The organism is Amycolatopsis benzoatilytica AK 16/65, from assembly GCF_000383915.1.
Classification (GTDB): Bacteria; Actinomycetota; Actinomycetes; order Mycobacteriales; family Pseudonocardiaceae; genus Amycolatopsis; species Amycolatopsis benzoatilytica.
Genome location: NZ_KB912942.1, coordinates 2,713,268 through 2,767,891 on the forward strand (window position 1 = coordinate 2,713,268; position 54,624 = coordinate 2,767,891).

Consider the following 54,624-nt stretch of genomic DNA (forward strand, 5'->3'; position numbering starts at 1 on the left):
CGAAGCGCTGCGAAGCCGGGATGGCGCAGTAGGGGTGCGTCATGATGTTGCCGAGCGACGGGATCGGGCCGAGGCGCTGCTCGAACCAGATGAACCCGAAGATCGCGCCGATCACGACGAACACGACCGCCCAGCCGAGCCGGCGGCGGAACTCGTAGATGTGCTCGATGAGCGTCATCGTGCCGTCGGGGTTCGTCCGACGGCTGCGCCGGCGCCGCTTGCTGGTCCGGCTGCCGTTGCCGTTGGCGGCTTCCGCCACTCGTCGTTCCGTTCTCGTTCAGAGCCCAGCGGGGCGCGCCGCACCGGCGCGCCTCCTGCCTGGACCGGGGACCGGGTGGTGCGCGCGGAGGGTCAGCTCGCGTTCTTCTGCGCCTGCTGCTTCTTCAGCTCGTCGAGCTGGCGCTGCAGGTCGGCGACCTGCTTGTCCTGCTCGGTCTGCGCGGAGGCGGGCGCGGGCGTGGCGATCTGCCGCGTGTCGGCGGCTTCCGCTTCGTCCTTGTGGTCGCCGTTCAGGTCCCTGGTCTCGGCCTTGAAGATCTTCATGGACTTGCCGATGGACCGGGCGGCGTCGGGCAGCCGCTTCGCTCCGAACAGCAGAACCACCAAGAGCACCAGAACGATGATGTGCCATGGCTGCAGCGCGTTCATGGTCGTCTGCCCTCCTTGTCTCGGGTCTGAGCTGATGTTACTGGTTGCTGCGGGCCGGGCGCCGTTCGGCTACGGCGACGCGCAATGCCGCCGACCGGGCCCGGATGAGCCCGGCCCGGTCCTGGGTCCGGGTACTGACCATGCTCACCGTGCGGCGGAAGCGGCGCAAGACTCCGAAGATCCGCACCAGCAGCAGGACCAGGAGAAGCACCCCGGCGGCGAGCAGGATCCAGACGGGCAGGTACGGCACAAAATCACCTTAACGGTCGGAGATGGACGTGAGATGACGTGCGCGCGCCACCGCGTCGGCGGCTCGGCGGCGAACTGCCTCGGCGAGGGCGGCGGGGCTCTCCACCTGTGCTTCCCCGCCGAGGCTGAGCACCAGCCGGACCATCCACGGTTCGTCGCTGTAGCGCATCGCGATGCGCAGCCGTCCGCCGTCGAGCTCGGCCAGTTCCTCGCACGGGTAGTACTCGGCGACCCACCGGGCGTCCGGATCGAGCACCAGATGCGCGATCCGCTGATCGGGACGGGCGGAGAAGACGCCGTCGGACAGGTCGGTGGGGCGGGCGTGCGCGGGCGGCGCGGCGGGTTCGTCGAGGACGGTGAGCGCGTCGATCCGGTCGAGACGGAACAGCCGGACGTCTTCGACGCGGCGGCACCACGCTTCGAGGTAGCCGACTCCCTGGACGATCACCAGCCGCATCGGGTCGACGGTGCGCTCGGTGATCTGGTCGCGGGAGGCGGTGTAGTAGCGCATCCGCAGCGCGCGGCCCTCCTGGAGCGCGCCGGACACGGTTTCGCGGGTGCGGGCGGCGCGCGCGCCTTCGCGCACTCCTCCCCCGACGACGACCCCGGCCGGGCGGGCCTGCCCCGCCGCGTCCTCGATTTTCGCGATGGCCCGGCGGACCGCGTCGCCGTCGGCCACGCCGGGCGTTTCCGCGAGCGCGCGCAGAGCGACCAGCATCGCGGTGGCTTCGCCGCCGGTGAGGCGCAGCGGACGGCTCATGCCGGCGTCGTGGGTGACGACGATGGTGTCGCCTTCGAAGGACAGGTCGATCAGGTCGCCGGGGCCGTAGCCGGGCAGGCCGCACATCCACAGCAGCTCGAGGTCTTTGCGCAGCTGGCGCGGGGTGACGTCGAAGTCGTGCGCCGCCTCGTCGATCCGGATGCCGGGGCGGGCCAGCAGGTACGGCACGAGCGCGAGCAGCCGGGGCATCCGTTCGCTGGAGCCGCTCACCGGACGCTCCCCTCTTCGGCGCGGTGCAGGACTGCTTCGAGCCGGTGCTGCACGGACTTGGCGAGCACGTCCGGTTCGAGCACGAGCACGTCCGGTCCCTGCGCGGCGATCCAGTCGGCCGCCGATTCCGGGAAGTACAGGCCGATCTCGATCACGTCGCCCTCTTCGCCGGCGACGGTTTCGCGGCCGACGACCTCGCCGCGCCGGCGGACCCCGGCGGCGCGGCCGTCGGCGATCCACAGCCGGGCGGTGGTGACCGGGGCCGGGTCTTCGCTGCCGCCGGTGACCGAGATGAGCTGCATCAGGTTGACGCCCTCGGGCCGCACGACGGTGCCGGGCTTGCCGACGGTCACGACCTTCCCGGTGACCCGGGAAAGCCGGAAACAGCGGGACGCGCCGCGGTCCCGGTCGTGCCCGACGACGTACCAGCGGGCGCGCCAGGACACCACGCCCCAGGGTTCCAGGGTGCGGATGCGGCGTTCCGGAGAGCCGCTGCGCCGGTATTCGAACCGGACCGCCTGCCCGGCCTGGACCGCTGCGAGCATCGGCGCGAACGCCGGTTCGGCGCGCACCCGCGGTTCGATGACGGTGGGCGCCTGGTCGTCGACCTCGACCCCGGCCGCGCGGAGCTTCACCAGCGCGCCTTGGGCCTGCCCGGTCAGCTCGGGCGAATCCCAGAGCCGGACCGCGAGCCCGACCGCCGCGGCCTCGTCCGGGGCGAGGTCGATCTCGCCGAGCTCGTAGTCGCGGCGGGCGATGCGGTATCCCTCGACGGGGTCGAAGGCGGAGTTGCGGCCGGTCTCCAGCGGGATGCCGAGTTCGCGCAGCTCGGTCTTGTCGCGCTCGAAGGTACGGAAGAAGGCGTCGTCGCTGGCCGCGTCGGCGTACCCGGGCACGATGCCGCGGATCCGCTCCGCGGTCAGGTACTGCCGGGTGGAGAGCAGGGCCAGCACAAGGTTGACCAGCCGTTCGGCGCGTGCGGTGGACACCCTATTGACTCTAGCCCGCTGCCTCCGGCGCGCTCGCAAGGTCCGGGCTGCGCGCGCCGTAGTCGGCGCGGGCGGCGCTGACCGCCTCGAAGTCGGCTTCGGCCCAGTCCTTGAACCCGGCCACCAGCGCGCGGAGGTTTCCCCAGCGGCGTAATGGAATGTCGTCGGACGCAGCCATTGCGGATCATCCGTAGCCTGGGCACATGCATGATCGTGTCCTGCTCGTCACCGGCGCGTCCCGGGGCCTCGGTGCCGCGACCGCGCGGCTGGCCGCCGCCTCCGGGTTCAAACTCGCCCTGGTCGCTCGAAAGGCTGAATCCGTCCGTTCCCTGGCCGCCGAACTCGGCGCGGACCGGGCCGTCGCGCTCGGTGCCGATGTCGGCGACTGGCCCGCCGTCTCCGCCGCCGTGGCGCACACTGTCGAGCGGTTCGGCCGACTCGACGCCGCCTTCGCCAACGCAGGGATCGGCGTCGGCACTTCGTTCTTCGGCACCGACGACCCCGATCCGCAGCGATGGGAGGCCATGGTCCGCACCAACGTCCTGGGCACGGCCTACACCGCCCGCGCCGCCCTGCCCGCACTGAAGGAGTCGTCCGGGCACCTGCTGATCACCGGTTCGGTCGCCGGCCGCTACGTGCGCAACGCGAGCCTGTACTCGGCGACGAAGTGGGCAGTGACCGGAATGGCCGGCGCGATCCGCGAAGAGGCCGTCGGCACCGGCGTGCGGGTCACTCTCATCAACCCAGGCGTCACCGACACCGACATTCTCACTGACAGCCAGCGAGCAAAGCCGAAACTGGCCCCAGACGACGTCGCCCGCGCCGTGCTCTACGCCCTGTCGCAGCCGCCCTCCGTGGACGTCAACGAAATCCTGGTCCGCCCCACCGGCCAACAGCTCTAGCCCCCACGCCCCCGCCCGACCCGCACGCGGGATCGCGTCGGCGTTTGAGGGAGCGGCGTGCACGGCCCCCCCGGGCCGGGTACGCCGCTCCCTCAAACGCCGACTTGAAGGCGATCCCGCACGCGCCGACGGAGTCGGCGCCATCCAACACAGATCCCGCACGCGCCGACGGAGTCGGCGCAGAAATTACAGCGAGCTGATCAGCCTCTCCACTCGCTCGTCGACTGCTCGGAACGGGTCTTTGCAGAGGACGGTGCGCTGGGCTTGGTCGTTCAGCTTCAGGTGCACCCAGTCGACCGTGAAGTCCCGTCCGGCGGCCTGGGCGGCGGCGATGAAGTCGCCGCGGAGCTTCGCACGGGTGGTCTGCGGCGGGGTGTCCTTGGCCGCTTCGATCTCGCCGTCGTCGGTGACCCGGTGCACCAGTCCCTTGCGCTGCAGCAGGTCGAAGATGCCCCGGCCGCGGCGGATGTCGTGGTAGGCCAGGTCCAGCTGGGCGATCCGGGGGCTGGACAGGTCCAGGTCGTGCTTGGCCCGGTACCGCTCGACCAGCCGGTGCTTGATCGCCCAGTCGATCTCGGTGTCGATCTTGCTGAAGTCCTGCTGCTCGACCGCTTCCAGCGCGCGGCCCCACAGTTCCACGACCTTCTCGTTGCCCGGGGTGGAGCCGTTTTCCTTGAGGTGCTGCACGGCCCGGGCGTGGTATTCGCGCTGGATGTCCAGCGCGGACGCCTCGCGTCCGCCGGCGAGGCGGACCTGGCGCCGGCCGGTGAGGTCGTGGCTGATCTCGCGGATCGCCCGGATCGGGTTGTCCAGGGTGAAGTCGCGGAACTGGACGCCCGCCTCGATCATCTCGAGCACCAGGTGCGCGGAGCCGACCTTGAGCATCGTGGTCGGCTCGGCCATGTTCGAGTCGCCCACGATGACGTGCAGCCGCCGGTACCGTTCGGCGTCGGCGTGCGGTTCGTCGCGGGTGTTGATGATCGGCCGGGACCGGGTGGTGGCGCTGGAGACGCCCTCCCAGATGTGCTCGGCTCGCTGGGACAGGCAGTACACCGCACCGCGCGGGGTCTGCAGCACCTTGCCCGCGCCGCAGATGAGCTGGCGGGTGACCAGGAACGGCAGCAGCACGTCGGCGATCCGGGAGAACTCGCCTGCCCGGGTGACCAGGTAGTTCTCGTGGCAGCCGTAGGAGTTGCCTGCCGAGTCGGTGTTGTTCTTGAACAGGAAGATGTCGCCGCCGATGCCCTCGTCCGCGAGCCGGCGCTCGGCGTCGACGAGCAGGTCTTCGAGGATCCGCTCGCCGGCTTTGTCGTGAGTGACGAGCTGGGTCAGGTCGTCGCACTCGGCTGTCGCGTACTCCGGGTGCGAGCCCACGTCGAGGTAGAGCCTCGATCCGTTGGACAGGAACACGTTCGACGAGCGGCCCCACGAGACCACCCGACGAAACAGATAGCGCGCGACCTCGTCGGGCGAGAGCCTGCGCTGGCCGTGGAAGGTGCACGTGACCCCGAACTCGGTCTCGATGCCAAAGATCCGCCGCTGCATCTCTCCAGAGTAGGCGCTGCACCCCCTGCCGAGGTGCGCCGTTCGGGCGGCGACACGCGGTCGGTACGTTGCAAGAGGTGACATCGCGCCGGAAACCGGGCGCCGGATCAGGTTCCGGCGCGGGCGCGGCGGGCGGAGGTGGGCAAGGTGTTCCAGCAGCTCGGCCGTGCATTTCGGCAGGTGGGCAGGCGGGACCGGGCACTGGTGGCGCGCAGCGCGGCGCTGCGCCCGACCCGGGCGGACGATTTTCTCGCCGTGTTGTCCCGGAGTGCGGACAAATCGCGGCTCTGGTGGGGCGTGGCGGCCGTGCTGGCGGTCCGGAAGGGGCCGACGCGCCGGGGCGCGCTGCGCGGGCTCGTCGCGGTCGCCGGGGCGAGCGCGGTGGCGAACCTGGTCGCGAAGCCGCTGCTCCCGCGTCGCCGCCCGGCCGAGGAAGAGGTTCCCGAACATCGCCGGCTGCGGAAACGACCGGTGTCGTCGTCGTTCCCGTCCGGGCATTCGGCTTCGGCGGCGGCGTTCGCGACCGCGGTGGCGATGGAATCGCCCCGCGCCGGGTTCGCGCTCGTCCCGATCGCCGGTGCGGTCGCGTATTCCCGGGTCCATACCGGAGTGCACTGGCCCAGCGACGTCGCCGCGGGCATGGCGATCGGGGTCGGAGTCGCGGCGCTGACCCGGCATTGGTGGCCGCTGCGCCCGGATGAGCGGGCCCGCACCGCGCACCCCGCCGAAGCGCCCGAGATGCGCGACGGCGAGGACATGCTGGCGCTGGTCAACCCGCATTCCGGCGTCAACGCCACGGACCCGACCGAGGACGTCCGCTACGCCTGGCCGAAGGCCACCCTGATCTACCCCGACGCGCGACAGGACCTGCGCGACCAGCTCGCCGAGGAAATCGACGCCCGCGGCACGATCCGGGCGCTCGGCGTGGCGGGCGGGGACGGCACGGTCGCCGCGGTCGCGTCGGTCGCCGCCGAGCGCGGGCTGCCGCTCGCGCTGATCCCGGCCGGGACGCTCAACCACTTCGCCCGCGACATCGGCGTCCGGTCGATGCCGGACGCCGACGAGGCGACCGAGCGGGGCCACGCGGTCGGCGTCGACCTCGGCGAGGTCGAGGTCTCCGGGGCGGGCGAGGCGGGCCACCGCTGGTTCGTGAACACCGCCAGCCTCGGCGGCTATCCGGAGATGGTCCGGCTGCGGGAGAAGCTGCAGCAGCGGCACCCGAAGTGGCCGGCCGCGGCGATCGCGCTGGTCCGGGTGCTGCGGCGGGCGAAGCCGCTGGACGTGCGGCTCAACGGCGAACCGGCCCGGGTGTGGCTGGTGTTCGTCGGCAATGGCACCTACGCGCCGAAGGGGTTCGCCCCGTCGCGCCGTCCGGCGCTCGACACCGGCCTGCTCGACGTCCGTTACGTCCGGGCCGACCTGCGGTGGTCGCGGACCCGGTTCGTGCTCGCCGCGGTCACGAAGAGCCTGAACGCGAGTCACGTGTACCGGGAGGCTGACCTGCCGGAGCTGCACGTCGAACTGCTGGACGGCAACCGGCGGGTGGCCACCGACGGCGAGGTCGGGCCGCTCGGCCGGGACTTCCGGTTCCGGTCGCGGCCGAGCGCGCTGACCGTGTACCGCAACCCCGACCACCTACCTTGATCAACTCTTTACCTGTTCTCAACAAATCCACAGCGCGTCGTCCCTAGCTTGGATCTTCGAGGTGCGGGCTGTCGCGCCCAATTCACGGCAGGGGTTCTAGTGCGTTCTCTTTCCCGCGGCGCTGCACACTGCCCGCGTCCGGCAGGCCGCGGATGATCCAGCTCCTGCCGCAGGCAGTCGATCCGGTGCTGCCGCCGTCGGTCACCTCGCAGGCGCGCGACCTCGGCCCGCTCGAATCGCCGCTGGTGTGGCTGACCGCGGCGGGCGCCGCGGCGACCATCCTCGCCGTCACCATCGCGCTCTCGCACAACCGGCGCGCCCGCCGGTGGGGCATCAGCAGTTCGATCGCCCTGTTCCTCGTCGCCGCGGTGACCGCGGTGAACAGCTATGTCGGCTACGTCCGCACGCCCAGCGACTTCGGCCGGTTGCTGCAGCGCGGTTCCGGCGCGATGAACGTCGCCGGCACGCTGCTGCGCAGGACTTCCGACGACCCCGCCGAAGCAGGCGGCGACTCCACCGCGTCCGGCGCGTCCTCGGACAGCGGCGACGACAGCGCCGCTCCCCCGTCCGGCGGCAAGCCCGCCGCGCCGGCGCCCAGCAACGGCGCGAGCACCGAGGTGCTCAACGTGCCCGACCCGGCACACGGCGTCGCGAACGGCGAGAACTACGTCATCCTGCCGGGCGGCTACCACGACCCGGCGAACGCGAACCGCCGCTACCCGGTCGTGTACCTGATCCACGGCTACCCTTACGGCGGCCCGCGCGACTGGCTGACCTCCGGCTCCGCGCCGCAGACGCTCCAGAGCCTCGAAGACGCGCACGTCATCCAGCCGATGATCATCGTGAGCGTGGACATGACCGCGAACCAGCCGAGCGTCGACTGGGAATGCCTCAACGTCCCGGGCGGCCCGCAGCTGGAGACCTATCTCGCGGGCAGCATCGTCCCCTCGGTCGACAAGCACTACCGCACCGTCGCCGACCGCGGCCACCGCGCGCTCGGCGGCATGTCCGGCGGCGGGTTCGGCGCGCTGAACATCGGACTGCACCACCTCGACGAGTTCGGCTCACTGCTGATCTCCCTGCCGTACGACGACCTGAACGACTCGGTCGGCATCCTCAAGGGCAACCAGGCGGTCATCGCGCAGAACACCCCGCGCCGCTACATCCCGACCATGCCGTTCCCGCAGAAGGTCTCGGTGATGCTCACCGTCGGCACCGGCGCTCCGACCGACGTCGCGACCGCACACCGGATCGCCGTGTCGCTCCAGCGCCGCGGCCAGGAAGTCGTGGTGCACGCCGAACGCGGGTTCAACCACACCTGGCACACCGCCCGCGCGACACTGCCCTACCTGCTCGCCTTCGCCGACCAGAACTTCCGGGGCGCTCCGGCGGCATCCTGAAGATTCCGGAAGAATCTTTTCCGGGCCCCTGTCCATCCGGGCGGGCGCCGTTCGTGGTGTGTTCGTGCGGCAACCGGGCCGCACGACCCGACGAAGGAGCCCGACCGTGAAGTACCTGCTGCTGATCCACGCTTCCGCCGCCACCGAGCAGAGCGGCGCCGTCGGCTGCGAGCCCGCCGACTGGATGGCCTACGACAAGGAAGTCCGCGACGCGGGCGTCTTCGTCAGCGGCGAATCGCTCGCCGACCTGGTCACCGCGACCAAGGTTCAGGTCGGCGCGGACGGCGAGCGCCGGGTCACCACCGACGGCCCGTTCGCCGAGACCCGCGAACTGCTCGGCGGTTTCTACGTGCTGGACGTTCCGGACCTCGACTCCGCGCTGGACTGGGCGGCCCGCTGCCCGGGCTCTCGCGACGGGTCGGTCGTCGTCCGCCCGATCGCCGACTTCGGTGCCTGACGCGCGAGCGTCGGTGGCGGCCGTGTTCCGAGAGGAGCACGGCCGCCTGCTCGGCGCGCTCGTGCGCCGGTTCGGCGACCTGGACCTGGCCGAAGAGGTCGCCGCGCAAGCGGTGGAGGCCGCGCTGGTGCGCTGGCCGGTGGACGGCGTCCCGCCGAACCCAGGCGCGTGGCTGATGACCACCGCGCGGCGCAAAGCCGTCGACCGGCTTCGCCGAGACCAGGCGTACGCGGCAAAACTCGCGGTCCTGCAGGCGGAAACCGATCGGCTCGACCGACCTGGAAGCACTGCCGGGCTGCCGGACGAACGGCTGGAACTGTTCTTCACCTGCGCACACCCGGCACTGGCCGCCGAAGACCGGCTCGCGCTCACCCTGCGCTGTCTGGCCGGTCTGACCACTCCCGAGGTCGCCCGGGCATTCCTGGTCCCGACCGCGACGATGGCGAAGCGGATCGTGCGCGCCAAGAACCGGATCCGAGACCACCGCATCCCGTTCCGCGTCCCGGCCGGCGACGAACTGCGCGACCGGCTGCCCGGCGTACTGCAAGTGCTGTACTCGCTGTTCACCGAGGGCTACGCGGCCAGCTCCGGCCCGGACATCCAGCGCCCGGACCTCGCCGAGGAAGCGATCCGGCTCGCCCGGATCCTCTGCCGGCTGCTGCCCGCCGAACGCGAAACCACCGGCCTGCTGGCGCTGCTGTTGCTCGTCCACGCCCGCCAGGCGGCCCGCTCCGGCCCGGACGGCGAGTTCGTCCTGCTCGCCGATCAGGACCGCGGACGGTGGGACGCAGAGCTGATCGCCGAAGGCCGCGACCTGGTGCCCGCCGCGCTCACCGGCGGTCCGCCCGGCCCCTACGGCGTGCAGGCGGCGATCGCCGCGCTCCATGCCGAAGCGACCGCCGTCGAGAGCACCGATTGGCCGCAGATCGTTGCGCTGTACGACATCCTGCTCACCCTCACGCCCACCCCGGTGGTGGCGCTCAACCGCGCGGCAGCCATCGCGATGCGCGACGGCCCCGCCGCAGGCCTGGAACTGCTGGACTCGCTCGCCGACGAACCCCGCCTCAGCGGCTACCACCCGTACGCGGCGGCGCGCGCCGACCTGCTGCACCGGCTCGGCCGCGACGAAGAAGCAGCAGCGGCGTACCGGGAAGCGCTGGCCAGCGCGGGCACCGAGCCGGAACGCGCGCACCTGCGACGGCGGATCGACGCACTGGGAACCGACTGACCCGCTCTGCTCGCCCAGTGCAGGGTCTCAAGGCTGGCTCCATTTTCTCGGCAGCGCTTTCAGGTCGGCTTCATTGGTGCAGCGTCGTCGAGATGAAATCGTCTGGGCGGTGCAGACGACACGCGCCGTTGAGGACCGATTGTCTGGTCACGGGCGTTCGCGGCCGAGCACCTGGGTCGCGAGTTCTTCCAGCAGCGCGATAGTTCGCCGCAGCCGGTCGGGGTCGTCATCGCCCAGCGTGCGTGCCAGCGCGGGATCGATCGACCGGGCGCCCCGGGCACGGAACACGTCCTGCCGCATGTCCGGGGCGATCCGGATGAGCACGCGCCGCCGGTCGGCGGGATCCTCGGCGGTGGTGAGTGCACCGGCCGCGCGCAGTTTGGCCACCGTCTTGGATACGTAGCTTTGCGCAAGCCCGGTTCGGGAGGCAACCTCCGAGACGGGAGTCCCGTCTCGGGCGGAGACGTCTTCGATGATCGCCAGTTCGCTGACACCCATGCGGGGTTCGCCCGGGTCCGCCGTGGCGGCCCGGGAGACCTCGGTCAGCTTGCGCACCAGCCGGTGCAGCCTCGCGGCATCCACATCACCTATGATACATCACTAGTGATGGAATCTGCGGCACATCGGAGGCGTCATGTCCCAGCGTGACATCGACCGGTTCAACCGGCTCGCTGGTTCCTACGAGACCCGTGGCACCGGGTGGGGCAACGCCCAGTTCTTCACCGCCCTGCACCAAGCCGTCGCCGCGGAGGCGATCCGCCGGGTGCCCGCGCCGCTGCGCGTCCTCGACGTGGGTTGCGGTACCGGCTCGCTCCTGCGCCGGCTCGCCGAGCACTACGACAAGGCCGAACTGATCGGGGTGGACCCCGCCGCGAACACGGTCGAGACCGCCACGTCGCTGGCGGCCGACCAGCCCCGGCTGCGCCTCCTGGTCGCCCCGGCCGAGGACCTCCCCCTGCCCGACGCGCACGTCGACCTCGCCGTCAGCACCGCCTCCCTGCACAACTGGGCCGACAAGGCCCGCGGGATCGCCGAACTGGCCCGGGTGCTGCGGCCCGGCGGCACACTCATCCTCACCGACCTGGTCGCCACCGGCACCCTGCGCTGGCTGCGACACACCTCCAAACGACACCTCGGCCCCACCCTCATCGACCGCCTGCTCGCTGACGTCGGCCTCACCACCCCACGCTGGTCCACTGCCGTGCGCATCGGCCCCCTGCCCATCATGAGCACCGTTACTGCGACACGCCGCCCCCACGCCCGATCGACGGCCGACTGAGCTCGCCACCCGTAGCAGGACCCCGACCTCCACTTCCCATTGAACGCGGTTGACCCCTGACGCGAAGCGAGCGGAACGAATCGTGCGGGGTCAATCCGACAGCGTCGGACCAGAACCCGGCAACCCGTTCGCGTGATGGCGTCGGCTCGCCGCCTGGAAACGACGACGGGCCGCCAGCACTCGCTGGCGGCCCGTCGCACGCACGTCACTTCTTCTCGGCGTCACCCTTGCCGGCATCGCCGTCGCCCTCGGACTTGCCGTCGTCGGCCGGCTTCTCCGCGGGTGGCTCCTTCACCGGCAGCAACGCCTCCAGCGCCGCCCCGGACAACCGCCGGAACGCCCGCCGCGGCTTCGCCCGGTCCAGCACCGCGACCTCGAGCTTGATCTGGTCCGCCTCCGCCGCCGCGCCGCTGCCGTTCGCCGCGGGCGGACCCGCCCGCAACCCCTCGATCGCGGTCGCCAGCGCCGTCCGCAGATCGTGCTCCGGATCCACCACGTCCTTCAGCTTCGCGGTGATCGGCTCCGTCTGACCGCCCATCACCACGAACGGCGACTCGTCGAAAATCCCGCCGTCGAACGTCAACCGGTACAGCTGGTCCTCCGCCGCCGTCGCGCCCACCTCGGCCACGCACACCTCGACCTCGAACGGCTTCAACTGCTCGGTGAAAATGCTTCCCAGCGTCGCCGCATACGCGTTCGCCAGCGCCCGCGCGCTGACATCCCGGCGGTCGTACTGGTAGCCCTTCAAATCCGCGTGCCGGATCCCCGCCACCCGCAGGTTCTCGAACTCCGAGAACCTGCCCACCGCGGCGAACCCGATCCGGTCGTAAATCTCCGAAACCTTGTGCAGCGTCGCCGACGGATTCTCCGCCACGAACAGCACGCCGCCGGCGTACTTCACCACCACCACGCTCCGGCCGCGCGAAATCCCCTTCCGCGCCAGCTCGGAACGCTCCCGCATCAGCTGCTCGGGAGAGGCATACAACGGCATCGTCACGGTGTCGGCTCCACGTTCTCCGAAAACTCGGCGGTCGAAAGGTCAGCGGGCAGCATCGGCATCAGCTCTGCCGGTGACGGCTGCGCTCCGCACGCCCAGCCACCACCGCCTCAGCCACCGCGCCGGTCTGCTCCGAGGAAAGCGCCACCGCGCCGTCCTCCGCGGTGATCGTGATGACGTTCGGGAAAATCCGCCGCACCAGATCCGGCCCACCGCTCGCGGTGTCGTCGTCCGCCGCGTCGTACAACGCCTCCAGCGCCGTCCGCACCGCCGCGTCCACATCCGCGTCCGGGTCGTACAGCTTCTTCAACGACGACTTCGCGAACAACGAACCCGAACCGACGCTCGCGTACCCGGCGTGCTCCTCGTACCGCCCACCCGCCGCGTCGTACGACACGATCCGGCCCGCGTGCTTCGCGTCCTCGGCCTCCAGGTCGTACCCGACGAACAACGGCACGACCGCCAAGCCCGCCATCGCCATCTCCAAATTGGCCTTCACCATCCCGGCCAGCTTGTTCGTCTTGCCGTCCAGCGACAGCGAAACGCCCTCGATCTTCTCGTAATGCGCCAGCTCCACCGCGTACAGCCGGACCATCTCCACGGCCAGCCCCGCGGTCCCCGCGATGCCCACCGCCGAGTACGCGTCCGTGACGTGCACCTTCTCGATGTCCCGGCTCGCGATCAGATTCCCCGACGTCGCCCGCCGGTCGCCCGCGATCAGCACCCCGCCGGCGAACGCCACCGCCACGATCGTGGTGCCGTGCGGCGCGTCCAGCTCCGCGGCCCCCGCCGGGACCCGGCGCGCGGGCAACAGCTCAGGCGCGGTCGCCCGCACGAAATCCGCGAAAGACGACGAAGTCGGCGAGAAATACGCCGACGGCAGACCCGGCCCGGAAAAACCCGACCCAGAGGAGGTGTTGTCCATACGTGCTCTCGGTTCCCATCTGTCCGTGCCCGGCGCCGCCGGGAGCACTCCTGCCCCCGGCGCCACCGCGCGAAACCTCCGGCCCAGCGCGCCCGCCGCCCCGCCCCGCAGGACCGGCCACGGCGGGCGGACGGCTATTCGCCGCCCTTCTGCACGTAAGCGCGGACGAAGTCCTCGGCGTTCTCCTCCAGCACGTCGTCGATCTCGTCGAGGATCGTGTCCACGTCCTCGCCCAGCTTCTCCCGACGCTCCTGGCCCGCCGCACCCGCGCCGTCGAGCTCCTCGTCGGAGTCTCCGCCGCCGTGCTTCTCGATCTTCTCCTGCGCCATCTCGCCTCCCGGTCTGGCCGATGTCCCTAGACTACCCAGCGGTACCGACGAAACGCGCCTGGAAACGGCCCGAAACGCCGGGAACGCGCTAGTCCGAACCGGTGATCGCCTCCACCAGCTCCTCCGCCGTCGCCGCCGCGTCCAGCAGCTTCCCGACGTGCGCCTTCGTCCCCCGCAACGGCTCCAGAGTCGGAATCCGCACCAGCGACTCCCGGCCCACGTCGAAAATCACCGAATCCCACGAGGCCGCCGCGATCGACGTCGCGTACTTCTCCAGCGCCCGGCCCCGGAAGTAGGCGCGCGTGTCCGACGGCGGAGTGGTGATCGCCGCCTGCACCTCCTCCTCGGTCACCAGCCGCTTCATCGAACCCCGCGTGACCAGCCGGTTGTACAGGCCCTTGCCCATCCGCACGTCCGAATACTGCAGGTCGACCAGCCGCAGCCGCGGCGCGCCCCAGGCCAGCTGATCCCGCTCCCGATACCCCTCCAGCAACCGCAGCTTGGCAGGCCAGTCCAGCCGGTCGGCGCACTCCATCGGATCCCGCGCGAGCGCGTCGAGCACCTCGCCCCAGACCCGCAGCACCTCCTTCGACGCCTCGTCCGCGCCGGTGCGCTCGAGATTCGCCGAAACCATTTCGTGGTAAGAGAACTGCAGCTCCAGCCCGGTCAGCTTCTTCCCGTTCGCCAGCTCGACCTTCGTCTTCAGCGTCGGGTCGTGGCTGATCTTGTGCACCGCCCGCACCGGCTCGTCCAGCTTCAGGTCGTCGAACCGGACCCCGGACTCGATCAGGTCCAGCACCAGCGCCGTCGTCCCGACCTTCAGGTACGTCGAATACTCCGACAGGTTCGCGTCGCCGATGATCACGTGCAGCCGCCGGTACTTGTCCGCGTCCGCGTGCGGCTCGTCCCGGGTGTTGATGATCCCGCGCTTGAGCGTGGTCTCCAGCCCGACCTCGACCTCGATGTAATCCGACCGCTGGGAGAGCTGGAACCCCGCCTCTTCGCTCTGCTGCCCGATGCCCACCCGGCCCGAGCCGGTCATCACCTGGCGCGACGCGAAGAACGGCGTCAACCCGCCGATCACCGCGGTGAACGGCGTCGACCGCGCCATCAGGTAGTTCTCGTGCGTCCCGTAACTGGCGCCCTTGCCGTCCACGTTGTTCTTGTACAGCTGCAACGGCGGCTGCCCGGGCACGGTGGCCGCCTTCAACGCGGCCTCCTCCATCACCCGTTCGCCCGCCTTGTCCCAGATCACCGCGTCTCGCGCGTTCGTGACCTCCGGCGCCGAATACTCCGGATGCGCGTGGTCCACGTACAACCGCGCCCCGTTGGTCAGGATGACGTTCGCCGCCCCCAGGTCCTCCACGTCCGGGTCGTGCCCAGGACCGCCCGGCCCGGTCAGGTCGAACCCGCGCGCATCGCGCAACGGAGACTCCACCTCGTAGTCCCAGCGCGCCCGGCGCGCCCTCGGGATGTCCGCCGCCGCCGCGTAGGCGAGCACTACCTGAGTCGAGGTGAGCACCGGGTTCGCCGTGGCGTCCCCGGGCACCGCGATGCCGTACTCGACTTCGGTTCCCATGATCCGACGCATAGCCACCACCCTACGGGTTCGAAGCGTGCGACGATGCCCCCATGCCAGGCAGTGACGAACTCGTTGCGCTATATGACCGCGCCGGCCACGACATCGGCGCCGTCCCGCGCTCCCGCGTCCGCGCCGAAGGACTCTGGCACGCCGCCGGCGTCGTCCTCGTCCGATCGGGCGACGGCCAGTCCGTCTACGTGCACCTGCGCACCGCGGACAAGGACGTCTTCCCGTCCACCTGGGACTGCTGGGCGGGCGGCGTCGTCGCGGCCGGCGAAACCCCGGCCGACTGCGCCCGCCGCGAACTCGCCGAAGAGCTCGGCGTCCACGGAGTGGAACCGGAACCGCTGTTCACCAAGGTCTACGACGACGGCAGCATCCGCTGCCACAACTTCGCCTACGAAGTCCGCTGGGACGGACCGATCCGCCACCAGCCCGAAGAAATCGCCGAAGGCCGCTGGATCGGCCTCGCCGAACTGCGCGACTGGGTCTTCGACGCCGACCGGCCGTTCATCCCAGACGGGCGCGCCGGCGTCCAGGAATGGTTCCGCCGCTACGGCTGAGCGACCAGCTTCTCCGCCAGCTTGGGCAGCAACCGCTTCGCGGCGTCCTGCGCCCGCTCCGGCGTGCTCGCCGCGACGCTCAGCGCCGACACGAGAGTTCCCCTCGCGAGCAACACCGCACAGGTCGAACCCTCGCACCAGGCACGCTGTACCTCGATCCCCGGCTGCGGCGGCAGTGCCACCGGCGCACCCGCACACCGCGCCGCCGAAACCACCGCTGCCGCCGAACCGCCCGGATACGCGGTGACCTCGTGCGTCAACGCCGAACCGCTTGGATAAACCCAGCTCACCGACTTCCGCTCGCCCGCCGCCAGCCCGGTCAGGCACCCGGAAACCTTCCCCGAGCCCGGTGCCACGCCCTCCTCGGCGACATCCGCATCGGACAGCATCGCCGCCTCGGCCCGGCGAGGATCCGGCGCGGGGGAAGACGAAACCGACGACGGCGGCGCCGACGGAGCGATCTGCGCCCGCATCTCGGGCTGGCTGCTCCGCACCGGCGTCGGATCGTCGTAGTAATGCTCGAGATCGTTGGGCCGGTTCCCGCACCCGGCGAGCCCCGCCAGCGCGCCCAGCCCGACCAGCGCTGCGACTGCAGGAACCTGCCGACGACGCACTCTGCCCCTCCGCGCTCAGTCCGCCCCACCGCCCCGGGACGCGATGCGCCGAGGGTAGTGCAGCCGCTCAGCTCCACCCGAGGTGGGACCGATGCGCCCAGTACTCGCGCGGGTCCTCCCGCAGTTCGCCCAGCGCATCCCAGTCCTGCCCGGACAGCGCCAGCCCCACCGCGGCGAGATTCTCCGCCAGTTGCCCCGGACTCGACGGGCCGAGCACCGCGACCGGCGCCCAGCCCTGCCCCAGCACCGCGGCCACCGCGACCGCGTCCGGACCGGTCCGGTGCTCCCGCGCGATCCGCCGCACCGCTTCCGGCGCCTCGGCGACCAACCGCCCGTTCGCCAGTGTTTCCTTCACCAGCACCCGCTTCCCGGCCGCCCGTGCCTCGGCCAGCGCCGGCCCGGCCGACTGTTCCAGCAGGTTCCACGTGGACTGCACCGACGAGAACACCGGCTGTCCGCCCGATTCCAGCTCGAACGCCCGGCGCAGCGCGTCCGCCTGCCCGGGCCCGGACGTCGAAAACCCCACCTCGACGCCGTCCGCGGACAACTCGGCCAGCGCGTCGACCAGCGCCCGATCAGTGAAAAGTGGACTGTCCACAGTGAGCGAATGGACCTGGTACAGATCGACGTGCCCGGCGAGCGACTCCTGTGTCTGCGCCCATTGCTCGCGAAACCGCGGCAACGTGTGTTCCTTGACTTCGTGGACGTCCGCGTCGACCCGCCAGCCGGCGACGTAGCGGTAGCCCCACTTGCTCGACACCGTGACGTCCTGGTGGCCGCGGTCGGCCAGCCAGCTGCCGAGGAACTCCTCCGAACGGCCGTAGGAACGCGCGACATCGACCCAGCGCACTCCGGCCGCGTATGCGGCGTCGAGCACCGCGTGCGTCGCCGCCCGCATCGACGGGACATCCCGCACTTCGGGCAGATCCTGTCCCAGGTTGAGGTACGCCGGACGGCCGAGCGCGGCCAGTCCGACGGCAATGCGCTCCATCAGGGTCTCCCTGTCTTTGCCGGTTTTTGGGGCGAGGCGGGCGTAACCGACACGGTGGTGCACACAAATCGGCCGCCGTATAGGTCGTTATACACTTTGTTTGTGCCGGAGGATGGCGAGCCATTGGCCGGAGTTCTGGGCTTGGCGGTGGAGTTTTTCGAGCCGGGCGGCCGGCGCGCGGACGTAGCCTTTGCCGAAGACCGGCGCGATCTGGCGCAGGCTCGCACCTTCCTCGCGGGCGGCCAGCAGCGCCCAGTCGGACGCATCGGCGCAGGCCGCGGAGGCGCGGCGCAGCTCCCCCAGCAGGTCGATGAGGTCGTTCGCGTTCAGCTGCCCGGCTTGGACGGCGGCCGCCGTCGTCTCCAGCCAAGCCAGGACGTCGGCTTCGGTGATCGGCGGCCTCGGGCGCGTGCTGTCGGTACTCACGCCCGGCAGTATAGGTCGTTATACACCAGGGGTGGCGCGGTGGCCGAAACCCGCTGGACTCGCGGCGTGGCGCGGACGTTGACTGGCCGGGGCAGTCCATCGGTTGGCACGGAGGTTCAGTGAGATTCGGCATCGCCGCGCGGTTCGTCGCGCTCGCCGTCGTGTGGGGCGCGAGTTTCTTGTTCATCAAAGTGGGCCTGCAAGGGCTCTCCCCGGCTCAAGTGGCGCTCGCCCGGGTGGCACTCGGCGCACTCACCATCGGTGCGATCCTCCTGGCCCGCAAGCGGTCCCTCCCTCGCGATCCCAGACTGTGGGCGCATCTCGCGGTGGTTTCGGTGCTGTTCTGTGTGGGGCCGTTCCTGCTCTACCCGTGGGCCGAGCAGTACGTGTCGTCCGGCCTCGCCAGCATTTTCAACGCCACCACTCCCCTGCTGACCATGCTGTTCGGCGCGGCCGCGCTGCCCGCCGAACGGCTCACCAGACCGAAAATCGCCGGACTGCTCCTCGGATTCGCCGGAGTGCTGACCTTGGTCGGAGTCTGGCGCGGAATCGACTTGAGCCACGAAGTTCTCGCGCAGCTCGCCTGCCTGGGCGCGACCACCTGCTACGGCGCGGCGTTCGTGTATCTGCGCAAGTTCGTGTCGCCGCGCTGCACCGATCCGTTCGTCGTCGCCTTTGGCCAGACTGGCTTCGCCACGCTCATTCTTCTTGCCACCACCCCGCTCATCGGAGCGCAGCCGGTGCGCCTCAACGCCTCCGTGGTGCTTTCGATGCTCGCTCTCGGCGTGCTCGGCACTGGCCTGGCATACGCCTGGAACACCGCTGTCGCGGCCGCCTGGGGCGCGGCCAACGCGTCCGCGGTGACGTACTTGACACCGGTAGTGGGCGTCCTGCTCGGCGCACTGGTCCACGACGAACCGGTGCACTGGAACGAACCGGTCGGCGCGGTGCTCGTCGTGGTCGGCATTCTCGCCTCGCACGGCCGGCTTTCCCCGGCCCGGCAACCGGTCTCGCAGCAGGTCTGAAACGGCTGGAGACACGCTGTGGGGCCGCCGGGCGATGCCCGGCGGCCCCACAGTCGGGTGCGGTGCTTACAGGTATTGACCGGTGTTCGTGGCGGTGTCGATCGCCCGCCCCGATTCCTGGTTCTTGCCGGTGACGAGCGTGCGGATGTAGACGATCCGCTCGCCCTTCTTGCCGGAGATCCGGGCCCAGTCGTCCGGGTTGGTGGTGTTGGGCAAGTCCTCGTTCTCCGCGAACTCGTCGACGATCGCGTCCAGCAGGTGCTGCACGCGCAGGCCGGGCTGCTTGGTCTCCAGCACCGACTTGATCGCCGACTTCTTCGCCCGGTCCACGATGTTCTGGATCATCGCGCCCGAGTTGAAGTCGCGGAAGTACAGGACTTCCTTGTCCCCGTTGGCGTAGGTGACCTCCAGGAACCGGTTCTCGTCGCTCTCCTCGTACATCCGCTCGACGGTGTGCTGGATCATCGCGTCGAAGGTGGCCTTCTGGTCCCCGCCGAACTCCGCCAGGTCGTCGGCGTGAATCGGCAGGCCCTCGGCCAGGTACTTAGAGAAGATGTCCTTCGCGCCCTCGGCGTCCGGCCGCTCGATCTTGATCTTCACGTCGAGCCGCCCCGGCCGCAGAATCGCCGGGTCGATCATGTCCTCGCGGTTGGAGGCGCCGATGACGATGACGTTCTCCAGCCCCTCGACACCGTCGATCTCCGACAGCAGCTGCGGCACGATCGTGGTTTCCACGTCCGACGACACGCCCGAGCCGCGGGTGCGGAAGATCGAGTCCATTTCGTCGAAGAACACGATCACCGGGGTGCCCTCGGACGCCTTTTCCCGCGCCCGCTGGAAGATCAGCCGGATCGACCGCTCGGTCTCGCCGACGAACTTGTTCAGCAGCTCCGGACCCTTGATGTTGAGGAAGTAGGACTTGCCGTCCGCCTTGTCGCCGCGAGCCTGCGCGACCTTCTTCGCCAGCGAGTTCGCCACCGCCTTCGCGATGAGCGTCTTCCCGCAGCCCGGCGGGCCGTACAGCAGGACGCCCTTGGGCGGGCGCAGCTGGTACTCCTGGTACAGCTCCGCGTGCAGGAACGGCAGCTCCACGGCGTCGCGGATCTGCTCGATCTGCCGGGTCAGGCCGCCGATGTCCTCGTAGCGGACGTCCGGCACTTCCTCCAGCACGAGGTCTTCGACCTCCGCCTTCGGCACCCGCTCGTAGGCGTAGCCCGCCTTCGAGTCCACCAGCAGCGAATCGCCCGGCTTGAGCGGCTGCTCGGCGAGCGGATCGGCGAGCAGGACGACGCGCTCCTCGTCCGCGTGCCCGACGACGAGCGCCCGGGGGCTGGCCCCTTCGACGTCCGGGTCGAGCACCTCGCGCAGCGCGCACACCTCGCCGGTGCGCTCGAAGTCACCGCCTTCGACGACGGTGAGCGCCTCGTTGAGCCGCAACGCCTGTCCTCGGCTCAACGACGAGATCTCCACCGCGGGCGAAACCGAGACGCGCATCTTGCGCCCCGCGGTGTAGACGTCCACGGTGTTGTCCTCGTACGCGGTGACGAACACCCCGTACCCGCTCGGCGGCTGGGCCAGCCGGTCTACCTCCTCGCGGAGGGCGAGCAGCTGCCCTCGCGCCTCGCGCAGGGTTTCGACGAGTTTCGTGTTCCGCTCGGTGAGCTGGCTCACCCGCTCCGACGCCTCGGCGAGACGTTGTTCGAGAACGCGGTTCTGCCGCGGGGAATCGGTGAGCCTGCGGCGCAGCAGCGCCACTTCCTCCTCGAGAAATCGGATCTGCCGGGCTTGTTCCTCAGGTGTCTGCCCAGCTCCGCCGCTTGCTGAAGGGTCGGCCTCCTCGCGCCGACCTCCGGGAAGGTCATGATGCATCGGGCACCTCCTCGGAGTGCTTTTCATTCCACGGTACCGGCGATCACCGACAAGAAAAGGCCTTTCCGCATCACAAGACCGGCGCGTCGCCCAATTTCCTCCCGGCCAGCACGCGCGGCCGTGCAGCGCAAGCGGCCGATTCGGTGCCCGCGCCCGATCCAGTTCCGCAACGCGGAATCCGGCGCGGCGTCACCGGTTCGTCGCTTCCCGGTCACCCGAAGCGCACGAGTCGGGCAAATCGGGTGCCGCCGGTCCGCGCGCGCAGAACGCGGCCGCCCCGGATAGCATCCGGGAACCACGAGACGTTCCACGGCATGGGGAGAACCGGACATGACTTATCCGCCGCAGCAGCCCGGTGGCTACGGCCAGCAGCCCGACCCGTACGGCCAGCAGCCCGGCGGACAGCAGCCGTACGGCCAGCCGCAGCAGGGCGGCTGGAACCAGGGCCCGGCCTCGGGCGGCTTCCCCGCCGCCGGCGCGCCCGGCCAGGGCGGCTACCCGCAGCAGCCGGGGCAGTTCGGCCAGCAGCCGGGCCAGCAGGGTCAGTTCGGCCAGCAGCCGGGCCAGCCCGGACAGTTCGGCCAGCAGCCGGGCGGCCAGTTCGGCGGCTACGGCGCGGAACCGCCGAAGAAGAAAAAGACCGGGCTGATCGTCGGCATCGCGATCGGCGCGGTCGTCGTCCTCGGCGGCGGCACCGGTCTGGTCATCTGGCTGACCAGCGGTTCGTCGGGCTCGGCCGCGAGCACGTTCCAGGCATTCAGCGACGCTTACGGCAAGCGCGACGTCGAGGCGCTCAAGGCGACGGTCTGCAAGAGCGAACTCAAGGGCGAGGACCTCTCGAAGAACCCGGACTTGCCGACCAACACGACGCTGACCTTCACCAACGTGAAGGAGAACGGCGACACCGCAACGGCCGACGCGACCCTGGTCGCCGGTCCGCCCATTTCGCGCACGGTCACCGGCACCGGGACCGCGGCCGTCGAGGACGGAGCCTGGTGCATGAAGGACATGAAGTTCAACAAACCCGGTTCCTGACGGCTGGTTCCCTCCGCTCGCCGAGCGGAGGGAACCAGAGCGTCCCCTGCCGCGTCTCAGCCCTGCAAACCGGGCCTTTTCGGCCTGACTGCGCCCCATCGCGCAGCCCTGGCTAGCATCCCCGGGTGGCCACGCCCGAGGATGGCCCGGACCTTTCGCGAGAGCACGGCAGGGGGAACCCCAGATGACGTATCCGCCGCAGCAGCCCGGCGGCTTCGGCCAGCAGCCCAACCAGTACGGGCAGCAGGGCGGACAGCAGCCGTACGGGCAGCCGCAGCAGGGCGGCTGGAACCAGGGCCCGGCCTCGGGCGGCTTCCCCGCCGCCGGCGCGCCCGGCCAGGGTGGCTACCCGCAGCAGCCGGGGCAGTTCGGCCAGCAGCCGGGCCAGCAGGGTCAGTTCGGCCAGGACCAGTACGGGCAGAGCCAGTACGGGCAGCAGCCCGGCCAGTTCGGGCAGCAGCCCGGCGGCGGGTTCGGCGGCGGCTTCGGCGAGGAGCCGCCCAAGAAGAAGACCGGGCTGATCGTCGGCATCGCGATCGCCGCCGTGGTCGTCGTCGGCGGTGCGACCGGCCTGATCATCTGGCTGAACAGCGGCGACGACAAGACCACGACCGCGGCGGCCGCGTCATCCTCCGCTTCGGCACCGGGCAAGGCGCCGGGGGCCACGTTCACCGCGCCGCCCGACACGCCCCGCAGCTCGGCCCCGTCGAGCTCCAACGGCAGCGGCACCGACTACCCGGCGGCCGCCGGTTCGAAGCCGACGCCCGACGAGCTGTTCCAGTCCGCGGCCGACGCCTACGGCCGCGGCGACGCCGGCGGGCTCGCCGACATGGTCTGCGAAAGCATGCCTGCGCAGAAAAAGGAAACCCGGACCGAGAAGGCGCCGGCCGGCCTGACGTTCAAGATCACCGGCAGCGCGAAGGTCTCCGGCACCCAAGCGACCGCCCCGTTCCAGGCGTCGCTGAACGGCCAGACGAAGAGCGGCACCATCATCGGCGCGCAAGAAGGCGGCGCGTGGTGCTTGCGGGACGTCACCGCCAGCCGCTGACCCCGACCGCGTGAGACGCCGGTCCAGCGCGGCTTTGGTCCTGCTCGCGGCTGTCGTCGCGGGCGGGCTCCTCGGAGTGGTCCTCATCGGCCAGTCCGGGCCCGCCCGCACGACAGAACCGCCGCCCAGCCCAGTTCCCGCCTCGCAGCGCAGTGCCGCCCCCTCCTCCGCACCGTCGGCCGACCAGGCCGCCACGGCAGCAGTGGCGGCGTCCCTCGTCGATGCGATCACCCGGGCCGACGCCAGCCAGTTCGGCACTCTGACCTGCAGTCCGCAAACAACGGCCGCACTGCGGGAACTCCAGGCGAAATGGGACGCGGCCGGCCCGTTGCGGGTCGCGCTCAGCGGCCCGCCAGTGGTCTCCGGGGACCGGGCCACGGTCACTGTCCGCGTCGACGGTCCGGGCGGGCACAAGGAAACGCCGTTCCCGCTGCGTCGCGAGAACGGCCGTTGGTGTGTCCCTGGTTAGCCCTTGCCCTTGCTCGGCCGGCGCGAAACGCGCGGCGAGACCGTGCCGTCGGCGAGCCGGCGGGCGGTGAGCAGGAAAGCGGTGTGCGCGACCATCCGGTGGTCCGGCCGCACCGCGAGGCCGACGACGTGCCAGGGCCGCATCAGTGTTTCCCAGGACTCCGGTTCGGTCCAGCACTGCTGTTCGCGCAGCGACTCGGTAACCCGGGACAGCTGGGTCACGGTCGCGACGTACACCGTCAGCACCCCGCCGGGCACCAGGTGCTCGGCGACGTTCGGCAACTGTTCCCACGGCGCGAGCATGTCCAGCACTACCCGGTCGACCTCACCCGAGTGGGTCGCCAGGTCGGCGACGGTGAGGGTCCAGTTGTCCGGCTTCTCGCCGAAGAACTTCGCGACGTTGCGCTCGGCGTGTTCGGCGTGGTCGTCGCGGATCTCGTAGGAGAACACCTGGCCTGCCGGGCCGACCGCGCGCAGCAGCGAGCAGGTCAGCGCACCGGAGCCGGCACCTGCCTCGAGCACCCGGGCACCGGGGAAGATGTCTCCCCACATGACGATCTGCGCGGCGTCCTTGGGGTAGATCACCTGCGCGCCGCGCGGCATGGACAGCACGTAGTCCGGCAGGAGCGGCCGCAGCGCCAGGTAGGTGCTGCCGCCCGCGGACGTCACCACGCTCCCCTCGGGACGGCCGATGAGGTCGTCGTGCGCGAGCCCGCCGCGATGCGTGTGGTATTCGCCGCCGTCGGCGAGCGTGAGGGTGTAGTGCCTGCCTTTCGAGTCCGTCAGCTGAACCCGGTCACCTGCACGAAACGGTCCGCTGACCGACAACTTCTTCCTCCACTGCAAACCCAGAACACCGACGTCGAATCCTCGCAGGTGCGCCCTTCAGGACGTGCGGCGCCCCTGCAGCAGCGCGACCCGCAGGTCCTCGCGCCGCAGCACGCCGGCTGGCCGGCCCTCGTCGTCCACCACGAGGAACTGCCAAGCAGGCGTTTCGCGCACCCGCTCGGCGATCTCCTCCCCTGGCTCCGAGGACAGCAGAACGGTCTCCGCCCGGATCGGCTCCGCGGCCTGTTCCGCCGGCGCGTGCGGGCTGACACTCGCCAGCTGCTGCGCCGCCTGCTCGTCCAGCAACCCCGCCGCGACCCCGTCCGCACGTACCAGCACGACCCCGCGCCCCGCTGACGCCGCGAGCGCGTCCGACACCGGGCTTTCCGCCGGCAACTGCAGCACGGGCCGCACCAGCTCGGAAAGCTCGAGTCCGGCCGGCCATCCCCGACGCGCCTCCGCCGCCAGCTCGGACCGCGCTCCCAAGATCACGAACCACGCCGTGACGACGCAGACCCCCAGCCGCAGCCACCGGTCCGGACTGCCCGTCGCCAGCCCCAGGAAGGCCCACACCAGCAACCCGGTCGCGACCAGCGCGCCACCAGCGACCGCGGCTTTGGTCCCCTTGGCCCGCAACCCAGTCAGGGCCCAGACCCCAGCCCGGACCAGCCGCCCGCCGTCCAGCGGCAGCCCCGGAAGCAGGTTGAACAATCCCACCGCGAAGTTGGCCACCGCACACTCGGCGACCAGCAACCACACCGCCCCGTCCGGCGGCACCGCGAACAGCAGCAGCGAACAGAACCCGCCCAGCACCAACGACACCGCCGGCCCCGCCGCCGCGACCAGCCCTTCCTGCCGCGGCTCCCGAGGCGTGCGAGCCACCTCCGACAACCCGCCGAGCAGGAACAGCCGCAGCCGCCGAACCGGAATCCCGAGCCGCAGCGCGACCAGGCAATGCCCCAGCTCGTGCGCGAGGACGGACAACCCGAGCAAGACCGCGAACCCGGCAGCCAGCAGCCACGCCGTGAGCGTCGAAGCGTCCGGCAGCAGCCGCCCCACCAATGGCGCGTAGAGCACCACGACCACCAACGACCCGATCCACCAGGACGGAGCCAGCAAGACGGGCACCCCGCCCACCCGGAACAGCAACAACCCGCCGTCCCCCACGGAGGCACGCCGCGTAGGCCCCGTGCTGTGCTGACTGGTCGCTGCCATGGGAGTCAGCGTAAAGGCCGCCATGTAGAGACCAAGTGACCCCGCCCCCACAGACGGGTGACGCACCAGCCATGTCCACCAATGTGCACCCCCCTTCGCACACCCCTCCCACCCCACCCGCGGGATCGCGTCGGCGTCTGACGGAGCTGCGTGCACGGCCCCCCGGGCCGGGTACGCAGCTCCGTCAGACGCCGACTTAAAGGCGATCCCGCACGCGCCGACGAAGTCGGCGCCATCCAACACGCGCCGACGAAGTCGGCGCCAAAGATCCTGTCGGTGCTCCGCGTTACAGTGCCCGCATGCCAGACACCGCCACTGTCATGCCCCCTCCCGGCGAGCCTGACGCAGCTCCCCGACGGCGCCCGGCTCTCTCTCCGTCCCGGGCGAGCGACTTCAAGCAGTGTCCGTTGCTCTACCGTTTCCGCGCGGTGGATCGGCTGCCGGAAGTCCCTACCCGCGCGCAACTTCGGGGCACCCTGGTTCACGCGGTCCTGGAACGGCTCTTCACGTTGCCTGCTGCCGACCGGGTGGCGCCTCGGGCGAAGGAACTTCTCGCCCCTACCTGGTCCGAGCTGTCCGCCGCGAGTCCGGAGTGGACGGAGCTGTTCGAGGAGCCCGCCGAGACCGGCGAGTGGCTGGCTACTGCCGAGAAGCTTCTCGATTCCTACTTCGAGCTGGAAGACCCGCGTCGCCTGGAGCCGGAAGCCTGCGAGTTGCACGTGGAGATCGAGCTGGGCTCGGGGGTCCTGCTCCGCGGCTACATCGACCGGGTCGACGTGGCGCCGACCGGCGAGATCCGGGTGGTGGACTACAAGACCGGCGCGGCGCCGCGGGAGATCGGCGAGGCCAAGGCGCTTTTCCAGATGAAGTTCTACGCCGTGGTGCTGTGGCGGCTGCGCGGCGTGGTCCCACGGCAGCTGAAGCTGATGTACCTCACCGACGGCCAGTCGCTGGCCTACACGCCGGAAGAGGGCGAGCTGGTCCGTTTCGAGCGCACTCTCGAGGCGATCTGGCAGGCCATCCTGAAGGCGGGCAAGACCGGCGATTTCCGGCCGAACAAGGGCAAGCTCTGTTCGTGGTGCGACCACCAGGCGCACTGTCCCGAGTTCGGCGGCACGCCTCCGGAGTACCCGGGCTGGCCGGAACCCGATCCGGGCGAGGAAACGGCATTGGATCGGGCGGACTGATGGCTGACGCGTTCTTCCTCCCGCTCGGCGACGAGCGGTACGAGGCGACCGAGCACACCACTGGGCCGTGGGATCCGGGCGCGCAGCATTTCGGGCCGCCGTCGGCGTTGCTGGTGCGCGGGCTGGAGCGGCTGGTCTCGACGCATCCGGCACAGCTCGCGCGGGTGACGATCGAGATCCTCGGCCCCGCGCCGGTGGGCGAGCTGCGGCAGCGGTCGTGGGTCGAGCGGCCGGGGCGGACGGTGGAATTGGTCCAGTCCGAGCTGTCCGCGAACGGCCGGACGGTGGCGCTGGCGTCCGGCTGGCGCATCGCGACGTCGGACAGCGCGGCGATCGCGACGGATGCCGGGCCGCTGCTGCCCGCCGCCGACGCGGGCACCGAGGCGGCGTTCCCGGAGGATTGGCAGGGCGGTTACCTGCATGCCATCGAGTGGCGGACGGTGCGCGGCGCGATCTCGGCGCCCGGTCCGGCGGCGGTGTGGGGACGGCAGCGTTACCCGCTGGTCGACGGGGAAGAGCCGAGTGGCCTGCAGCGGCTGTTCGCGATCGCCGATTCCGCGAACGGGGTGTCGCATTTCCTGCCGGCCGCGCAGTGGTGGTTCATCAACTCCGAGCTGACCGTGCACTTGCGCCGGATCCCCGAGGGCGAGTGGATCGGACTGGACGCGGTCACTCTGGTCGGTCCGCACGGGATCGGCACCGCGACGAGCACGCTGCACGATCGTTCCGGCCCGGTGGGCACCGGCGCGCAGGCGCTGCTGGTGCGGCCGCGACAGGCCGGGGGCGGATGATCGCCCGCTGCGGCGCGAGTCCGATAGCCTTCGCGGAACGACCGACAAGGGAGCGCTCCGGCATGCAGATCACCTCGGTGGTCAATCAGAAGGGCGGGGTGGGCAAGACCTCGCTGAGCGTGGGCGCGGCCGCGGCCCTCGCCGAACGAGGCAGGCGGGTGCTGCTGGTCGACCTCGACCCACAGGGCCATGCGACCACCGAGATGCTCGGTCTGCCCGAGGTCCCGGCGGATGCGCCCAGCCTCGCCAAAGCGCTGACCAAGCTGTGGAAGGGCCCGATCGAGCAGCTGGCGGTGCCGCATCCGCGCAGCAACATCGGGCGGGGCGGCGCGTTCGACGTGATCCCGACGTCGCCTGGCATGTTCGACCTGATCCGTCGGCTGGACCAGTTCCGGGTGCCTGGCTGGCAGCTGGCGCGGGTGATCCAGTTCGCCCATTACGACCATGTGATCATCGACTGTCCTCCCGCGCAGGACGTGCTGACGAACAATGCGCTGGCCGCGTCGCACGGCATCCTCGTTCCGGTGCAACCGGACAAAACGAGCATCCGCGCGCTGCGTCTGCTGTCCGAGCAGGTCCGCTACGTGGAACAGACCACCGGCCGCGCGCCTATCGCCTGGTTCGGCATCGTCCCCGGCCTGTACCGCCGCCCCATTTCGCACTACGCCGCCGCCGCGTTGCAGGAGATGTACTCCTTCGGCGTGCCGATGCTGTCGCATATCCCGCTGGGGGTGGTCATGAACGAGGCCGCCGCGAACGGTGTACCGGTCACGACCTTCGCGCCGGAAACCATCCAGGCCGTCTCGTTCCGCGAGATCGCCGAGACGCTCGACGGCTACCTGGCGCAGAACCCGGGTCCCACCGAGGTTCCGGCGGACGACGAGTTCGTCTTCGAAGACTTCATCTCCGAGGTCGCGGTCGCCCGCAACGTCAACGACAACGGCGCGCGCAAAAAGCTCTACGACCTCATGCCGAAACGCCCCAACCGCCCCCGCTGAACACTGTCCACAGCAGACGGACTAGACCCAACCGGGACCAACCGCGACCCAACCGCGGGATCGCGTCGGCGTCTGACGGAGCTGCGTGCACGGCCCCCCGGGCCGGGTACGCAGCTCCGTCAGACGCCGACTTAAAGGCGATCCCGCACGCGCCGACGAAGTCGGCGCCATCCAACACAGATCCCGCACGCGCCGACGAAGTCGGCGCCATCCAACACAGATCCCGCACGCACCGACGGAGTCGGCGCCATCCAACACAGATCGGCGCAATTACAACCGGCAGGAGCGGATGTCTGAAGCCAGCACCGCCTTGGCGCCGGTTTCGGCCAGCTCGTCCATGATCCGGTTGACTTCCTTGCGCGGCACCATCGCTCGGACCGCGACCCACTTGTCGTCGGCCAGCGGCGCGACCGTCGGCGACTCCAGTCCCGGCGTGATCGAGATGGCCTTCTCCAGGATCTCTCGCGGGCAGTCGTAGTCCAGCATCATGTAGTGCTGCGCGAACACCACGCCCTGCAGCCGCGCCGCCAGCTGCGACTTGGCTTTCGAAGACTCGCTGCCGGCGCGCTCCAGCAGGACCGCCTCGGACACGCAGATCGGGTCGCCGAACGCGACCAGGTTGTGCTGCCGCAGCGACCGGCCGGACTCGACTACGTCCGCGATCGCGTCCGCGACGCCGAGCTGGATCGAGATCTCCACCGCGCCGTCGAGGCGGATCACCTCCGCCTCGACTCCGTGCTGCGCCAGGTCGTCCCGGACCAGCCGCGGGTAGGAGGTGGCCAGCCGCTTGCCGTGCAGGTCGGCCGGCTTCCACTCCTTGCCCGCCGGGGCCGCGTAGCGGAACGTGGACGCGCCGAACCCGAGCCCGAGCAGTTCCGACACCGCGGCGCCCGAGTCGAGCGCGAGGTCGCGCCCGGTGATCCCGAGGTCCAGCTCGCCGGACCCGACGTAGATCGCGATGTCCTTGGGCCGCAGGAAGAAGAACTCGACCTCGTTGACCGGGTCGAGCACGGTCAGGTCCTTGCCGTCATGTCGCTTGCGGTAGCCCGCCTCGGAAAGCATCTCCGCCGAGGCGGCGGCGAGGGCTCCCTTGTTCGGCACGGCGACACGCAGCATTTCGTTCTTCTCCTCAGTTTCCCGTGCCCGAACAGCGGGTCACAGGTAGCGGTAGACGTCCTCGGTCGAGATTCCCCGGCCGAGCATGAGCACCTGGACGCGGTACAGCAGTTGCGAGATTTCTTCCGACAGCCGGTCGTCGGACTCGTGCTCGGCCGCGATCCACACCTCGCCGGCTTCTTCGAGCACCTTCTTGCCCTGCGCATGGACCCCGGCGTCCAGGGCAGCGACGGTGCCGGACCCGTCCGGACGGGTACGCGCGCGCTCGGCAAGCTCCGCGAACAGCTCATCGAAGGTCTTCACGGTCCGGAATCCTTGCATCCCGCGCTCGCCCGCGCCGTTCCGGGTGACCCGCAAGCCGCCTAGGTCACACCGAGTGCAGCAGCGCGTGCAGCGCGGGCACGTCGACGCCGGCCAGCGACGAGCGGAAGACGCGCCGCGGACCGTCCGGGACGGCCACGTCGTTGGGGACCACGAGAACCGTGCAACCAGCGCGTTCGGCCGATTCCGCGCCCGGTGGCGAGTCCTCCACCGCGACGCACCGCGACGAGGAGACGCCCAGCAGCGAAGCGGCCTTCAGGTACGGCCGCGGGAGCGGTTTGTTCTCGCCGCCGACCTCGTCGCCGCACACCGTCACGTCGAAGAATTCCCGCCCGATCGTGTCGAGCGCGAGTTCGGTCAGCGCCCGTTCGGTGGACGTGACCAGCGCGGACTTCAGGCCCGCCGCGCGCACCGCGGCCAGCGCTTCGCGGGCGCCGGGCCGCCACGGCAGCGCGTCGTCGAACAGCCCGGCGGTGCGCCGGCGGATCCACTCGCCGGTCTCCGCGACCGCCTCCGGCGTCACCACGCGTCCGGTTTGTTCCAGCAGGACGGTCGCGGTGGCATCCATGTTCGACCCGACGAGCGTCATCCGGATTTCCTCGGACAGCGTCCCGCCGAGCGCCTCGGCGGCCTCGTACAGCGCGACGTCCCACAGTTTCTCGGAATCGACGAGGGTGCCGTCCATGTCCCAGAGGACGGCCGCCAATCCGTCCGAAGAGGACGGTCCAGTCACAGTTTCTCCTTGTCCGATGCGGTGCCCGACGCTGGGCGAGGTCCGCTCCAGGGTCCCATGCGGGCCGCGGTGGGCGGGGTCGCCCTCCGGCGGTGACACGCGGGGGCGGGCACACTGCGCAGGGTAGGTGCGCCAGGCCGTAGGCTGGTCCGGTGAGTGAGCCCGTCGACGACACCCCGCGGCCCGGCGACCCGGAACGCGAACCCACCGATGCCCAACGTCCGATCATGGTCGTGGCCTTCGAAGGCTGGAACGACGCCGGGGACGCGGCAAGCCAGGCGGTGGAGCACTTGCAGCTCACCTGGGACGCTTCCCCGCTCGCCGAACTCGAGCCGGACGAGTACTACGACTTCCAGGTCAGCCGCCCCACCGTGAAGCTGGTGGACGGCGTCACGCGGCGGGTCGAATGGCCCACCACCCGGCTGTCGGTGTGCCGGCCCGAGGGGTTCGACCGGGACGTGGTGCTGGTGCAGGGCCCGGAGCCGAACATGCGCTGGCGGAAGTTCTGCGCGGAGCTCGTGGAGCACGTGCAGGAACTGGACGTGTCGATGGTCGTCGCGCTCGGCGCGCTGCTCGCCGACACCGCGCACACCCGGCCGGTCCCGGTCACCGGGACGGCCTACGACAAGGACACCGCGAGCAAGTACCGGCTCGAACTGAACAACTACCAGGGCCCCACCGGCATCGTCGGGATCCTCCAGGACTACTGCGTGCAGGTCGGCATCCCGGCGGTGTCGATCTGGGCCGCCGTGCCGCACTACGTGTCGCACCCGCCGTCGCCCAAGGCCACCCTCGCGCTGCTGCACAAGCTGGAGGACGTCCTCGACGTCGAGATCCCGCTCGGCGCGCTGCCGGAACAGGCCGAGGAGTGGCAGCGGACGGTCAGCGAGATGGCCGACGAAGACGAGGAAATCAGCGAGTACGTGCGCAGTCTCGAGGAACGCGGCGACGCGGAGACCGACGTGACGATGGAAGAGGTCTCCGGCGACAAGATCGCCGCGGAGTTCGAGCGGTACCTGCGGAGGCGCCGGCCCGGCCAGGACGGCGGCGGGTTCGGCCTGCGCTGACCTCCGGCCCGGCTCAACGTCCGGGAAGGGAGCTTTGAGGGACTCTGATTCCCTCAAAGCTCCCTACCCGGCTTTCGGGTCAGGGCGCGGTCAGGAGTTTCCGGACCGGGACCGCGCCGCGGGCGCGCTTGCGCCATTCGCGCGGGTAGCCGAGCGAAACCTCCTCGAACCGCACGCCGTCGGCCGACGTGCTGCGCGGGATGTGCAGGTGGCCGTAGACCATCAGCTCAGCGCGGTAGCGCAGGTGCCAGTCCTCGGTCTCGGTGGTGCCGCACCACAGCGCGAAATCCGGGTAGTGCAGCGGGTTCGTCGGGTGTCGGTGCAGCGGCCAGTGCGACATCAGGACCGTGCGCCGGTCCGCCGGGATCGAGTCCAGCCGGTCGCGGCTGACCTTCAGCCGCTGCTCGCACCAGGCCGCACGGGACGGATGCGGGTCCGGGTGCAGGAAGTACTCGTCGGTGCACACCACGCCGACGTCGCGGGCGTGCGCGAGCGCTTCTTCGCGGGTCTTGCCCTCGGTCGCCGGAGTGCGCCAGCTGTAGTCGTAGAACACGAACAGCGGTGCGATCGTCAGCGGCTCCGGGCCGAAGTCCCACACCGGGAACTCGTCCTCCGGAGTCAGCACGTCGATCTCCCGGCACTGCCCGACGAGGAACTCATAGCGGGCCTGGCCGCGCAGCTGGCATTCGTCCTTGGGCGTGGTCCACAGCTCGTGGTTGCCCGGCACCCAGACCACTTTCGCGAACCGCTCGCGCAGCACGGCGAGGGTTTCCCGGATCGCCTTGGCGGATTCCGCGACGTCGCCGGCGACCAGCAGCCAGTCGGACGGGTCGTCCGGACGGATCTCGTCTACCAGCGGGCCGTTGCCCTGGTGGGTCACGTGGAGGTCGCTTGTGGCAAAGAGAGACGGCACTGGTCCACCGTATCCGCATCGCGCGCGCGAGAGCGCCGGAACCGTCTTGTCCCCCAGCCCAGCGCGACCAGTCCGGCGCTCACGTGCAGCAGAGCCTGCACGTTCAGCAGCACTGTCGGCCCGGTCACCGCCACCAAGGCGCCCGCGAGCAGAGAACCGGCTGCCGTTCCTGCGGCCATCAGCGCGTACATAGTGCTCAGCACGCGTCCAGCTCGGTCCGCGCCTGCTTCGGCCTGCACGTGCGACAGCAAACCGGCACCGGACACCACGGCGGGTGCGCCGACCGCCATGAACAGGCCGACGTAGACGCCGAGCATCGTGGTCATGCCGGGCAAGTTCCAGATCGCCAGCGACAGGAGTCCGGCGGCGACCAGTCCCCAGCCTTGCAGGAGCTTCGGTGCGACGCGGCGCGCCAAGGTCGCGACTGCGAATCCGGCCGCCAGCCCGCCGATCGCCTGGACGCCGCGCAGGAGACCGGCGTCTGCTTCGCTGCCGCGCAGGATGTCCAGGACGAAGACTACGAACAGCACCAGGAACATGCCTTGCGCCATCGAAGTCAGCCCGGCGGAGAGGCTGGTCGCGCGGAGCCGTTTCCCAGCGAGGTCGCGGATTCCGGCCAGCCAATCCGGATGCTCTGGCACCGGGGCCCGCACCGCCGTCCGGCGAAAGGGGAAGGCGAGCAGCGTCCCGCAAAGCGCGAGTGCGGCGAGGTAGCCCAGCACCACCCGATCCAGGCCGCCCCAGCCGAGCAGCGCTCCCCCAGCCCAGCCGCCAGCGAGCCGAGCGACGCTACCGTTGACGCTCATCAGGCCGTTCGCCGCGGTGACGTCCTCGACGCCCACCAGCTCCGGCACCAGAGCGCTCCGCGCGGGCTCGAACACCGACGCCAGGCCCGCCTGCGCCGCCATCACCGTGTATACCGCCGCGACCGGCAGCTCGGCGCCCGCCAGCAGCGGCAGCACCACAACCGCCTGGCCGGCGCAGACCGCCGCCAGCACGATCCGCCGGTCCCAGCGATCCGCCACCACGCCGGCGACCGGGCTCAGCAGGACGGCGGGCAGCAGGCCCAGCACGATGCTCAGCGCTGTCGTGACCGCCGAACCGGTCCGGACGAACAGATAGACCGGCAGTGCGACCTGCAGCATCCATTCCGCCGTCTCCCCGAAGAAGGCGGCCACCCACAGCCGGGCGAACCCCGGCGCCCCCAGCAGCTTTCTCACACCGGCTTCCCGTCGTGTCCGATCCGGCGGAACGCACGCATCGCCAGGAAGGCCGAGCGGGCGTCGGCGGGCGCGTCTTGGCGGATGGCGGCGACGTAGGGCCGGACCAGCGCGTCGATCGCCTCGGTCAGCGCGGTCAGCTCGGCAGGCGTCGCGTTCAGCGCGTAGGAGAAGAACCCGCCTGCGTCGCGCCAGCCACCGTCTAGCTGGTCCATCGTGTCCAAGTAGCGCTGGGTCAGCTCCTGCTCTTCATGCAGCTCGGTGCCGGTGACAGCGAGGTGCGCCGCGGCGACCGCCGGATCGCCGTCGGCGCCGCCGAGTACCAGGCCGACCTGGCAGGCCCGCCACGGCCGTTCTCGCCCGTCGCCGCCCTCCGCCGCCTCGACCAGGCCGTACTCCGCCAGCCGGCGCAGGTGCCAGCTGCAGTTCGACGCGGTCGAGCCGACCGCGGCCGCGCATTCGCTCGCCGTCGCGGCGCCGACCGCCATCAGGTGGTGCACCAGCGCCGACCGCAGCGGATGAGCCAGCGCCCGCAGCAGCTCGGCGTCGTCGATCCGCTTGCGCGGAGGCAATTCGGCCATCGATCGTCGCCAATCTCTGAAATACTTCTTTCGAAAGAACTCTTTCAGAGTCGCAGGCGTACGCCCGGATCGTCAACCCACCCGGCTACACTCGCGTTGAGTTACTGCACAGCACAGCAACTGATGAATGCAGCTACTGCAGAGAGCAGCTGCTGCGCTTAAACCGGAAGTGAGCACGAAATGGCCGCCAACCAGCGAGAACTCGTCACCGCGGCGACGCTGGCCCTCCCCCAGTTCGTCAGCGCGGTCACCCGATTCCACACCGCGGTCGCCGACCAGCTCGGAATCACGCCGACCCAGCTTCACTGCCTGCAACTGGTGCACAGCGGCGTCAGCGACTCCCCCGCCGAGCTGGCCCGGCTGCTCGGGCTCACCACCGGCGCGTTCACCCGGCTGCTCGACCGGATGGAAGACCAGCAGCTCGTCCGGCGGCTGCCGGATCCCGAAGACCGCCGACGGCTCAAGGTCGCGCTGACCGGCAACCGGATGGCGGAACTGGCCGAGCTCTACGGCACGCTCGCGCGGCGGTTCGCCGGGCAGCTCGGCGGCTTCGACCGCAGGCAGCTCGCCGCGTTGGTCTCGTTCTTCGCCGAAGGCCAGACATCCGCCGAAAGGGCGGCGGAAGAGGTCCGGCAGAAGTAAGCCCGGAAAAACCGGTTGCCCGGACCCACCGGTCCCGCGCTACGCTGCCCGCCATCATGTACAGCTGATTCCGAGCCCTCCCCGCATCGAGGCCGCACCCGGTCGAGCCCAGCTCCCGGGAGCCGCGCGTTGCCCGTCGGGGATTTTTGCTGGCATCGCAAAGGCCCGGTGATCACCTCATGTCAACTGTTCTGCACGCCGCCGATCTCGTCTTCGGCTACGGCGCCCGCACCGTCCTCGACGGAGTCTCGCTCGTCGCCTCGCCCGGCAGGCGGATCGGCCTCGTCGGCGAGAACGGCGTCGGCAAGTCAACCCTGCTCCGGCTGCTCGCCGGGCTCGAGATCCCCCGCGCCGGCGAAGTCACCCAGCACGGCGACCTCGGGTTCTTGTTCCAGGAGTTGCCGTTCTCCGGCACCGCGACGGTTTCGGACGTCCTCGACGAGGCGCTGGCAGAGCTTCGTACCGCAGCGGCGAAGCTCGACAAGCTGGCCGCAGTGCTCGCGGAGCGTCCGGACGACCCGGACGCGCTCAGCGAGTACGGGCACGTCCTGGAATGGGCGCAGGCCCACGACCTGTGGGACGCGGACCGGCGCGCGGACCTCGTCCTCGCCGGCCTCGGGCTCGCCGACATCGAACACCGCCGTCAGCTGCAGACGCTGTCCGGCGGGCAGCGGTCCCGGCTCGGCCTGGCCGCGCTGCTCGTCCGGCGGCCGCGCACGCTGCTGCTCGACGAGCCGACCAACCATCTCGACGACAACGCCATGGAATTCCTCGAGCACCATCTCGCGGAGCTGACCGGCGTCGTCGTGCTGTCCTCGCACGACCGGGTGTTCCTCGACGCGGTCTGCACGGACATCGTCGACCTGGATCCGGTGCCGGCCGACCGCCGGGTCGGAGGCGCGACGCGGTACGGCGGCAGCTACACCGACTACCTCGGGCACAAGAAGGCTGAACGGGCACGGTGGGAACAGCGCTACAGCGAAGAACAGGAGGAGCTGAAGCAGCTGCGCGAGTCAGTCGGCGTGACCGCGCGCCGGGTAGCGCACAATCGGGCGCCACGCGACAACGCGAAGATGCTCTACGACTTCAAGACCGGGCGGGTGCAGAAGCAGATTTCCCGCCGGGTCCGCAACGCTCAGCTGCGGTTGGACACGCTGGAAGCCGAGCAGGTGCGGAAACCGCCCGCACCGCTGCGCTTCCGGGCATCGCTCACCTCGGGCACGGGCGGCGACGGACCGGCTGTGTCGGTCCGCGGCATCGCGGTGCCCGGCCGAGTGCGGCTGGACGAGCTGGATATCGGCCGGACCGCCCGGCTGCTCGTGACCGGCGGGAACGGGGCCGGCAAGTCCACGCTGCTGTCCGTGCTGGCCGGACAACTCGCTCCGGCGGCCGGGACAGTCAGCTTCGCATCGGGCGTCCGAGTGGGACTGCTGGAGCAGGACGTCGTGTTCGCCCTGCCGAAGCGGACCGCGCGCGAGGTGTACCGGTCGGCGGCGGGCGAGACAGCGCCGGCGCTGTCCACGCTCGGCCTGCTGCCTCCTCGCGAGCACGACCGGCCGGTCGGAGAGCTGTCGGTAGGCCAGCGGCGGCGGCTGGCGTTGGCGATCTTGCTCGCCGAGCCGCCAGACGTGTTGCTGCTGGACGAGCCGACCAACCACCTCTCGCTCAGCCTGGCCGAGGAACTGTCCGAAGCGCTGGACAGCGCGCCGGGTGCGGTCGTCCTCGCTTCGCATGATCGGTGGCTGCGCCAGCGCTGGGAAGGCGACCACCTGGCGTTGGCCGACGGCCAGCGCCAGCCCGTATAGGTCGTTATACAGTCGACGTCCGGGAAGGGCCCCTTGGGGGAACCCAAGTCCCTCAAGGGGCCCAGCACAGCCTTACTGCGCGGGCGACTCCGGCCAGGCAAGTCGCTCGTTTTCGATCAGAGCGTGACGCCCAGCAGTGCGTCCACCGCCGCCTTGATCTCGCCCGGGGCAGCTGCGTCGGTACCGTCGCGACGCAGCGCGGCAGCGGCCCAGGCATCGAGCGCGATGAGCGCCTTCGGCGTGTCCAGGTCGTCCGACAGGTGATCGCGCAGCCGCGCGATCGTCTCCGCCGCGGCGGGACCGGCGGCCAAGGCGGCCGCTTCGCGCCAGCGGGCAAGCCGTTCCTGGGCGTCGACCAGCAACTGGCCGGTCCAGGCACGGTCCTCGCGGTAGTGGCCCGCGAACAGCGCCAGCCGGATCGCGGACGGGTCGACGCCGTCGGCGCGAAGCCGGGAGACGAAGACCAGGTTGCCGCGGGACTTCGACATCTTCTCGCCGTCCAGGCCGATCATCCCGGCGTGCACGTAGTGGCGGGCGAACGGGTGGTCGTCGGCGACCGCTTCGGCGTGCGCCGCGCTGTACTCGTGGTGCGGGAAGATCAGGTCGGAGCCGCCGCCTTGCACGTCGAAGCCCAGGCCGAGGCGGTTGCGGGCGATCGCACTGCACTCGATGTGCCATCCCGGCCGGCCCGCGCCCAGTTCGGACTCCCAGGACGGCTCGCCCTCGCGCGCCATCCGCCACAGCAGCGCGTCCAGCGGGTGGCGCTTGCCCTTGCGGTCCGGGTCGCCGCCGCGTTCGGCGAAGAACTTCGCCATCGTCTCTGCGTCGTAGTTCGACTCGTAGCCGAACCGGCCGGTCGCGTCGTGTGCGAAGTAGACGTCCGGGAACTCCGGGTCGTCGGCGCGGTAGGCGCTGCCGTTGGCCAGCAGCTTCGCGATCACCTCGACGATCTCCGGGATCGCTTCGACCGCGCCGACGAACTCGCGCGGCGGCAGCACTCGCAGCGCTTCCATGTCCTCGCGGAACAGCGCGGTCTCGCGCATGCCGAGCACCACCCAGTCGTCCGAGTCGCGCTCCGCGCGCTCCAGCAGCGGCTCGTCGATGTCGGTGACGTTCTGGACGTAGTGCACCTCGTGCCCGTTGTCCCGCCAGATCCGGTTCACCAGGTCGAACGCCAGGTAGGTGGCGGCGTGTCCGAGGTGGGTCGCGTCGTAGGGAGTGATGCCGCAGACGTACATCCGGGCAGTGGCGCCGGGCGAGGTCGGGCGGACCTGCCCGGTCGCGGTGTCGTGGAGCCGGAGAGGGCGGGGGGTGCCGGGCAGCCGGGGCACGGCGACGGAGGACCAAGTCTGCATGCCCTCGACTCTAAGCGTGACGCCCGTCCGCTTTCCCACCCGGTGGGAGGGATCGCGACGCTTTCCCTCCCACCGGCAAGGCTCAGGCCGATCGCCGGGCCGCGTTCGCCCGGACGGCGTCGCGCACGTACTCCCCGATGCCGGGCCGCTGCTCGTCCTCCCGGATCAGGAACGCCAGCTGGACCGGCTCGGCCGGGTACAGGTCCGCGATGCGCTGCTGCATCCCGTATCCGCACTCCCCCATCACCGCGCTGAGCATCGCCCGGTGCTCTTCGGCCAGCTCGCCGGCCGCTGGGCCGTCCGCGGGCGCGCCCTCGTCGACGAGCGCGACCAGCCGGCGCACCCAGTCCTTGCGCTGCCGCTCCGCCTCGGTCCACTGCTGCTTGCCCTGGGGCAGCTGCGCCCGCTGCCACTCGGGCGTGTCGCCCCACCGGCGCACGGCCTCCTCCGAGTAGCCCTCCGGCTCCCGGAATCCGCCGAACACTTCGAATTTCTCTTCCGGCGTCAATGCGTTGCCCATGGCTCTCGCCTCCAGTACCCGATCGACGGCCGCGACCATGTGCGCGATCCGGTCCGCCTGCGCCAGCAGCAGGTCCCGCTGCCGCTTCAGGTGCGCGTCGGCGTCGACGCCCGGATCGGCGAGCACAGTCGCGATCGTCTCCAAGGGGAAGCCGAGCTCCCGGTAGAGCAGGATGCGCTGCAGCCGTTCGAGATCGGCGCGGTCGTAGCGCCGGTAGCCGGCCGCGGTCCGCCCGCTCGGCGACAGCAGCCCGATCTCGTCGTAGTGGTGCAGTGCGCGCACGGTGACGCCGGCCAGCGCCGCCGCCTCGCCCACCCGGTAGCCCATCGCTCCCCCTTGCCGTTTCGGCCGTTCGGCCCTTGCGAGAACCACGATCACGCCTCCCGCAGCGTGAGGGTCAAGTGTGGTGGACACCGCAGTTCGGCGCGAGTACCAAGAGGGGATGGCCCTGCGCTCGCCGATCCGCTCGTCCTCCCTGCCGCCCGGACCGCGGCTGCCGCTCGCCGTGCAGACCTTGCTGCTCGGGATGTTCCGCACCTCGCTGGTGCCGTGGCTGCAACGCCGCTACGGCGACGTGGTGCGGCTGCGGGTGTACCCGGAACGGTCGGTGGTGCTCGTCGGCGACGTCGGGCTGGTGCGCGAGATCTTCGCCGGCTCGGTCGAGACCTTCCACGCCGGCGAGGGCAACGTGGTGCTCAAGCCGGTGATGGGCGGGCATTCGGTGCTGCTCACCGACGAGGACGAGCACCGGCGCGCCCGGAAGCTGCTGATGCCCGCGTTCAACGGGGCGGCCATGCGCGGGTACCGGGAGATGATCACCCGGCTGGCCGTCGCGGAGCTGGAGCGGTGGCCGCAGGGACGGCCGTTCCGGGTGCACGACCGGATGCGCGCCTTGACTCTCGAAGTGATTCTCCGGGTCGTGTTCGGGGTGGCCGACGGGCCCCGGGTCGATGCGCTGCGCGCGGAGCTGGGCCACGTGGTGGAGGTGAACGCCCTGGACCTTTTCGGCTGGCATTCGCCGTTCCTGCAGCGGTTCGGCCGGTGGCGGCGGAACCGGGAGCGCCGGGAACGGCTCGATTCCTTGCTGTACGCGGAAATCGCGGAGCGCCGGGCGGTCGATCTGTCCGCGCGGACCGACGTGTTGTCCCGGCTGCTGGCGGTCGAGGGCGACGACCGGCTCAGCGATGCCGAGCTGCGGGACCAGCTGGTGACGCTGTTGCTCGCCGGCCACGAGACGACGGCGACCGCGCTGGCGTGGGCGCTGCACGACGTGGCGCGGGACCCCGCGGTCGCTTCCCGGGTTTCGCAGGCCGCGGACGACGGCGACGAGAAGTACCTGGAGGCAGTCGCCAAGGAATCGCTGCGGAGGCGGCCGGTGATCGCCGAGGTGGCGCGAAAGCTGACCGAGGACGTCCAGGTCGGGCCGTACACCGTGCCTGCCGGGTACACGGTGCTGCCTTCGATCGCGATGATCCACGGACGGGCGGAGCATTTTCCTTCGCCGGAGAAGTTCGATCCCTCGCGATTCCTGGGGGACGGCCCGGACGCCGGGACGTGGTTCCCGTTCGGAGGCGGCGCTCGACGGTGCCTGGGGGCCGGGTTCTCCTTGCTGGAGGCGACGGTGGTGCTTCGCGAGCTCTTCGTGCGGTACCGGGTCGAAGCAGTGTCGCCGCGCCCGGAGCGGGTGAAGAGCCGCCACATCACGTTGGTCCCCGGCAGCGGGGCACGGATCGCGGTGCGGCGGCGGTAGCCATCCGTCCGCGGGTCGCAGCCGCGGATCAGCATCGGGCGCCACCCGAAGGACTGCTTACCGGCGGAACGGGCCGGCGTTCGGCATCAGGAGAGTTCGGCGATCCATTCCGTCCACTTGGCTTCCTCGGCGGCCGCGTCCACGTCGGCCGTCATGACGTGGTGGGTGGCCACCAGCGGACCGTGGAAGCCTTGCAGGAAGCAGTAAAGGCCCTCGCCGGTCCGGATTCCTACGGTCTGCTCGTTCCGCGCGTAGACCACCCCGGCGGCACCGGCCAACTCGACTTCGGCGCCGACCGCCAGGTTCTCGACGCCGAGCCGCTTCGCGAGCGCGGCCCAGAGCGCCGGCCAGTCAGCGACCACGGCGGAACCGAACGCGGTCACCGCGGTCGCGGTACGGCCCCGGAACCAGCGCAGGTACTCGGCCAAGTTCCGGAGGAACAGCGCACCGCCCGCGGTCATCGCTTCGAACTCGTCCGCCCAATCGTCGCCGGGCAGGAAGCCGCTGGTCACGCAGCGGATCACCGAGCTGCCGCCAGCGCGGCCCTCGACCAGGAACTCGTACGCGATGCGGCGCCCGTCCGGCTCCGGCTCGCCGCCGTAGGCCAGCCGGCGCGGCGGGTCCCAGGCGGTGATCCCGTGCGTGGGCTGATAGCCGGCGAACGCGCCGCGCACCACGCCGCCGACGCCGCCGCCTTCGACCTCGTTGCGGCCCATGAACCAGGAGTCGATCCCCGGGCCGGTCGCGATCGCCGCCCAGACCTGCTCCGGTTCGGCAGGGACCTCGATCACGTCGGCCTGTTCGTATTCCTTACCCACGCTCGCTTTCCTCCCCCATCGGCACGCTCGGATGCACCGCCAGCACCAGTCGGTGCGGGCGGCCTTGTTCCGCGGTCTCGTCGTGGTACTTCGCCACCAGTCCGGTTACGGCGGCGGCCAGCTCTTCAGCGAACGCCGCCCGGTCGGCGGGCGAGGCGAACCGCACCTCGCCGTCGAGGGCGAACGTGGCGACGCGTTTCTTCGCTTTCGCCGCGCCGGTGATCAGGATCCCGACGTCGCGCACCAGCCGGCCGGCCACCGCCAGCAGCCAGCGCGCGGAAAGCCGGTCGGGCGACTGCGCCGGATCGGGCTGGACAGCCGCGAGCGCCGAGGGCGAGATCACGTAGGACGCCGCGGTCGCCCGCATCATCCGCTCCGTGACGTTGCCTTTCCGGCGCTCCTCCACCAGCTCCACCAGCCCGTGCTTCTCCAGCGCGCGCAGGTGGTAGTTGACCTTCTGCCGGGGCAGGTCCACGCGGGCGGCGAGCATCGTCGCCGACGCCGGCCGGGCCAGTTCGGCCAGCAGCCGGGCCCGGACCGGATCCAGCGACACCTCCGCCGCCGCCGCGTCCTCGATCACCGCTACCGGAAACATGTCCCCATCGTCCGTCCGACAGTTAGAGTTGTCAAGAAAGACATTATTGTCGGTAGACCTCGTTGACCACCGCGGCGATCCGCGGGACCACCTGGGCGGCGGCTTCGAGCGGCACGACATGGCCGACGCCGGGCAGCACGACGACGGCACCCCTGGCCAGCCCGCGCACGAAGTGCTCGACGTCGGCGGGCGCGACGATCCGGTCCCGCTCCCCCACGATCGCCGTCACCGGCAGATCGCCGGCCAACGTCAACGCGGCCTCGCGCGCATACGCGTCGAGCGCCGGGCGGAACTGCGCGACGGTATGCGGCCAGTTGCCGCGAATCATCTTCACCGTCAGCTCGACCAGATCCGGGTCGGGATCGTCGCCGAACAGCCACCAGCGCAGGCCGGCGCTCACCGCGCGGCTCGTATGCTCGCGGACCAGCCCGTACAGCTTCGCGCCGAGCACCAGCTCCAGGTCCTGCGCGACTTTGCCGAGCGCGTTCGGCCAGGCCGCGGACGCCTCGGTGGCCAGCCGGCCGGACGACGTCGACAGCAGCACCAGCCCGCCGGCCCGGGCGGCGAAAAGATCCGGATGCCGCTGGGTGAGCGACATGACCGCCAGACCGCCCATGTCGTGGCCGACCAGCACGACCCGCCCTTCCGGAATCTCTCGCTCGATCACTTCGGCGAGATCGTCGGCGAGCTGAGCCATGGTCGCGGTGCCGCGTGCGGCACGGCCGGATTCGCCGTGGCCGCGGTGGTCGTAGCTGAGCACCGCGAGCGGCCGCTGGACCGCGTCCGGCAGCACCGGGGCGATCCGGCACCAGCTGCGCTGGTCGAGCGCGTAGCCGTGCAGCAGCACGGCGGTCACGGCAGCCGACGGATCGCCCCTGCGCACGAAATGCAGGGGCGTCCCGTCGGCCAGCCGGAACCCGGGCATCAGGACGAACGGAGGAACCGGTCCAGCACCCGGACGCCGAACTTCAGCGCGTCCACCGGGACCCGCTCGTCGACGCCGTGGAAAAGCCCGGAGAAGTCCAGGTCGGCCGGCAGCTTCAGCGGCGCGAAGCCGAAGTTGCGGATGCCGAGCTGCTGGAAGGACTTCGCGTCGGTGCCGCCGGACAGCATGTACGGCAGCGTCCGCGCACCCGGGTCCTCGGCCAGCACCGCGGCGGTCATCGCGTCCACCAGCGCCCCGTCGAACGTCGTCTCGACCGGCGGGAGCTCCATCCACTCCTTCTCGATGTCCGGCCCGAGCAGCTCGTCCAGCTCCCGGTCGAACGCCTCGATCCGCCCCGGCAGGATGCGGCAGTCGACCGCGGCTTCCGCCACCGACGGGATCACGTTCGACTTGTAGCCGGCGGTGAGCATCGTCGGGTTCGCGGTGTCGCGCAAGGTCGCGCCGATCATCCGGGAGATGTTGCCCAGCTTGGCGACCGCGCCCTGCAGGTCGTCCTCCGGGAAGTCCCAGCCGGTGATCTCGGTGACGCCGGCGAGGAATTCGCGCACCGAATCGGTCAGCACCAACGGGAACTGGTGCTGGCCGAGCTTCGCGACGGCTTCGGCGAGCTTGGTGACCGCGTTGTCGCGGTGGATCATCGACCCGTGCCCCGCCGTGCCGCGCACCCGCAGCTTCATCCAGCGGATGCCCTTCTCGGCGGTCTCGATCACGTAGGCGCGGACGTTGTCCTTCAACGTGATCGAGAAACCTCCGACCTCGCTGATCGCCTCGGTGACGCCTTCGAAGAGCTCCGGCCGGTTCTCCACGAGCCACTGCGCGCCGAACTTGCCGCCCGCCTCCTCGTCGGCGACGAACAGGAACACGAGATCGCGGGGCGGAACGATGTTGTTCAGCTTGTAGTGCCGGGCCAGCGCCAGCGTCATGCCGACCATGTCTTTCATGTCGACCGCGCCGCGCCCCCACACGTACCCGTCCTGGACTGCCCCGGAGAACGGGTGCACGGACCACTCGGACGGGTCCGCCGGGACGGCGTCGAGGTGCCCGTGGATCAGCAGCGCCCCGCGGCTGGGGTCGGCCCCCGGCAGCCGCACGATGACGTTGTGCCGGTCCTTGGCCCCGGACTCGACATAGGTGATCTCGTAGCCGGCGTCGGTGAGTTTCTCCGCGACGTACTCGGCCGCCGCGCGCTCGCCCACGAGGGTGTCGGGGTCGCCGGTGTTGGTGGTGTCGATGCGGATGAGCTCGCTGGTGAGCGTGACAGCCTCGTCCGCGGCGGCGTCGATCAAGTTCGGTTGGGTCACCGCCCATTCCTATCATCCGAACCCGCCGGACGCCGCCGTCCCGCCGGGTGGGCGCGCCCTGGCTAAGCCGTCCTCGCGCCCCGCGATGTCCGTGAAGGGCCCCTTGCGGGACTTGGATTCCCTTGAGGGGCCCTTCACGGACCGCACCCGGCCCCAAAGCGGCGCCGCGGCGGCTCGCCAAGAGCATGCCGCCACCGAACCACCTGGCCGAGCGCGGCTGCCGGGTCCCGCGCCGTGAGCATTGATCCGAAGCCTCGACACGGTCACAATCCGGCTTCGGGGCGCCGGCCGCACAGGCTCCGCCCAGCCGAAACTCGCCGCGTCCCGCCCAGGCCGTGAAGGGAACATTGAGGGACTCTGAGTCCCTCAATGTTCCCTTCACGGCCGGCAACGGGAAGAGGCACCGCCACTACTCGACTGATCAGCCAGTCAGTCCAAGATCGCAATTCCTTACCCAGCAAGAGCGTCCGTCAAACCGGTCGCTCCACAACCTCACAACAGTTGCGATTTTCGCAACACGGGGTTAGCGTCTCCGGCCATGACCGAACCGGACCAGCTGCGCCACCGGGTACGACAGCTGATCCGCTCCATGGGCCCGCAGCGGGAGTTCGCCGCCGCCATCGGGCTCGACCAGACCAAACTCTCCAAAGCACTCAACGGCACCCGCCGCTTCTCGCCGCACGAGCTCGTCCGCGTCGCCGAATACTCCGGCGTCACGGTGAACTGGCTGCTCAACGGCAGCGACGACGCGAAGACCGTCACCGCCGTCCCCGCCCCCACGACCAGCCGTCCGAGCGACCCCGACGAGGCCGCGCACAGCGAGCCGAGGCGGCGGATCCTCGAAACCGCCTGGCGGCTGATCGCCGAACGCGGCTACCACCGGGTCCGCATCGCCGACATCGCGAAAGCCTGCGGCACCTCCACCGCCGCGATCCACTACCACTTCCCCACCAAAACCGAAGTCCTGGACGAAGCCTTGCGGCGCAACGTAAAGCTCGCCTTCGACCGGCAGGTGGCCGAGCTGCACGCGGTCGCGGGCGCGCACGACCGGCTGCTCAAGCTGGTCGAACTCCAGCTCCCGACCGACGGCCTGCTGCGCGCCGAATGGTCCGTCTGGCTCCAGGTCTGGAACGAGGTCGCCCTCGACCCGCGGCTGCGTTCCCTCTACACCGATTCCTACGACCGCTGGTACCGCACCATCCTCATGACCATCCGCACCGGCCAGGAGCAGGGCGTCTTCCGCTTGGCCGACCCCGAGGCCGCCACCGCGCAGCTCACCGCGCTGATCGACGGCCTCGGCATCCAGGTGCTGACCGGCCGGCCCGGCAGCACGGTCGGCGCGATGCGCGCCCACCTGCACGACTTCATCGACCGCTCGATCGTCCAAGGAGCCTGATGAACCACGAGGTCATCGTCACCTGCGCGCTCACCGGTGCGGGAGACACCACGCGGCGCAGCCCGCACGTCCCGGTCAGTCCGGCCCAGATCGCCGAAAGCGCCATCGAGGCCGCCAACGCCGGCGCGGCGGTGGTGCACATCCACGTCCGCGAGCCGGAGACCGGCGCGCCGTCGCGCGAAGTCGCGCTGTACCGCGAAGCGGTCCGGCTGATCAGAGAGTCCGGAGTGGACGTCGTCCTCAACCTGACTGCGGGCATGGGCGGCGACCTGGTGATCGACGCCGAAGACCCGCTCAAGCCGGTCGACGGCACCGACCTGGTCAACGCGCTCGACCGGCTCCCGCACGTCGAGGAGCTCCTACCGGACATCTGCACGCTCGACTGCGGCTCGCTCAACTTCGGCGAGGGCAACCAGCTCTACGTGTCCACTCCGGACATGCTGCGCACCGGCGCGAAGCGGATCCAGGAACTCGGCGTCAAGCCGGAGCTGGAGATCTTCGACACCGGGAACCTGTGGTTCGCCGCCACCATGGTGGCCGAAGGCTTGATCGACCCGCCGCCGCTGTTCCAGCTGTGCATGGGCATCCCGTACGGCGCGCCGCCGGATCCCGGTCTGCTGCAGGCGATGGTGCGTCTGCTGCCGGAAGGCGCGCAGTGGGCGTCGTTCGCTATCGGCCGCGACCAGATGCCGTGGGTCGCGCAGTCGGTGCTGCTCGGCGGGCACGTCCGGGTCGGACTGGAGGACAACCTCTACCTGGCGCGCGGAGTCAAGGCCACCAACGGCCAGCTGGTCGAACGCGCGGTGGACATCGTGCAGAAGCTCGGCGCGGACATCGCCACACCGGACCGGGCACGGGAAATCCTCGGGCTGAAGGAGCGCGCTCATGTCTGAGGCCACCGTGGACACTGTCGCGTGCATCGGCGCCGGGGTCATCGGCGGCGGATGGGTCGCGCACTTCCTCGCGCAGGGCTTCGATGTGCGAGCTTGGGATCCGGCACCGGACGCGGCCGAGAAGCTCGGCCGTCTGGTCGACGCGGCGTGGCCGGCGCTCACCGAGCTCGGGCTCCAGCCGGGCGCGAGCCGCGACCGCCTCACCGTCACCGCGACGCTCGCGGAAGCGGTCCAAGGCGCCGGCTTCGTCCAGGAAAGCGCACCGGAAGACCTTCCGCTCAAACAGAAACTCCTCGCCGATATCGACGCGGTCACCCCGGCCGACGTCGTGATCGCCTCGTCCACCTCCGGCTACGGGATGACCGAGATGCAGGTCGCGGCCAAGACGCCGGAGCGGCTGGTGGTCGGGCATCCGTTCAACCCGCCGTACCTCATCCCGCTGGTCGAGGTCGCCGGCGGCAAGCTCAGCGCGCCGTGGGCGGTCGAGCGGGCCGCCGCGTTCTACCGCCGGGTCGGCAAGTCCGTGATCGCGATGGACCGCGAGGTGCCCGGGTTCATCGCCAACCGGCTTCAGGAAGCGCTGTGGCGGGAAGCCCTGCACATGGTGGCGAACGGCGAGGCGACGGTCGAGCAGATCGACCTCGCCATCACCGACGGGCCCGGCCTGCGCTGGCCGGTGCACGGTCCGATGCTGACCTTCCACCTCGCCGGAGGAGAGGGCGGGATGGCGCACATGCTGGACCACTTCGGACCGTCGCTGAAGTCGCCGTGGACGCGGCTCGAAGCACCCGAGCTGACCAAGGAGCTCCGCGACGCGGTGGTCGAGGGCTGCGACGACGAGGCCGCCGAGCGCACGATCGCCGATCTGGTCGCCGAGCGCGACCGGGCGATCATCGCGATCCAGCGCGCGGTCGGCGAGGCCCGTCGTGGCTGAGTACCGCAACCGGGTCCGTCCGGAGTGGATCGACTACAACGGGCACCTCTCCGAGCCGTACTACGTGCTCGTCTTCGGCGACGCGACCACCGCGCTGATGGACGTCGCCGGCCTCGGCCCCGGCTACCGGGAGAGAACCGGGGCATCGCTGTACACGGTGGAAGCGCACGTGCGGTACCTGCGCGAGGTCGGTCCCGGCGCTGAACTCGTCGTCACCACGTCGGTGCTGTCCGTCGGCGCGAAGAAGGTCCGGATCTGTCACGAGCTGCGCGTCGACGGCGAGCTGGCAGCCACCGAAGAACTCCTGTGCCTGCACGTTTCCGGCGGGCGGGCGACTCCGTTCCCGGACGAGGTCGTCGCCGCGCTGAACGCCCGTCTCGGCCCGGTCCCGGATTACGCGGGGCGCGCTATCGCCTGACTCCCTCCCCGTGGGGCGGCGGCACCGGTCATCCCGGCGCCGCCATCCCGTCGCACCCACCCGAAAGTCGAAACTCATGGAAGCCCGATGTAAGCCGATCTCCCTTTCCCGCCGCCGGTTCCTCACCTCGGCGCTGGCCGGGGCCGCGCTCGCCGGCACCGCTCCGCTGCTGGCCGCGTGCGGCGGAGGCGTCGCCGCGGCGGTTCCGACCGGCCCGCCGAAACACGGCGGCACGCTGCGCGTCGGCGTCACCGGCGGCGGCGCGTCCGACACGCTCGACCCGCACGTCCCGGCCACCAACCCGGACATCGCCCGGGTGCTCAACCTCTACGAGCCGCTCCTGCTGCGCGACCACGACTACCGGCTGCAGATGCTGGTGGCCGAATCGCTGACCTCCTCACCGGACGCGCGCACCTGGACCGCCGTGCTGCGCCGCGGGATCCGGTTCCACGACGGCCGCCCGGTCACTCCCGCCGACGTGGTCGCGACCTTCCGGCGGATCACCGACCCGAAGAACCCGAAGAGCGGCGCGGCCGGGCTGAGCATGCTCGGCGAGGTCGTCGCGACCGGCCCGGCGACCGTCGAATTCCGTCTCAGCTCGCCGAATTCCGGCTTTGCCGACCTGCTCGGCCAGTACTCGCTCGGCATCGTCCCGGCCGATTTCGACGTCAAGCGGCCGATCGGCACCGGGCCGTTCAAGGCCGAGTCGTTCACCGCCGGGCTGCAGAGCACGTTCGTCCGCAACGAGCACTACTGGCGGCCCGGGCAGCCGTACCTGGACAAACTGGCACTGATCAACTTCGCCGACGACGACGCGCGGATCAACGCGCTGCTCTCGTCCCAAGTGGACGCCATCGACCAGGTGCCGGTAGCGCTGGTGGACGTGCTCCGCAGCGACCCGCGGATGCAGGTGCTGCGCTCGGAGACCGGAACCTGGCTGCCGTTCACCATGCGCGTCGACCGGCCGCCGTTCGACGACGTGCGCGTGCGACAGGCGCTGCGCCTGGTGGTCGACCGGAAGCAGATGATCAATCAGGTGCTCAGCGGCCAGGGCCGGGTCGGCAACGATTTGTACGCGCCGTTCGACCCTGCCTACGCCCGGCAGCTTCCACAGCGCGAGCAGAACATCGGCGAAGCGAAGCGGCTGCTCGCCGCGGCCGGCAAGTCCGATTTGGACATCGAACTGGTCACCGCGCCGATCCAGGCCGGAGCGGTCGAGGCGGCCCAGGTGTTCCAGCAGCAGGCCAAGGCGGCCGGGGTGACCGTGCGGATCAAAAAGGTCGACACCACCACGTTCTACGGCGAGAACTACCTGTCCTGGGACTTCGCCCAGGACTTCTGGTACACCCGCAACTACCTGCCGCAGGTCGCGGCCGGCTCGCTGCCGAAAGCGCCGTACAACGAAACCCATTGGAACGACCCGGAATTCACCGATCTGGTGACCCGTGCCAGCGCCACCGTGGACGAGGCCGCGCGAAACGATCTGCTCCGCAAAGCGCAGCGGATCGAGTACGACCGGGGCGGCCTGATCGTCTGGGGGTTCGTCGACCAGGTCGACGCCCATCAGTCCTATGTGGCCGGTTTCGTGCCGGACCGCACCGGCATCTCGCTGTCCGGGTACCAGTTCCGCCAGGTCTGGCTCGGCACCGCGGAAGGAGGCGCGGCATGAGCCGGCTGATCGTGAAACGGCTCCTGGTGAGCCTGGCCGTGCTGTGGCTGGTGTCCCTGCTCGTGTTCGTCGCGACCCTGCTGCTGCCCGGCGACCCGGCGCGAGCAATCCTCGGACAGGGCGCGACTCCGGAGCGGATCGCCGCGCTGCAGCACCAGCTGCACCTCGACGAGCCGGTCTGGCAGCGCTACCTCTCCTGGCTGGGCGGGCTGTTCACCGGCGACCTGGGCACGTCCACTTCGACCCAGGGGCCGGTCACCGCGCTGCTGGCGGACCGGGTGTCCGCGTCGCTCGTGCTGCTGGTCCTCGCCGCGGTCATCGCCACTCCGCTCGGGCTGACGTTCGGCACCTGGAGCGCGATGCGCCGCGGTCGCGCGACCGACCAGGTGGTCTCCGGGGTCAGCCTGGTCATCGCCGCGCTGCCGGAGTTCGTGATCGGGGTGGCGTTGATCATGCTGTTCGCGACCACTGTGGTCAAAGTGCTGCCGTCGGTCACGCTCACCCCGCCCGGCGAGGCAGTGTGGCGGCAGCCGAGCCAGCTGGTCCTTCCGGTGCTCACTCTCGTGCTCGTCGTGACGCCGTACATCGCGCGGATGATGCGCGCGACGATGAACGAGGTCCTCGATTCCGGCTACGTGGAGATGGCCCGGCTCAAGGGGATGCGCGAAAGGACAGTACTGCTGCGGCACGCGTTGCCGCACGCGGTCGGCCCGGTGGCCCAGGTGGTCGCGCTGCAGCTGGCGTGGCTGGCCGGCGGCGTCGTCGTGGTCGAGTTCCTGTTCCGCTACCCCGGCATCGGTCAGGCGCTGATCGACGCGGTCGCCAAGCGCGACGTCGCCGTGGTCCAGGCGGTGACCCTGCTCATCGCGGCGGTCTACATCGTGGTGAACCTGCTCGCCGACGTCATCGGCATCCTCGCCGATCCCAAGCTGCGGACGGAGGCCGTGCGATGACCGCGGTCGAAGAAGAAGCGACGACCCCCGCCGTTTCGGCTGCCCCGCCGCGCGCGGCCGGGCTGCTCCGGACCGCCTGGGCGTTTCCCCAGGCGAAAGTCGGCACGGTGCTGGCCGGAGCGGTGATCCTGGTGGCACTGCTGGGCCCATGGCTGGGCCCCTGGCTCACCGGGCACAGCACGACCGATTTCGCCGGGAAGCCGTTCAAACCGGACGGCATCGCCGGCACCGACGGGCTCGGCCGTGATGTGCTCGCCCGGTTCCTGTCCGGCGGTACCACCCTGCTGCTGTACGCGGTGCTGGCCACCGCGCTCGGCATCGTGCTCGGAGCGCTGATCGGCATGATCGCCGGATACGGCGGAGGCTGGCTGGACAGCCTGCTGATGCGCGGCAACGACGTCCTGCTGTCCTTCCCCCAGCTGGTCATCGCGTTGCTGGCGATCGCGGTCATCGGCCCGAAGGGCTGGCTGCTGGTGCTCGTCATCGGCCTGACCCACGCGCCGCGGACCGCCCGCGTCGCGCGGCAGGCCACCGTCGCGGTGCGCGGTCACGACTACATCCGGGCCGCCGAGATGTACGCGGTGCCGCGCAGCCGGATCCTGCTGCGCGAGATCCTGCCGAACATCACCGGCCCGCTGATGGTCGAGCTGGGCCTGCGGCTGACGTATTCGATCGGGTACATCGCCTCGCTGTCCTTCCTCGGCCTCGGCATCCAGCCGCCGGCCGCGGACTGGGGCCTGATGATCAACGAGAACCGGATCGCGCTGGTCGTGCAGCCGTGGGGCGTGCTGCTGCCGGTGGCCGCGATCGCGGTGCTGGCCGTCGGCACGAACCTCGTCGCCGACTCGCTCGCCTCGGCCGCGGCCGGGCGGACCCGGGAGGTGCGGGCATGACCACGGCCCTGGAAGTGACCGGACTGGCCGTGCGCACCGCGGCGGGCCGACCGGTGCTGCATTCGGTGTCGTACCGGATCGAGCCCGGCGAAGTACTCGCCCTTGTCGGCGAGTCCGGCTCGGGCAAGACCACCGCCGGGCTGGCCGCGCTCGGCCACTTCCGGCGCGGGCTCGTCAACGGCGGCGGTCAGGTGGTGCTGCATCCGCGCGACGGCGAGCCGGTCGACGTGCTGCTGCTCGACGACGGCGAACGCCGCCGGCTGCGCGGCAGCGCGGTCGCCTACATCCCGCAGGACCCGGCTCTGTCGCTGAACCCCGCTCTGCGGATCGGGCGGCAGATCGCCGAAGTGCTGGAAACGCACGGGTATCCCGAGCAGCACCGGGTCGCCGAGGTGCTCGCCGAGGTCGGGCTGCCGGCCGACGAGGCGTACCAGCGGCGGTACCCGCATCAGCTCTCCGGCGGGCAGCAGCAGCGGGTCGGCATCGCGATGGCATTCGCCTGCCGGCCCAGTGTGGTGGTGCTGGACGAGCCGACTACCGGGCTGGACGTGAAGACCCAAGCGCTGGTGCTGGAAACCGTCCGGCAGCTGACCGCCGAGCACGGCGTCGCGGCGCTCTACATCACGCATGACCTGGCGGTCGTCGCGCAGCTCGCCGACCGGGTGGCGGTGATGTACCAAGGCGATCTGGTCGAGTGCGGCCCGGCCGAGGACGTGCTGCGGCGACCGAAGCACGCGTACACGAAACGGCTGCTCGCCGCGGTGCCGGATCTCGGCGCCGAAGCGGCCGCCGCTCCCCCGCCGAACGACGCGGTGCTGGTCGCGCGGGACATCCGGGTCGCCTACGGCTCCCACGAAGTGCTGCGCGGCATCAATCTCTCCGTGACACGCGGCGAAAGCGTCATGCTGCTCGGCGAGTCCGGCTCGGGCAAAACGACGCTGTCGCAGTGCATCGCCGGACTGAACCACGGGTTCACCGGCGCCGTCGCGCTCGACGGCACTCCGCTGGCTCCCGCTGCCCGGCAACGCAGCGCCGACGAGCTGCGCCGGATCCAGTACGTCTTCCAAAGCCCGTTCTCGTCGCTGAATCCGCGCAAGACCATCGCGCAGTCGATCGAAGTCCCGCTGACCCGTCTGACGTCGCTCTCGCGGACCGAACGCCGCGAGCGCGTCGCGGAAATGCTGGACCGGGTGCGGCTGCGCGCGGATCTCGCCGACCGGCTGCCCGACCAGCTCAGCGGCGGCGAACGGCAGCGCGCGGCGATCGCCCGTGCCCTGGTCACCACTCCGGACGTGCTCGTGTGCGACGAGGTCACGTCGGCGTTGGACGTGTCAGTGCAGGCCACCATCGTGGAACTGCTCAGCGAACTGCGACGGGAGCTCGGGATGGCCATGCTGTTCGTGACCCACAACATCGCCCTCGCGCCGGAGGCCGCCGACCGGATCGCCGTGCTGCGCGGCGGAGAAATCGTCGAGGAGGGACCGGTCGAGACGGTGCTGGGCACTCCTTCGCACGAGTACACCCGCGAACTCCTCGCGACGACGCCGCGGCTGTGACTGTCCACGGCGAAGTGCGGCCCGGCTACGAGGGCGTGCGAGAAGCGTTCGGCGACATCATCGCCGCGACCACCGGCGGCGCCGCGTTCAGCGTCTTCCGAGACGGCGCGCCGATGGTGCGGCTGTGGGGCGGTTCGGCAGCCGATGGCGTGCCATGGACCGAGGACACCCGCACGGTGTTGTTCAGCGGCACCAAGGGAGTCGTCGCGACTGTACTGGCGGTCCTGACCGCGCGCGGCCTGCTCGACCCGGAGGAGCGCGTTGCCCGGTACTGGCCGCAGTTCGCCGTGGCGGGCAAGGACGACGTGCCGGTTTCGCAGGTGCTGTCGCACACCGTCGGACTGCCCTATGTGGAGTCAGACCTGCCGATGCTGGACAACGCGGCGAACGCGCACGCGCTCGCCGCGCAGCATCCGCTGTGGACTCCCGGCACCCGGGTCGCCTACCACGCGCTGACTTACGGCTACCTCGCGACCGAGCTGGCCAGGAGGGTGACCGGCGAGGATCTCGGCGCGCTGGTGCGCTCGCTGCTCGCCGGACCGCACGGCCTCGACCTGCGGCTCGGCACCCCGCCGACGGTCCCGGTGGCAACGCTGCGGCGCGCCCCCGGTTACCGGATCAGCACGTTCCTGAAGGACCAGGAGCGCCGCCGGATCGTGGAACGGATGTATCGCGGGCTGCTGGACTCCGGCGACTCGATGAACTCGCCGGAGTACCGGGGCGCGACGCTCGCCGCGGGCGGTGCGGTCGGCACCGCGACCGCGATGGCCCGGCTGTACGACCGGCTGCTCGCTGGCGAACTCGTGCCGCCGGACGTACTGGCGCAAGCGACCCGCACCTGGTCGGAAGGAATCGACGCGATCAACGACCGCCCGCTGCGGTTCGGGCTCGGCTACGAACTCGCCGACCCGATCGGCACCTACGGCCCGGCCGGCGCCGATCCCGCCGCGTTCGGCCACTCCGGCGCGGGTGGCGGGCGGCACGGCGCCTGGCCGGGGCGCGGCGTGTCGTTCTCGTTCGTGACGAACGAACTGCAGGCGGAAGACGTGGACGAGCGAGCGTCGGCGCTGCTGGCGGCTTTGCACGAGGCGGCCTGACCGAAACGCGGCCCGCCCGCTTGGCGGTTCGCGCCGCCGTTCCTCGCCTTGCGCGACGAGGTCGACGTGATCGCCGCCGAAAATGACCGAGCAGCTGAGCACCGGCGAGAATCCGGCAGTGCCGCGCGCTCACCTCGGCCAGCCGTGCACGAGCGGCTTCAGATGCCGCTCAAGAACCTGGAAACCGCCGCACTACGCCGTTGGCGTTCGGCGCATCCGCCAGTGGCCGGATCGCAAGGACCACCGGTACCCGCCCGCGGAGAAAGTTCGCCCGGACGGGAAGCAGCGCGTCCCCTTTCGTGTTGATTCCGGGGCAGGACGGGCACGGAATGGGGTGCGTCGGATGGCTACTCCCGAACGGCATGCCGCGGACTACCCGCAAAGCCGGCTCATCGTCGACCTTCCGGTCGCGGGCCTGTTCATCGCGTCCCTCGCACACTGGATCCGCGACGCGCCCGCGGACGGCGTGGTCTTCTTCGCCGCCGCCGCGGTGCTGCTGTTCACCGAGCGGCACGGGATCGCACCGGACGCCCTGCTCGCTCCGCCCGTCCGGCTCCCCGCCGCGTCGCTGATCGCCGCCGTCGCGCTGGTCGCGCTCGTGTTCGGCAGGCATACCGTGCCGATGTCCCTCACCGTCGTCGCGATCGGCGCCAGCGCGCTGGTCCTGGAGTGGCGCGACCCGTCGCTCCCGTCTCAGCCGGTCCCGCGCCGCGGCTGGGTTTGGGTGGCGCTGGCGATCTCGTGGTGCCTCTGGGAGCTCGTTTCGTTCATTTACGAGCAAGCAGCAGGCGGCCTGTCCCTGACCCACCCGACGATGAGCGATCTGGTCGACCCGATGCTCGACCTCCGCGTCGTCCAGGCGCTCGCGCTGGGCGTCTGGGTCGCGGCCGGGCTCGCTATGCTCCGCGC

The 54,624-nt window shown here is 70.7% G+C and carries 58 protein-coding genes (2 of these 58 only partly in view); 28 read left to right on the forward strand and 30 right to left on the reverse strand.

All coding sequences use genetic code 11. The annotated features are described in order from the left end of the window. From tatC to AMYBE_RS43975, 6 genes are all read right to left on the reverse strand, one after another. A protein-coding gene (gene tatC, locus AMYBE_RS0112460; RefSeq protein ID WP_020659711.1) for a twin-arginine translocase subunit TatC crosses the window boundary here: on the reverse strand, positions 1 to 259 show its beginning. It extends 719 nt beyond the left edge of the window; the window shows 259 of its 978 coding nt (coding positions 1-259); the start codon lies at positions 257 to 259; its stop codon lies beyond the left edge, outside the window. 92 nt (positions 260 to 351) lie between these two features. Then, positions 352 to 648, reverse strand: a complete 297-nt coding sequence (tatA, locus tag AMYBE_RS0112465) for a Sec-independent protein translocase subunit TatA (protein ID WP_020659712.1) — start codon at positions 646 to 648, stop codon at positions 352 to 354. Positions 649 to 685: 37 nt separating this feature from the next. Continuing rightward, positions 686 to 898, reverse strand: coding sequence for a bacteriophage holin (locus tag AMYBE_RS0112470; RefSeq protein WP_020659713.1), 213 nt, complete (start codon positions 896 to 898; stop codon positions 686 to 688). 9 nt (positions 899 to 907) lie between these two features. Continuing rightward, entirely contained in the window at positions 908 to 1,888 is a 981-nt protein-coding gene (locus AMYBE_RS0112475; protein ID WP_020659714.1) for a helix-turn-helix transcriptional regulator, read from the reverse strand. Further along, positions 1,885 to 2,877, reverse strand: a complete 993-nt coding sequence (locus tag AMYBE_RS0112480; protein ID WP_020659715.1) for a helix-turn-helix transcriptional regulator — start codon at positions 2,875 to 2,877, stop codon at positions 1,885 to 1,887. The genes AMYBE_RS0112475 and AMYBE_RS0112480 overlap by 4 nt, the downstream gene beginning before the upstream one ends. A 10-nt stretch (positions 2,878 to 2,887) precedes the next feature. After that, positions 2,888 to 3,055, reverse strand: coding sequence for a hypothetical protein (locus tag AMYBE_RS43975; protein WP_020659716.1), 168 nt, complete (start codon positions 3,053 to 3,055; stop codon positions 2,888 to 2,890). A 25-nt stretch (positions 3,056 to 3,080) separates the two neighbouring features. Between AMYBE_RS43975 and AMYBE_RS0112490 the strand changes: the two genes are divergently transcribed. Further along, positions 3,081 to 3,779 carry an SDR family oxidoreductase gene (locus AMYBE_RS0112490; RefSeq protein WP_020659717.1) on the forward strand — a complete coding sequence of 233 codons (699 nt, stop codon included), beginning with the start codon at positions 3,081 to 3,083 and terminating at the stop codon, positions 3,777 to 3,779. A gap of 186 nt (positions 3,780 to 3,965) precedes the next feature. Here the strand turns inward: AMYBE_RS0112490 and pafA are convergent, their stop codons facing one another. Further along, a complete protein-coding gene (gene pafA / locus AMYBE_RS0112495; RefSeq protein WP_020659718.1) occupies positions 3,966 to 5,324 on the reverse strand; it encodes a Pup--protein ligase in 1,359 nt (452 codons plus the stop codon). Between the two features lie 147 nt (positions 5,325 to 5,471). On the opposite strand from pafA, the gene AMYBE_RS0112500 reads away from it, so the two are divergent. The 4 genes from AMYBE_RS0112500 (at position 5,472) to AMYBE_RS0112515 (ending at position 10,053) form a co-directional block, all read left to right on the forward strand. Next, the gene (locus tag AMYBE_RS0112500) at positions 5,472 to 6,968 is read left to right on the forward strand and encodes a bifunctional phosphatase PAP2/diacylglycerol kinase family protein (RefSeq protein ID WP_027927603.1); all 1,497 of its coding nucleotides are present in this window, start codon (positions 5,472 to 5,474) and stop codon (positions 6,966 to 6,968) included. A 152-nt stretch (positions 6,969 to 7,120) separates the two neighbouring features. After that, on the forward strand, positions 7,121 to 8,368 hold the full coding sequence (locus AMYBE_RS0112505; protein WP_020659720.1) for an alpha/beta hydrolase: 1,248 nt from the start codon (positions 7,121 to 7,123) through the stop codon (positions 8,366 to 8,368). 106 nt (positions 8,369 to 8,474) lie between these two features. Beyond that, positions 8,475 to 8,825, forward strand: coding sequence for a YciI family protein (locus AMYBE_RS0112510; protein ID WP_020659721.1), 351 nt, complete (start codon positions 8,475 to 8,477; stop codon positions 8,823 to 8,825). Positions 8,826 to 8,847: 22 nt separating this feature from the next. After that, positions 8,848 to 10,053: an RNA polymerase sigma factor gene (locus tag AMYBE_RS0112515; protein WP_245573187.1), complete on the forward strand. Its 1,206-nt coding sequence runs from the start codon at positions 8,848 to 8,850 to the stop codon at positions 10,051 to 10,053. A 147-nt stretch (positions 10,054 to 10,200) separates the two neighbouring features. On the opposite strand, the gene AMYBE_RS0112520 is transcribed toward AMYBE_RS0112515, so the two are convergent. Continuing rightward, positions 10,201 to 10,635, reverse strand: a complete 435-nt coding sequence (locus tag AMYBE_RS0112520) for a MarR family winged helix-turn-helix transcriptional regulator (protein ID WP_020659723.1) — start codon at positions 10,633 to 10,635, stop codon at positions 10,201 to 10,203. A gap of 52 nt (positions 10,636 to 10,687) precedes the next feature. Here AMYBE_RS0112520 and AMYBE_RS41565 point away from each other — a divergent pair, with 52 nt between their 5' ends. After that, positions 10,688 to 11,332 carry a class I SAM-dependent methyltransferase gene (locus AMYBE_RS41565; RefSeq protein WP_020659724.1) on the forward strand — a complete coding sequence of 215 codons (645 nt, stop codon included), beginning with the start codon at positions 10,688 to 10,690 and terminating at the stop codon, positions 11,330 to 11,332. 205 nt (positions 11,333 to 11,537) lie between these two features. Here AMYBE_RS41565 and prcA read toward each other — a convergent pair whose 3' ends face one another. The 4 genes from prcA to dop form a co-directional block, all read right to left on the reverse strand. After that, positions 11,538 to 12,329 carry a proteasome subunit alpha gene (prcA, locus tag AMYBE_RS0112530; protein WP_020659725.1) on the reverse strand — a complete coding sequence of 264 codons (792 nt, stop codon included), beginning with the start codon at positions 12,327 to 12,329 and terminating at the stop codon, positions 11,538 to 11,540. A 61-nt stretch (positions 12,330 to 12,390) separates the two neighbouring features. Next, the gene (gene prcB, locus AMYBE_RS0112535) at positions 12,391 to 13,254 is read right to left on the reverse strand and encodes a proteasome subunit beta (RefSeq protein WP_020659726.1); all 864 of its coding nucleotides are present in this window, start codon (positions 13,252 to 13,254) and stop codon (positions 12,391 to 12,393) included. 134 nt (positions 13,255 to 13,388) lie between these two features. Beyond that, positions 13,389 to 13,583, reverse strand: a complete 195-nt coding sequence (locus tag AMYBE_RS0112540) for a ubiquitin-like protein Pup (protein ID WP_020659727.1) — start codon at positions 13,581 to 13,583, stop codon at positions 13,389 to 13,391. An 88-nt stretch (positions 13,584 to 13,671) separates the two neighbouring features. Then, complete coding sequence (gene dop, locus AMYBE_RS0112545; RefSeq protein ID WP_020659728.1) at positions 13,672 to 15,174, reverse strand: depupylase/deamidase Dop; 1,503 nt, start codon at positions 15,172 to 15,174, stop codon at positions 13,672 to 13,674. A 41-nt stretch (positions 15,175 to 15,215) separates the two neighbouring features. On the opposite strand from dop, the gene AMYBE_RS0112550 reads away from it, so the two are divergent. Continuing rightward, on the forward strand, positions 15,216 to 15,728 hold the full coding sequence (locus AMYBE_RS0112550; protein WP_020659729.1) for an NUDIX domain-containing protein: 513 nt from the start codon (positions 15,216 to 15,218) through the stop codon (positions 15,726 to 15,728). On the opposite strand, the gene AMYBE_RS0112555 is transcribed toward AMYBE_RS0112550, so the two are convergent. The 3 genes from AMYBE_RS0112555 to AMYBE_RS0112565 form a co-directional block, all read right to left on the reverse strand. Then, a complete protein-coding gene (locus tag AMYBE_RS0112555; RefSeq protein ID WP_020659730.1) occupies positions 15,719 to 16,342 on the reverse strand; it encodes a hypothetical protein in 624 nt (207 codons plus the stop codon). The two genes, AMYBE_RS0112550 and AMYBE_RS0112555, sit on opposite strands and share 10 nt — an antisense overlap. Positions 16,343 to 16,409: 67 nt before the next feature. Continuing rightward, positions 16,410 to 17,333: an aldo/keto reductase gene (locus AMYBE_RS0112560; protein ID WP_020659731.1), complete on the reverse strand. Its 924-nt coding sequence runs from the start codon at positions 17,331 to 17,333 to the stop codon at positions 16,410 to 16,412. Between the two features lie 87 nt (positions 17,334 to 17,420). Further along, positions 17,421 to 17,759 (reverse strand): hypothetical protein, encoded by a 339-nt coding sequence (locus tag AMYBE_RS0112565; RefSeq protein ID WP_020659732.1) that lies wholly within the window; start codon positions 17,757 to 17,759, stop codon positions 17,421 to 17,423. A gap of 119 nt (positions 17,760 to 17,878) precedes the next feature. Between AMYBE_RS0112565 and AMYBE_RS0112570 the strand changes: the two genes are divergently transcribed. After that, positions 17,879 to 18,784 carry a DMT family transporter gene (locus AMYBE_RS0112570; protein ID WP_020659733.1) on the forward strand — a complete coding sequence of 302 codons (906 nt, stop codon included), beginning with the start codon at positions 17,879 to 17,881 and terminating at the stop codon, positions 18,782 to 18,784. 66 nt (positions 18,785 to 18,850) lie between these two features. Here the strand turns inward: AMYBE_RS0112570 and arc are convergent, their stop codons facing one another. Continuing rightward, complete coding sequence (arc, locus tag AMYBE_RS0112575) at positions 18,851 to 20,653, reverse strand: proteasome ATPase (protein ID WP_027927604.1); 1,803 nt, start codon at positions 20,651 to 20,653, stop codon at positions 18,851 to 18,853. Positions 20,654 to 20,983: 330 nt separating this feature from the next. On the opposite strand from arc, the gene AMYBE_RS0112580 reads away from it, so the two are divergent. The 3 genes from AMYBE_RS0112580 (at position 20,984) to AMYBE_RS44825 (ending at position 23,205) form a co-directional block, all read left to right on the forward strand. Then, a complete protein-coding gene (locus tag AMYBE_RS0112580) occupies positions 20,984 to 21,688 on the forward strand; it encodes a hypothetical protein (RefSeq protein WP_020659735.1) in 705 nt (234 codons plus the stop codon). A 184-nt stretch (positions 21,689 to 21,872) separates the two neighbouring features. Further along, positions 21,873 to 22,736: a flagellar basal body-associated FliL family protein gene (locus AMYBE_RS0112585; RefSeq protein WP_020659736.1), complete on the forward strand. Its 864-nt coding sequence runs from the start codon at positions 21,873 to 21,875 to the stop codon at positions 22,734 to 22,736. Positions 22,737 to 22,746: 10 nt separating this feature from the next. Next, entirely contained in the window at positions 22,747 to 23,205 is a 459-nt protein-coding gene (locus AMYBE_RS44825; RefSeq protein WP_027927605.1) for a hypothetical protein, read from the forward strand. On the opposite strand, the gene AMYBE_RS0112595 is transcribed toward AMYBE_RS44825, so the two are convergent. Next, entirely contained in the window at positions 23,202 to 24,032 is an 831-nt protein-coding gene (locus AMYBE_RS0112595) for a tRNA (adenine-N1)-methyltransferase (RefSeq protein WP_020659738.1), read from the reverse strand. The two genes, AMYBE_RS44825 and AMYBE_RS0112595, sit on opposite strands and share 4 nt — an antisense overlap. Before the next feature lie 57 nt (positions 24,033 to 24,089). After that, positions 24,090 to 25,247 carry a M50 family metallopeptidase gene (locus tag AMYBE_RS0112600; RefSeq protein ID WP_084469972.1) on the reverse strand — a complete coding sequence of 386 codons (1,158 nt, stop codon included), beginning with the start codon at positions 25,245 to 25,247 and terminating at the stop codon, positions 24,090 to 24,092. Between the two features lie 299 nt (positions 25,248 to 25,546). Here AMYBE_RS0112600 and AMYBE_RS0112605 point away from each other — a divergent pair, with 299 nt between their 5' ends. The 3 genes from AMYBE_RS0112605 to AMYBE_RS0112615 all read left to right on the forward strand — a co-directional run bounded on the left by AMYBE_RS0112605 (position 25,547) and on the right by AMYBE_RS0112615 (position 28,223). Next, positions 25,547 to 26,434: a RecB family exonuclease gene (locus AMYBE_RS0112605; RefSeq protein ID WP_027927606.1), complete on the forward strand. Its 888-nt coding sequence runs from the start codon at positions 25,547 to 25,549 to the stop codon at positions 26,432 to 26,434. Continuing rightward, positions 26,434 to 27,225: a thioesterase family protein gene (locus AMYBE_RS0112610; RefSeq protein WP_020659741.1), complete on the forward strand. Its 792-nt coding sequence runs from the start codon at positions 26,434 to 26,436 to the stop codon at positions 27,223 to 27,225. Before AMYBE_RS0112605 ends, AMYBE_RS0112610 begins: the two co-directional genes overlap by 1 nt. A 62-nt stretch (positions 27,226 to 27,287) precedes the next feature. After that, positions 27,288 to 28,223: a ParA family protein gene (locus AMYBE_RS0112615; RefSeq protein ID WP_020659742.1), complete on the forward strand. Its 936-nt coding sequence runs from the start codon at positions 27,288 to 27,290 to the stop codon at positions 28,221 to 28,223. 270 nt (positions 28,224 to 28,493) lie between these two features. On the opposite strand, the gene hisG is transcribed toward AMYBE_RS0112615, so the two are convergent. The 3 genes from hisG to AMYBE_RS0112630 all read right to left on the reverse strand — a co-directional run bounded on the left by hisG (position 28,494) and on the right by AMYBE_RS0112630 (position 30,393). Next, entirely contained in the window at positions 28,494 to 29,339 is an 846-nt protein-coding gene (gene hisG / locus AMYBE_RS0112620; RefSeq protein ID WP_020659743.1) for an ATP phosphoribosyltransferase, read from the reverse strand. 39 nt (positions 29,340 to 29,378) lie between these two features. Further along, on the reverse strand, positions 29,379 to 29,642 hold the full coding sequence (locus AMYBE_RS0112625) for a phosphoribosyl-ATP diphosphatase (RefSeq protein ID WP_027927607.1): 264 nt from the start codon (positions 29,640 to 29,642) through the stop codon (positions 29,379 to 29,381). A gap of 64 nt (positions 29,643 to 29,706) precedes the next feature. Then, a complete protein-coding gene (locus AMYBE_RS0112630) occupies positions 29,707 to 30,393 on the reverse strand; it encodes an HAD family hydrolase (RefSeq protein ID WP_027927608.1) in 687 nt (228 codons plus the stop codon). Positions 30,394 to 30,545: 152 nt separating this feature from the next. On the opposite strand from AMYBE_RS0112630, the gene AMYBE_RS0112635 reads away from it, so the two are divergent. Further along, positions 30,546 to 31,460, forward strand: coding sequence for a PAC2 family protein (locus AMYBE_RS0112635; RefSeq protein WP_020659746.1), 915 nt, complete (start codon positions 30,546 to 30,548; stop codon positions 31,458 to 31,460). A gap of 79 nt (positions 31,461 to 31,539) precedes the next feature. Here AMYBE_RS0112635 and AMYBE_RS0112640 read toward each other — a convergent pair whose 3' ends face one another. From AMYBE_RS0112640 to AMYBE_RS0112650, 3 genes are read right to left on the reverse strand one after another with little or no spacing between them, the layout of a single operon-like run. Then, a complete protein-coding gene (locus AMYBE_RS0112640; protein WP_027927609.1) occupies positions 31,540 to 32,373 on the reverse strand; it encodes a metallophosphoesterase family protein in 834 nt (277 codons plus the stop codon). Beyond that, positions 32,337 to 33,593: an MFS transporter gene (locus tag AMYBE_RS0112645; RefSeq protein ID WP_020659748.1), complete on the reverse strand. Its 1,257-nt coding sequence runs from the start codon at positions 33,591 to 33,593 to the stop codon at positions 32,337 to 32,339. The genes AMYBE_RS0112640 and AMYBE_RS0112645 overlap by 37 nt, the downstream gene beginning before the upstream one ends. Beyond that, complete coding sequence (locus AMYBE_RS0112650) at positions 33,590 to 34,174, reverse strand: ArsR/SmtB family transcription factor (protein ID WP_020659749.1); 585 nt, start codon at positions 34,172 to 34,174, stop codon at positions 33,590 to 33,592. Before AMYBE_RS0112650 ends, AMYBE_RS0112645 begins: the two co-directional genes overlap by 4 nt. 180 nt (positions 34,175 to 34,354) lie before the next feature. Here AMYBE_RS0112650 and AMYBE_RS0112655 point away from each other — a divergent pair, with 180 nt between their 5' ends. After that, positions 34,355 to 34,816 carry a MarR family winged helix-turn-helix transcriptional regulator gene (locus AMYBE_RS0112655; protein ID WP_020659750.1) on the forward strand — a complete coding sequence of 154 codons (462 nt, stop codon included), beginning with the start codon at positions 34,355 to 34,357 and terminating at the stop codon, positions 34,814 to 34,816. Between the two features lie 179 nt (positions 34,817 to 34,995). Then, on the forward strand, positions 34,996 to 36,621 hold the full coding sequence (locus AMYBE_RS0112660; protein ID WP_020659751.1) for an ABC-F family ATP-binding cassette domain-containing protein: 1,626 nt from the start codon (positions 34,996 to 34,998) through the stop codon (positions 36,619 to 36,621). Between the two features lie 116 nt (positions 36,622 to 36,737). On the opposite strand, the gene mshC is transcribed toward AMYBE_RS0112660, so the two are convergent. Further along, a complete protein-coding gene (mshC, locus tag AMYBE_RS0112665; protein ID WP_020659752.1) occupies positions 36,738 to 37,976 on the reverse strand; it encodes a cysteine--1-D-myo-inosityl 2-amino-2-deoxy-alpha-D-glucopyranoside ligase in 1,239 nt (412 codons plus the stop codon). A gap of 82 nt (positions 37,977 to 38,058) precedes the next feature. Then, positions 38,059 to 38,823 carry a MerR family transcriptional regulator gene (locus AMYBE_RS0112670; RefSeq protein WP_020659753.1) on the reverse strand — a complete coding sequence of 255 codons (765 nt, stop codon included), beginning with the start codon at positions 38,821 to 38,823 and terminating at the stop codon, positions 38,059 to 38,061. A gap of 115 nt (positions 38,824 to 38,938) precedes the next feature. Between AMYBE_RS0112670 and AMYBE_RS0112675 the strand changes: the two genes are divergently transcribed. After that, on the forward strand, positions 38,939 to 40,246 hold the full coding sequence (locus tag AMYBE_RS0112675; RefSeq protein WP_020659754.1) for a cytochrome P450: 1,308 nt from the start codon (positions 38,939 to 38,941) through the stop codon (positions 40,244 to 40,246). Between the two features lie 86 nt (positions 40,247 to 40,332). Here AMYBE_RS0112675 and AMYBE_RS0112680 read toward each other — a convergent pair whose 3' ends face one another. From AMYBE_RS0112680 to AMYBE_RS0112695, 4 genes are read right to left on the reverse strand one after another with little or no spacing between them, the layout of a single operon-like run. Continuing rightward, positions 40,333 to 41,064 carry an SRPBCC family protein gene (locus AMYBE_RS0112680; protein ID WP_020659755.1) on the reverse strand — a complete coding sequence of 244 codons (732 nt, stop codon included), beginning with the start codon at positions 41,062 to 41,064 and terminating at the stop codon, positions 40,333 to 40,335. After that, positions 41,057 to 41,659: an ArsR/SmtB family transcription factor gene (locus AMYBE_RS0112685; RefSeq protein WP_020659756.1), complete on the reverse strand. Its 603-nt coding sequence runs from the start codon at positions 41,657 to 41,659 to the stop codon at positions 41,057 to 41,059. The genes AMYBE_RS0112680 and AMYBE_RS0112685 overlap by 8 nt, the downstream gene beginning before the upstream one ends. 43 nt (positions 41,660 to 41,702) lie before the next feature. Then, positions 41,703 to 42,584 carry an alpha/beta fold hydrolase gene (locus AMYBE_RS0112690; RefSeq protein ID WP_020659757.1) on the reverse strand — a complete coding sequence of 294 codons (882 nt, stop codon included), beginning with the start codon at positions 42,582 to 42,584 and terminating at the stop codon, positions 41,703 to 41,705. Continuing rightward, entirely contained in the window at positions 42,584 to 43,906 is a 1,323-nt protein-coding gene (locus AMYBE_RS0112695; protein WP_020659758.1) for a M20/M25/M40 family metallo-hydrolase, read from the reverse strand. The genes AMYBE_RS0112690 and AMYBE_RS0112695 overlap by 1 nt, the downstream gene beginning before the upstream one ends. A gap of 538 nt (positions 43,907 to 44,444) precedes the next feature. On the opposite strand from AMYBE_RS0112695, the gene AMYBE_RS0112700 reads away from it, so the two are divergent. From AMYBE_RS0112700 to AMYBE_RS0112745, 10 genes are all read left to right on the forward strand, one after another. Next, positions 44,445 to 45,302 (forward strand): TetR/AcrR family transcriptional regulator, encoded by an 858-nt coding sequence (locus AMYBE_RS0112700; protein ID WP_020659759.1) that lies wholly within the window; start codon positions 44,445 to 44,447, stop codon positions 45,300 to 45,302. Next, the gene (locus tag AMYBE_RS0112705; protein WP_020659760.1) at positions 45,302 to 46,195 is read left to right on the forward strand and encodes a beta-keto acid cleavage family enzyme; all 894 of its coding nucleotides are present in this window, start codon (positions 45,302 to 45,304) and stop codon (positions 46,193 to 46,195) included. Before AMYBE_RS0112700 ends, AMYBE_RS0112705 begins: the two co-directional genes overlap by 1 nt. Continuing rightward, positions 46,188 to 47,129: a 3-hydroxyacyl-CoA dehydrogenase NAD-binding domain-containing protein gene (locus AMYBE_RS0112710; RefSeq protein ID WP_020659761.1), complete on the forward strand. Its 942-nt coding sequence runs from the start codon at positions 46,188 to 46,190 to the stop codon at positions 47,127 to 47,129. Before AMYBE_RS0112705 ends, AMYBE_RS0112710 begins: the two co-directional genes overlap by 8 nt. Further along, positions 47,122 to 47,547, forward strand: coding sequence for a thioesterase family protein (locus AMYBE_RS0112715; protein WP_020659762.1), 426 nt, complete (start codon positions 47,122 to 47,124; stop codon positions 47,545 to 47,547). The genes AMYBE_RS0112710 and AMYBE_RS0112715 overlap by 8 nt, the downstream gene beginning before the upstream one ends. Positions 47,548 to 47,623: 76 nt before the next feature. Then, a complete protein-coding gene (locus AMYBE_RS0112720; protein WP_020659763.1) occupies positions 47,624 to 49,216 on the forward strand; it encodes an ABC transporter substrate-binding protein in 1,593 nt (530 codons plus the stop codon). Next, entirely contained in the window at positions 49,213 to 50,169 is a 957-nt protein-coding gene (locus AMYBE_RS0112725; protein ID WP_020659764.1) for an ABC transporter permease, read from the forward strand. The genes AMYBE_RS0112720 and AMYBE_RS0112725 overlap by 4 nt, the downstream gene beginning before the upstream one ends. After that, entirely contained in the window at positions 50,166 to 51,062 is an 897-nt protein-coding gene (locus AMYBE_RS0112730) for an ABC transporter permease (protein ID WP_020659765.1), read from the forward strand. The genes AMYBE_RS0112725 and AMYBE_RS0112730 overlap by 4 nt, the downstream gene beginning before the upstream one ends. Beyond that, on the forward strand, positions 51,059 to 52,618 hold the full coding sequence (locus AMYBE_RS0112735) for an ABC transporter ATP-binding protein (RefSeq protein WP_020659766.1): 1,560 nt from the start codon (positions 51,059 to 51,061) through the stop codon (positions 52,616 to 52,618). Before AMYBE_RS0112730 ends, AMYBE_RS0112735 begins: the two co-directional genes overlap by 4 nt. Then, the gene (locus AMYBE_RS0112740; protein ID WP_020659767.1) at positions 52,615 to 53,715 is read left to right on the forward strand and encodes a serine hydrolase domain-containing protein; all 1,101 of its coding nucleotides are present in this window, start codon (positions 52,615 to 52,617) and stop codon (positions 53,713 to 53,715) included. The genes AMYBE_RS0112735 and AMYBE_RS0112740 overlap by 4 nt, the downstream gene beginning before the upstream one ends. A 343-nt stretch (positions 53,716 to 54,058) precedes the next feature. Next, on the forward strand, positions 54,059 to 54,624 hold the 5' portion of the coding sequence (locus AMYBE_RS0112745; RefSeq protein ID WP_020659768.1) for a hypothetical protein. It continues 28 nt past the right edge of the window; 566 of the gene's 594 nt are visible here — the first part of the coding sequence; its start codon is at positions 54,059 to 54,061; the stop codon falls past the right edge of the window.

Bases quoted from the DNA above. Each gene is read 5' to 3' on its own strand.
- AMYBE_RS0112490 (WP_020659717.1), top strand. From the start codon at position 3,081: ATGCATGATCGTGTCCTGCTCGTCACCGGCGCGTCCCGGGGCCTCGGT.
- AMYBE_RS0112550 (WP_020659729.1), top strand. From the start codon at position 15,216: ATGCCAGGCAGTGACGAACTCGTTGCGCTATATGACCGCGCCGGCCAC.
- AMYBE_RS0112505 (WP_020659720.1), top strand. From the start codon at position 7,121: ATGATCCAGCTCCTGCCGCAGGCAGTCGATCCGGTGCTGCCGCCGTCG.
- AMYBE_RS0112585 (WP_020659736.1), top strand. From the start codon at position 21,873: ATGACGTATCCGCCGCAGCAGCCCGGCGGCTTCGGCCAGCAGCCCAAC.
- arc (WP_027927604.1), bottom strand. From the start codon at position 20,653: ATGCATCATGACCTTCCCGGAGGTCGGCGCGAGGAGGCCGACCCTTCA.
- AMYBE_RS0112610 (WP_020659741.1), top strand. From the start codon at position 26,434: ATGGCTGACGCGTTCTTCCTCCCGCTCGGCGACGAGCGGTACGAGGCG.
- AMYBE_RS0112540 (WP_020659727.1), bottom strand. From the start codon at position 13,583: ATGGCGCAGGAGAAGATCGAGAAGCACGGCGGCGGAGACTCCGACGAG.
- AMYBE_RS0112710 (WP_020659761.1), top strand. From the start codon at position 46,188: ATGTCTGAGGCCACCGTGGACACTGTCGCGTGCATCGGCGCCGGGGTC.
- hisG (WP_020659743.1), bottom strand. From the start codon at position 29,339: ATGCTGCGTGTCGCCGTGCCGAACAAGGGAGCCCTCGCCGCCGCCTCG.
- AMYBE_RS41565 (WP_020659724.1), top strand. From the start codon at position 10,688: ATGTCCCAGCGTGACATCGACCGGTTCAACCGGCTCGCTGGTTCCTAC.
- AMYBE_RS0112705 (WP_020659760.1), top strand. From the start codon at position 45,302: ATGAACCACGAGGTCATCGTCACCTGCGCGCTCACCGGTGCGGGAGAC.
- tatA (WP_020659712.1), bottom strand. From the start codon at position 648: ATGAACGCGCTGCAGCCATGGCACATCATCGTTCTGGTGCTCTTGGTG.
- AMYBE_RS0112675 (WP_020659754.1), top strand. From the start codon at position 38,939: ATGGCCCTGCGCTCGCCGATCCGCTCGTCCTCCCTGCCGCCCGGACCG.
- AMYBE_RS0112600 (WP_084469972.1), bottom strand. From the start codon at position 25,247: ATGGCAGCGACCAGTCAGCACAGCACGGGGCCTACGCGGCGTGCCTCC.
- AMYBE_RS0112690 (WP_020659757.1), bottom strand. From the start codon at position 42,584: ATGCCCGGGTTCCGGCTGGCCGACGGGACGCCCCTGCATTTCGTGCGC.
- prcB (WP_020659726.1), bottom strand. From the start codon at position 13,254: ATGGACAACACCTCCTCTGGGTCGGGTTTTTCCGGGCCGGGTCTGCCG.
- AMYBE_RS0112720 (WP_020659763.1), top strand. From the start codon at position 47,624: ATGGAAGCCCGATGTAAGCCGATCTCCCTTTCCCGCCGCCGGTTCCTC.
- AMYBE_RS0112615 (WP_020659742.1), top strand. From the start codon at position 27,288: ATGCAGATCACCTCGGTGGTCAATCAGAAGGGCGGGGTGGGCAAGACC.
- AMYBE_RS0112605 (WP_027927606.1), top strand. From the start codon at position 25,547: ATGCCAGACACCGCCACTGTCATGCCCCCTCCCGGCGAGCCTGACGCA.
- pafA (WP_020659718.1), bottom strand. From the start codon at position 5,324: ATGCAGCGGCGGATCTTTGGCATCGAGACCGAGTTCGGGGTCACGTGC.
- AMYBE_RS43975 (WP_020659716.1), bottom strand. From the start codon at position 3,055: ATGGCTGCGTCCGACGACATTCCATTACGCCGCTGGGGAAACCTCCGC.
- AMYBE_RS0112735 (WP_020659766.1), top strand. From the start codon at position 51,059: ATGACCACGGCCCTGGAAGTGACCGGACTGGCCGTGCGCACCGCGGCG.
- AMYBE_RS0112655 (WP_020659750.1), top strand. From the start codon at position 34,355: ATGGCCGCCAACCAGCGAGAACTCGTCACCGCGGCGACGCTGGCCCTC.
- mshC (WP_020659752.1), bottom strand. From the start codon at position 37,976: ATGCAGACTTGGTCCTCCGTCGCCGTGCCCCGGCTGCCCGGCACCCCC.
- AMYBE_RS0112725 (WP_020659764.1), top strand. From the start codon at position 49,213: ATGAGCCGGCTGATCGTGAAACGGCTCCTGGTGAGCCTGGCCGTGCTG.
- AMYBE_RS0112580 (WP_020659735.1), top strand. From the start codon at position 20,984: ATGACTTATCCGCCGCAGCAGCCCGGTGGCTACGGCCAGCAGCCCGAC.
- AMYBE_RS0112730 (WP_020659765.1), top strand. From the start codon at position 50,166: ATGACCGCGGTCGAAGAAGAAGCGACGACCCCCGCCGTTTCGGCTGCC.
- AMYBE_RS0112560 (WP_020659731.1), bottom strand. From the start codon at position 17,333: ATGGAGCGCATTGCCGTCGGACTGGCCGCGCTCGGCCGTCCGGCGTAC.
- AMYBE_RS0112700 (WP_020659759.1), top strand. From the start codon at position 44,445: ATGACCGAACCGGACCAGCTGCGCCACCGGGTACGACAGCTGATCCGC.
- AMYBE_RS0112660 (WP_020659751.1), top strand. From the start codon at position 34,996: ATGTCAACTGTTCTGCACGCCGCCGATCTCGTCTTCGGCTACGGCGCC.
- AMYBE_RS0112685 (WP_020659756.1), bottom strand. From the start codon at position 41,659: ATGTTTCCGGTAGCGGTGATCGAGGACGCGGCGGCGGCGGAGGTGTCG.
- dop (WP_020659728.1), bottom strand. From the start codon at position 15,174: ATGCGTCGGATCATGGGAACCGAAGTCGAGTACGGCATCGCGGTGCCC.
- AMYBE_RS0112650 (WP_020659749.1), bottom strand. From the start codon at position 34,174: ATGGCCGAATTGCCTCCGCGCAAGCGGATCGACGACGCCGAGCTGCTG.
- AMYBE_RS0112670 (WP_020659753.1), bottom strand. From the start codon at position 38,823: ATGGGCTACCGGGTGGGCGAGGCGGCGGCGCTGGCCGGCGTCACCGTG.